Genomic DNA, 57,671 nt, shown 5'->3' with positions numbered 1-57,671 from the left:
TTCCGGTACAGCCAATCCGTTTCGCATCGATGTCCGGCCGACTGACCAGATAATCAATGCTCCGCATGCCGTCCCAGATCCGATAGCGGGCCGCGTTGCTGCCGAGAGGAATCGAACTGACCGACATCAGCGTATGCTCTGCCGTACAATAATACTGCACCCGTGGATGAGGCGGACGATAGCGACTGCCGCCGCGGAAAAATTCATTCGGCTGTTCTGAGAGCACCTGATAACGCTCCCCCTGGCCGATGGGATCATAACACAGCGCCGCCATCCCGTTTTTCGCCAGCAGGATACAGGCGCGCTGGTACGCGGCAGCCGCTTTTCCATCGTGACTGTGTCCACAGGGAACGAGCACACCTGGATAAGGCGGCTTCGTATTTGGCAGATACAGGTTGGCGGTTACGTGATGACCGGGCCAGCTTTCGTAGATCACATTTTCAACGTGAAAGCCGTCTCCTTTCAATTTGCCAATCACACGCGGGTTCAAAGGCGTTCGTTCGGGGAATCCACCGATCTGAGAACGAAAGAATTCCCGCATCCGTTTCTGATAGGCGACACAATCTTCGGGTGTCTTCAGCTCTTCATAAACGGCCTTCCGTTTGGCAAACGCGGCATGTGCCTGTTGCTGCAGGGCGTGATACACCAGTCCGGACTCGGCTGCATCCCCGGTAAGATGTGGTAGGACATTCAAATCTTCCGCCGCTTCAGACAATAAGGAAACAGCAAAAATAGAAACAAACGCGAGCAGCGACAGCAGTCGATTCATGACTTTGACCTCAACAGTGGGAGTGCGGGCGGGTTGACTGAGTAATGGCAGGAAACTAAGCGTGGCAGATAAATAAACATTCCTTATTTATCGTACCTGTATCCCAACCCAGACTCAATCGATTCCTGTCATTCGAAGGTGAAATCGCTATTTTTTCGAAACAGCAGCCGTAATCTCATGGCTCAGGCAGTGCAGCGTCCCCAGCCCCCAGACGAGATCGACTGCATGAATGCCGATGACACGTAGGTTGGGAAAGAGATCGCTGAGGATACCCAATGCTTTCGCATCATTGGGATCATTAAAGGTGGGTACCAATACACAGCCATTGGTCACCAGAAAATTCACATAGCTGGCGGGAAGTCTTAAATCTTCGAAGTCGAGGCGTCCCGGCATCGGCAGAGACACGATGTTGAGTTTGCTGCCATCTTCCAACCGCGCGTCTTTCAAACAATCCAGATTCTTCGCGAGCCTGCGGTGGTTCACATCCTTTTTATTCGGTTCCACACACGCAACTACCGTCGTCGGATTCACAAAGCGGCAGATATCATCCACGTGACCATGTGTGTCGTCGCCTTCGATGCCATCCCCCAGCCAGATCACATGCGTCACGCCCAGGTATTCTTCAAAGACAGCAGCATAGTCCTCTTTCGTAAAACCCGGATTACGCACCTGTGTTGTCTGATCGAGCAGGCACTCTTCCGTCGTGATCAATGTTCCCTTGCCATTGACTTCGATTGCGCCCCCTTCGAGAATGACCGGGCGCCCCTGATAGACCACTTCGGTTAAAGGCACATTCAACGCCTTTGCGATGGCGGGTGGGACCTGCAAGTCCAGCCGATGATTTGCATACTTGGCCCAGCCGTTAAAGCGGAACTGCAGTGCCTCGCGTTTGCCGTCGCTTCGTTGCACCACAATCGGACCTGAATCGCGCATCCAGCTGCGGTTCGTCTTTTGAATGATGTACTTCACCTGTTTTGTGTTCGCGTGTGCCTGTTGGAGCATCGCGTCGACTTTCTGTTGCTGTTCCTCCGACTTTACAACCAGCAGCACAGGTTCGAACTCCGCGACCTTGCGAATGATTTCGACGAACGCCCATTTAACGACATCGTACTTTCCGGGCCAGTCATTGCCGTTATACGGAAAGCAGAGCAACGTTACCTGATGCGGTTCCCACTCGGCGGGCAGTCTGCGGATGATCTCGCTCATGGGGAGGATTCATCGTGATAGAGTTTGAGAATGTTGCCATACGCGTCAATCCGGCGGTCGCGGAGGAAAGGCCAGTTCTGGCGGACTTCGGCCATCAGATCCAGGTTGACTTCAGCGATCAGAATTTCTTCTTCGTCAGCCGAGGCCTGCGCCAGGATTTCCCCCTGCGGGCCACAGATGAAAGAGGAACCCCAGAATTCAAGCCCCGGTTGATCCGGTTCCGGTTGCTCAAAGCCAACCCGATTGACGGCCGCGACGAATGTGCCGTTCGCGATGGCGTGGCTACGTTGAATCGTCATCCAGGAATCGTGCTGCCTCGGGCCATGCTCGGCTTTTTCATGGGGATGCCAGCCGATGGCCGTCGGATAAAAGAGCACGTTGGCACCACTGAGGGCGGTAATCCGGGCAGCTTCCGGGAACCACTGATCCCAGCAAATCAGCGTACCGATTTTTCCGAACTGCGTTTTCACGGCTTTGAAACCCAGATCGCCGGGCGTGAAGTAAAACTTTTCGTAGAAGCAGGGATCGTCGGGAATATGCATTTTCCGATACAGGCCCGCTTCGCTGCCATCCGCGTCGATAATGTACGCGCTGTTGTGATACAGGCCTTCGGCTCGTTTTTCGAAGAAAGGGACAATGATGACCACGCCCAATTCTTTCGCCAGTTCGCTGAAGGCGGTAAATGATTTGTCGTATAGCGGCTCGGCGAACTCGAAGTATTTTGTGGTCTCTTTCTGGCAGAAATAAAAGGAGCTGTAAAGCTCGGGAAGGCAGATCACCTGGCCCCCCTGCCCGGCGGCGGTACGGACCCACGCGAGGCACTTTGACAGGTTCTGGTCAGGCAGTCCATTCAGAGAAACCTGCACCAGAGCAATTTTGAATTGGCGAGACATAGGACACTTTTCCGAGAACTTTGAGTGAACAGCGTGTGATCCGGCTGACGACGCCATGGGTGACCAGATCATTCCAGAGGATTTGATATTTACGATATCTGAATCGGAGTTGCAAGCAGTGCATCAGAAACTTCATCTGTTTCCAGACAGAAAATAAAGGGCTTTCCGGATTCCAGTCAGTTTCTCAAGAGTCACATCGACAGACTGACTGCTTTTCCACTATTCTATGGCTGATTTCAGAGACCCCGCAGGGAACGGTATGCGGTGGACTCATCATCAACCCACGTCATATTCACATCGGGACAACCTAACCATGAATTCAGGACGGTCTACAGAAGAATTTACTATCGAAAAACGCGGGGTTTTGCTGATTGAAGATCCGCTCCTGAATAAGGGCACGGCCTTTACTCAGGAGGAACGTATCCAGTATGGCCTGCTGGGACTGCTTCCCCCGCACGTTGATACGCTGGAAGAACAGGAAGAACGGGCGTATGAAGCCTTCTGTGATTTTCATACTGATATCGACAAGCATATTTTTCTCAGACAGCTCCAGGACGAAAATGAAACTCTGTTCTATCGCCTGCTATTGGAACACATCACCGAAATGATGCCCATCGTGTATACGCCCGTAGTCGGACTGGCGTGTCAGCGTTTCAGTCATATTTATCGACGCCCACGCGGAATTTTCATATCGTATCCCGAACGTGAATCGATGGACGCTATTTTTGAAAACATCGAACACGACGTTGATGTGATCGTTGTCACCGACGGCGAACGCATTCTCGGCCTGGGCGATCAGGGGGTCGGAGGCATGGGCATTCCGATCGGAAAATTATCACTCTACACACTCTGCGGCGGAGTTGCTCCCGCCAAAACATTGCCGATTGTGCTGGATCTGGGAACGAATAATCAGGAACGCCTGGACGATCCACGTTATATTGGCTGGCGGGAAAACCGCATCAAAGGCGCGGAATACGACGCGTTTATTGCACAGTTTGTGACCGCTGTCAAAAAACGGTTCCCGCATGTGCTTTTGCAGTGGGAAGATTTTGCCTCTGTGGATGCAGAACGGATTATTGACAAATACCGCGATGATCTGTGTACCTTCAATGATGACATTCAAGGCACGGCCGCTGTAACAACGGGAACAATTCTTGCTGCAATTACGGCCGCGGGCAGTAAACTCGAAGATCAGAACATCGTCATGCTGGGTGCCGGATCGGCCGGCGTGGGGATCTGCCTGCAATTGAAACAGGCCATGCTCGATTCGGGGCTCACTGAAGCGGAAGCCCGTTCGCACTTTTATATCATCGACCGCGACGGACTGCTCCATTCCGGTAGAACGGACCTGGACGAACTACACCAGAAACTGGCGCAGTCACCCGAAAATCTGACAGACTGGGACTGTGACGTGTCTGGTTCTGTCTCCTTCGCCGATGTCGTGCGAAACAGCAAGCCCGGAGTTCTCGTTGGTGCCACCGGGCAAGCCGGCGCTTTTTCTGAAGAGATCATTCGCGAAATGGCAAAACATACCGATCACCCGGTCATCTTTCCGCTTTCCAATCCCACTTCACGTGCCGAGGCAATCCCGTCTGACCTGTTGAAATGGACCGACGGAAAAGCAGTCATCGCGACGGGGAGCCCCTTTGATCCGGTCGAATTTAATGGCGTGACTCATTACATCGCCCAATGCAATAACAGTTATGTTTTCCCGGCAATGGGACTGGGCATTCTGGCATCGCGGGCACGTCGCGTGACCGATTCCATGTTTATGGCGGCGGCGTTTGCCTTGAAAGAGACATCGCCTGCACTCAAAGACCCAGCGGCTTCACTGCTCCCCTCTCTCAAAACGATTCGAGAGGTCAGCCGCAAGATTGGACGCGCAGTCGCAGCGGCAGCGATCGAAGACGGTGTCGCTGATTCTGTCACTACAGAAGAAATTGATCAGCGGATCGAGGAAATCATGTGGAAACCAGAGTACTAACACGCTCAATCGTATCATCGCCCAGGCGCATGCACGCATTCATCGATAGAAGGAACTTTCATGTCTGATCATTGTACTACTACCGTAGGTTCGTATCTGGCTTCCCGGCTGGAAGAAATTGGCCTGGAACACTATTTCGCCGTGCCGGGAGATTACAATCTTGTTTTACTGGACAAGCTGCTGGAAAACAAAAACCTGAAAATGATTTCCTGCTGCAATGAATTAAACGCCGGTTATGCGGCCGACGGGTACTGTCGAGCGACTGGTGGTGCCAGTGCGGTCTTCGTGACCTACAGCGTAGGCGGTTTGAGTCTGCTAAACGCGGTCGCCGGCGCGTACGCCGAAGATCTGCCGGTAATTGCCGTCTCAGGAGGACCGAATACCAATTCGGAAGCCGAGTTTGAAATGTTACACCACACACTGGGTAACTTGGATTACGACTACCAGCGCGAGATCTTCTCCAAGGTCACAGCCGAAGCAGTCACCATTCACGACCCGCGCGAAGCCCCCACGCAAATCGACCATGCGATTCAGACGGCGCTCCGTTTTCGCAAACCCGTGTATATTGAAATTGCCTGCAATATTGCTTCGGCCATCACTTCCGCACCCAATGTGCGATCATTCGGTGGGCCGACCGCCAGTGATCCAGTTTCGCTGAAAGCCGCCGTCGAACGTGCTACTGAGATGCTGAATGCAGCAACCAAACCCGTACTGGTTTCGGGCGTCAAATTGCGTTCGTTCGGTGCAGAAACCCACTTTCATAAACTGGCAGACGCGTCCGGCTATGCCATCGCCAGCATGCCCAATGCCAAAGGATTTTTTGACGAACAACATCCCCATTATATGGGAACGTACTGGGGTCCCGTCGGTTCGCCTGGCTGTGGTGAAATTGTCGATTCTTCAGACCTCTGCCTGTTTGCTGGCCCGACATTTACTGATTACACGACGACTGGTCATGCAGCATTGATCGATCCGGCCAAAGTCATTCAAGCCCGACCCAATAGCGTTGTCTTTCCAAACCAAACTTTCAGCAACGTCAAATTAACCGAATTCCTGGAGCAACTGGCAGCAAAAGTGAAATCGAATGACGCTTCAATGGTCGCATTCAAACGTATTCAGGAAGAGGCGGCACCACTCGCTCCCGGTACTCCCGAAACACCGCTCTCCACGCGGCAACTGTTTTCACGGATACAAAAGATGCTGGGTCCCGATTCGACTGTATTAGCAGAGACCGGAGACTCCTGGTTCAACGGAGTTCAACTCGACTTACCCACCGGATCACGATTCGAAGTGCAAATGCAATATGGTTCCATTGGCTGGTCCGTTGGTGCAACACTGGGTTATAGCGTCGGCGCACCGGATCGACGGCCCATCGCCTTGATCGGAGATGGCTCGTTTCAACTGACGGCACAGGAAGTTTCGACGATGATTCGTTACGGACTCAAACCAATCATTTTCCTGATGAACAATCGCGGTTATACCATCGAAGTCGAAATTCATGATGGCCCGTATAATACAATCAAAAACTGGAACTACGCCGCACTGGTGAACGTATTCAATGCGGAAGATGGAAACGGCTGGAGCTGTCAGGCCAGTACCGAAGGCGAGCTGGACGAAGCAATCAAAACCGCTGTTGCGCATGATGGTCCTGCATTTATCGAAGTCGCCATTGACCGTGATGACTGCAGCAAGAACCTGCTGGTCTGGGGAGGACACGTGGCGAAAAACAACGGACGTCCGCCTCGTTTCGCATAAATAGACCGTACCGCCTCGAACTGTGAAATTTCGCCTGACCCAAAAGAGGATTGAGTAATTATGGAAGATGCCTGCGATCTGCCAGAAGGCAAACTGATTCTGCGAACACTGGCGATGCCCGCTGACACCAATGCCAACGGCGATATTTTTGGTGGCTGGATCATGTCACAAATGGACATCGCCGGCGGGATTCTGTCGAAAGAAATTTCGGGAACCCGCACAGTGACGATCGCTGTCGAGACGATGAAGTTCATCCGTCCGGTCAAAGTTGGTGACGTCGTCAGTTGTTATGGAACGGTAGAAAAAATTGGAACCACTTCAATGAAGTTGCAACTCGAAGTTTGGGTTGAACCGGTGCTGAGACACGAAGATTCCAATTGTCCCTACTTCAAAGTCACAGAAGCTGATTTCACCTATGTCGCCATCGATCAACATGGCAAGAAAACACCGATTGTCAAACACGGCTGCTGATTTGCAGACACAAAAACGGTTACTCTTTGACGACAGTGATAATGGGATAGATCTTCATCGGCTCTGTCACCTGATCAATCGTACGAAATCCTGCCGCTTCTACAATTTGCTGAATTTCATCTGCGCTGCGTTTCACATGTTGCAAACCAAAGACACGTTTGGTTCCGTTCTGGCGTTTGCCAGCACGACGGGTCTGCTCGATCTTCACTATGGGAGGCTCGCGCGTAATATCTATGATCAACTTCGCAAACGGACTTTACGCAAAAATCTGACCACCGGAAAAACCACCCCTTCATTCAATAAATCGGCGCAGCCCGGTGAAATAGCGCGTCAATTGCGGCGAAGTGCCTGATGCATTTCAGTGAATTCCCCACGGTGATCCGCTTTCCGTAACTAGCCTGCAGGTCAGTAGATATGGCTCCTCGCTCTGATCGATGACATTAGCGGGAACTTCTCCACCCCCTTTCGAAATCTAAATTTGTCGCATTCCCGATTGGTCTATCGAAGTACTTGATGTACGGACTGGCATTCCAGTGTGTACTCAAACTCGAATCAGTTGATCGAAAGGGAAATCACAATGGCACGTTTCATTCTGTTCGTCTGCTTTGCGCTGAACTCATCCTCTCTGCTGGAAGCGGGAGAAACGCGAACCTGGGAGGGAAAGTGGAACAATCGCAAGTATAACACAACTGGGCCCCTCAAGTGTGTCGCAACATCCGATGACAAAGGAGTCTGGCAGGCGACCTTCACTGGTTTATTCAAAGGGGACCCGTTCAAATATAAAGCGACTTTTCAATCACGGGCAAACGGGAAACAGATGAACCTGGCAGGCGACGCAACAATTCGCGGGCATAAATATCAATGGACGGGTTTCATGAAAGGAGCCACACTCAACGGAAAGTATCGATCGAATATCGGCTACTACGGTGAATTCGTGCTGAAAGAGAAAAAGTAGCCGTCAGCTCATACTTCCGTTTGATTGATCAATCCGAACCCTCTTCTGAATCAATGTGTTCTTTGATTTGTTGCAGATTGGACAATCCTTTCGGTTTTCCCAGCTTCATTATGAGCTTGACCAGCAGCCAGCCCCAAAACGGAATTTCTCTTTCAAAAATGATCCGCTCAATCACCTGAGTAAGTCTGCCTTGGGGAATGATCTCATAGATCACCGAAAAATGCTCCGGCTCCTTCAGTTTCTGGTCTGCCTCTACGACAATATTACAGATCACGTTCGATGGATCATTGTCCTCAGGGACCATTCCAGCGAAATCGACTGTTCTCCCTTTAAATTCAATCTGACCAATACACTTATTGCCATCTACATTAATCGACTTGATTTTGTCATTGATCTTCGGCCAGTTTTCCAGATTACTCAGCCAGTCATGGATGACCTCAGGAGGGACATCGATCTTTGTTTTCTCGGTAATTTCAAGCTGCATCGGTAAAATCGCTCTATTTAAAATGAGTGAAGAAGCTTCTGAGATCAAGTATGCTGGGAATTGAATTTCATCACAAGGCTGGTTGTCCTTTCAAGCTGCCTGTCGCGCAATATCTGATCTGTTTCCTGAATCTGGTTAGTGACGCACAAGCAGCGAAAGACCTATCGTTGTAGGTCGTCGCATAACGGGGGCTATGAAAACAGTCAGCGAAAACAGTCAGCAAATGAGGATGCAACACAACTCAAACATCAGCCCCGGCTACCGGTTGGATCCATTGCGTGTATACAAATGAGCTATGCAATTGGGGATGCAAGAAATTCTAAATGACTTTTTTAAATTCGGTATTCAATTTTTACAAATTAAATTGAAACAAATCCTTCCTTGATCATTTCTTTCATCAAAGACCGCGCTCATCGAACTCATACAACGAAGTCCAGACCAGATCTTCTCAGATAAAGTTTCATCTCATGCGGTAAAGCTCTACAGTCAACATACCGTCAACATCTCGTTTCCATTAATGATAGCACGTACAGGAATACTCACCCACACTCTGACACAGATACCAGTTTTAAGTGGTAAATTCTAAGCTTATTTCTCTGATTCAATTTTTACATTCCGAATGCTACAAATAGCGAACATCAAAACGATCGAGGGGGAGCTCACATTAAGAGACTGGAATTTCTCTTCGAAGTAGACGTCACCAGTTTCTTGTCTTCCTGGGCCTTTAACAACAAACAACCAGTTAATGTTCGCACGTATCAAATCCCACAGAAACATCTATTCGATTGAACACAGTCAATGATCCAACTTTCTACTCTGCAGTAACTACCTGTTCACAATTCGACAAAGCTGAGATTTCAAACATTCACAATTTCTTTATACTGCCACGTACATATCTTGAAATGATTACTGTAGAGGAATCGCTGTTAAGGAAGACACGCATATGAAAAATAATCCTTTGCCACGTCTTGATGAAGATCCACAACTACGAGAGCGTTTACTTCCTCATTGTCGGCTTTCATCAGGAGAGGTTTGGGAAGACCCTGAAGGACGTCATCGTGTGGCGTGTGCGGACGCCACAAATCCCCTTCAAATCCAGGACCTGGTTCGCGATGATCGGGCCTCACTGGCAATTCATGATCCACCTTACAATCTGGTCGCCTTTGATTTACGGAATGTGGATGCATTTATCCACTGGTGTGCAGAGTGGGTCCGCCTTTCGGAACAATGCATGAGTGAGAATGCGGCGTTTTACGTCTGGTTGGGTGCAGACCAGAACCAACATTTCCAGCCGTTGCCTCAATTTATGATTCTCATGCAACAACTGGGACTGTTTGAATCGCGTTCTTTTATCACGATGAGAAATCAGCGGGGATATGGAACACAGAAAAACTGGATGGCGGTCAGACAAGAACTCTTGTACTACATCAAAGGCAACCCCTTCTTCGAAGTCCAATACACGGATATCCCCAAAATCCTGCGCGGCTATTATAAAAAGATAAACGGTCAAAAAACGGAAAACCTGGAACGAGGCCGCTCGGAATATATCCGACCGGGGAATGTTTGGGTCGATATCCAGCAAGTCTTCTATCGCATGGAAGAAAATGTATCAGGCTGTTATGCCCAAAAACCTCTTAAATCGACCGAACGCATTATTCGAGCCAGTTCACAGCCTGATGATTTCGTGCTCGATTTCTTTTCACACTCCGGCTCCACCCTGGTCGCCTGCGAACAACTGGGAAGACGCTGCCTGACATCGGACCTGGATCCGATTTACTGTGAGATCTCCATCCGCCGATTAGAATATCTCCGCGAATCGGGAAAAAGCGGCTGGCAGAATGGGCATCCGTTCGAAGATGTGCTTGAGCCGGATGAACAAATCCTGGCAGACGAATAATTTTGTGCAGCGATTTTTATTTCAGATAGAATCAATGGGAAGTCAGTTCAAAGTTGAATTCGGTTACTCCTTGATTGACCTTCGCAGATAATCCACTGGTTGCTGGATCGGCATACTTTATTGGGATCTCAACCTTACTAGATGGTTTTTCCTGTGAACCTGCCAGGGGATCTTTTTTCACAGAAGATGAGAAAACCGATACTCGATACTCGCCTACGGGAATCCCTTCTCCGTATTGGCTACTTGTAATTGAGTAGGTACCATCCTTGATCTCAGCAATAGCAGCAAAGCCGGAACTTGAGATAAAACTAAGCATCCCTTCTGATATGGGCACTGAGTTGAGTGTAACCGTGCCCGAAACGGTACTTAGCAATTCGTTCGAACTTGAGCATCCATACTGTAAACACAATCCTAACTGTAAGACGAAGATACAGAACTTTGACCTTAAATCTCTGTGTATAACCTGACGCATTGTATTCATCTCTTTTTGAATATCCGCAAAGTGCTCAGCTTGAGCATGCGTAGTTAAATGTTCGAGTCATAATCCGACAAAGCGTCTCAATGCTCTCTGAAGTATGCCACTAATTTGGCTTCAAGATCCAGCTAATATTAAAACTCGCCCAGGACTTTTCCATCGTCGCGAATAGCGAGGTGAATCAAAGTAGACTGATCGAGTGAGGAAGACAGGAAACGAACTCCCCCATCTGCGCGAAGCACAAAAGCGCCTCCAGAATGGATCGACTGAATGGAGTTGTTTCCACCATCGCGACTATTCCCTCCGCTTCCTGGTAGTTCAGTGATATAATCGATGTTGTAGCGCACCGTCGTCATATTACGAGCCCAAGGATTACTAGTAAAAGGATAGCTTTCTCCTGAAACAGGCTTGTTGGGACGACCTTGAGCACCTGGTCCAATCCAGGTCCCCCATTCACCGCTTCCACGAATGTCTACATTTTGACCACTTGGGTTAATCCCCCAATTGGACTGTTCCCCCACCACAATTGTGTTCGATGTTCCATCAGTGATGTCTCTTAATTTCACCGACGCATTGGCAATTAAGACACCGTTCTCACACGCATAACCGACACCGTTACTCACACATCGATTTCGACCAGTCGGATCGATTGACGATGTTGCTGACGCGCTCGCACCAGCGATGCCAACGTAACAACTGGTCGCGTACACACCATCTCGAACACAAAATGGAGGCAGTGTGCTTGATGGACACCAAACGATGCTCGGTGCCCAGTTTTCTAATACCGTCTTGTTAGGTCCACCAGAGTAGCCAGCGAAATCAGCTGTAACCATGCGGTTTGTAACGGTGCTTTGTTCCATTTGTGGTAATATTGCTACCCACCACGAATAGGAAAAAACACCAAATCCACCAGCTGGGAATGTGCGATGCGCGTCGTGGTAGTTATGAAGTGCCAAGCCGATTTGCTTCAAATTATTTCGACAAGATGATCTTCGTGCTGCCTCACGCGCTTGCTGCACAGCAGGCAAGAGCAGCGCAATTAAAATCGCGATAATGGCAATCACAACAAGTAACTCTATCAGAGTAAACGCGCGACGTGGTGTAGTCGGTGAGTACATGATGTTTCCTCTTCTTATTCTGAATGATAGGAAAGTAGAAGCGAATTAATTAATTCAAGAGCTGACGCGAATGCTTGAATACTTGTATCCTGTATTTATATTGACACCAAAGTATAATGTTTTGGTGTCACTGGCAACAACAATTTACTTTGACACCAATATATTTAAAAGTTTTTAATGTGGACGATTCTCTCCACTGGTCATCAGATGGCTACAAAAAACTTTACTCACTTTCTGCAATCATGTGAAAGGCAAAGAGTTACGAAACTCACATGAGCGAACCCATCAATGAACATTGTTGTGTTCTCGGAATAACGTTTTTATAATACTGATTGATTTGTGTGGACTTTTTCAGTGACTTCAGTGAGGAGCAAATGAGATGCTGGCAACAACACATCGGCAATTGGCTTTAATATGGATTTGTGGAATTTGTTTCACTCTGCTCGGATCGGTTTATTCTGAAGCGGCAGACCAGCCAACTGAAAAAGTCCTGAAAGCGGGTGCCGCCACCTGCAACATCACTCCGCCACTGGGTGAAGCGATTATTGGCGGTTTCAAACCGTTTCCTTCAGAAAAAGTGCATGATGATTTACATGCCCGCTGTCTGGTTCTTGATAACGGGGAAACGAAAATCGCTTTTGTGATCTGCGACAATCTGGGAATTACGGAAGACGTTTATCGGTCCGCTCGAAAGTTCATCGAGTCTGAAACCGACCTGCCTCCAGAAAATATCATGATGGCAGCGACGCACACCCATTCCGCGACACGCGCCAGCAGCCCCAAATATCGTGAACTCCTCTCGCGCCGTATCGCAGACTCTGTCCGTCTCGCCCTGAAAAACAGAGAGCCTGCAAAAATTGGCTGGGGAGGCATTGATGAACCGTCGGAAGTCTTCAATCGCCGCTGGTTCACAAGCAACCCGGAATTCTGTAAGAATCCATTTGGTGGTACCGATACCGTGCGAATGAATCCCCCGCGCGGTAACGCGGCTCTGGTCAAACCAGCAGGGCCAATCGACCCTGAAATCTCCTTCATCAGTGTCCAATCACTGGATGGTCGACCGTTGGCCTTGTTAGCAAATTACTCCCTGCACTATGTGGGAGGGGTTAAAAAAGGGGAAATCTCTGCGGATTACTTCGGTATCTTTTCTGAAAAAATTGGCTCTCTAATTGGTGCAAAGCCAGACCGTCGTCCCTTTGTCGGCATGCTTTCTAACGGCACAAGTGGCGATATCAACAACATCAATTTCAGTAAGCCAGGAAAGCGTAAGCAACTTTATGAAAAGATGACACAGGTCGCCGACCTCGTCGCGGCACGAGTGGCCGAAGCATACAAGAAGGTCAAATATCAGACGTGGGTTCCCCTCGGGGCTGCCAGTAGCGAATTGACTTTAAAAATTCGGAAACCCGATGCAGCGATGCAGGCTTACTTCAAGAAAGTGCTGGCACAACCGGCAGAAGCTCCGCAGTACCATCGCTACGAAAGCAATTATGCAGGCCGTGTTCAGAGGTTACTTGATGGTCCTGATGAAATGACCGTGATGCTGCAAGTACTACGCATCGGCGATTTAAGTATCGCAGCAATCCCTTTCGAAACCTTTTGTGAAATTGGTCTCGAACTGAAAGACAAAACCCCTTTCCGGGATGCGTTCACCATCGAACTTGCCAATGGCTATAACGGCTACCTGCCGACACCCGCTCAGCACAAACTGGGTGGTTACGAAACCTGGATGGGCACGAACCGTGTTCAGATCGACGCCTCAGATAAAATCATCGCGATCATTCTGGATTTGATGGGCAAATTACACACCGGGCAATAATCAAGCCAGGCCGAATGCGGGGAGTGATCTGGAGATCTCTGGCTGGGACGGGGGAAGGGTGCGCCTCTCATACAAAAATAATGAGGTTTCAAAAAAGGAACCATCGACTACAATGCGGTTTCTATCAGGCTTAACCATCTAACGGGAATCGAGTATGACCAAGCGTCCCAAACAACTGATGTATGCAGGGGGAGGAGTTTTGATTCTGGGAATCATTCTCGGCCAGTTTTTCGGTTTGACTCCCGGCATCAACACCGATTCCGGACCAGGCGAAAGCGAGACTACCACAGAATCTACCACAGAATCTGCCGCTGAAAGTCAAGCAATTCTTGCTTCCAGTGAATCCGACATCGTACCAATCCTGATTGCGCCAGAGCCTAAACGAGCCAAATCACAACTGGAAGTCCCTTTGCAGGTGCTCGACATCCTGATTGAAAATCGCAGTTACCTGATCAAATCGGCTGTTCAATCACAGGACGGTTATCGACCTGCAGAGATTGACGAGATTATTCGGTTCGCAAAACAAGCCTCAGGTGATGAAGATGGAATTCGCATCCGCGTTTACCGCAAAGGTTCTGCCCGCGTCATACCAGAATCACAACTCAAGGATGCCCTGAAGAGAGCGGGAGTCCCTCAGCAATCGATCGACTGGAAAACTCATCTGGTCGATTGAATCGTGACTTTTTTCAACAGTCCCTCTCGTTCCACTAAAACAGTGAAGGGCAGTGGTAAGGTTGTCGCCACTGTGCGGAATTCATCGCTGTTCGAAAACGATTTGCCATCAATTTCATAAATCCGATCATTGATTTTGAGGTCAGCCAGACCTGCCGGTGATGATTTTACAATATCGGAAATCACGACAACAGTGGGCTCTGCGATATCTGTCTTCCATTCAATTCCCAACCTTACAGGTTGTCCTGCCAATTCAACAGGAATGTCCAGAATTTTGTCTTCCATCATCCTTTTGATCTGCATCATGATTTTGACGGGGGCACTGCGAATCAGAGCGGCAAAACCCGGAGCAGAAACGGGGGACTTGCCATCGACTTTAATGATCTCGTCACCAACTTTCAGGCCGGCTTTATCTGCAGGAGTATTGGCCAGGACCTGGGTAATCAATAGATTTCCCTGTTCGTACTTATTTGAATTCCAGGCCACTCCCAACCGTGGCGGCTCAGGGGAATCGATGCGTGCCTGCTGATCAATGCCTGCCAGAATATCCTGGTTGGCATTTCGATATTCCGGCTTTTCACTTTGTAGAGAAAAATCGAGGGCAAGCTGGGTCAGGAGTTGTGCACACTTTCGGGTGCCTTCATAGTCAATCTTATAGGCATCGTCTTCGGGTCGGTGATAATCATCATGCTTACCCGTATGCAACATCAGAAACGGGACGCCTCTCTTATAAAACGGCCAATGATCACTGTCCGGTCGAATCGCGTTATCAAACCGAATTTTCACTCCGGTCTCACGGTGATTACATTTGACGGCACAGGACCGCAAACCAACTGAAGAACGTGAACCAAACAGACTCAACGGTTTTTCTTTCAATCGGCCCACCATGTCTAAATTGAGATAGATGGCAATCTGATCGAGGGGCACTGTTGGATGATTCACCCAGTGCTTTGAACCCAACAATCCCATTTCCTCGGCGTCCCAGAATACAAACATCAATGAGCGGCGGGGAAGGGATTTATGTTGTGCGAGTGCTTCGATTGCTTCCAGAAGTGCTGACGTCCCGCTGGCATTATCGTCGGCGCCATTATGGATCTGGCCGATGCCCCCACGACTGTTCGATGGTTTTCCATAACCCACATGGTCGTAATGTGCGCCAATCACGACGTATTCTTTTTTCAATTCCGGATCGTTACCAGGTATAATTCCGATGATGTTGCGGAAGCCGCCGTCAAACTCCTGGAAATAACCTTCATCAACCAGTCCCGGCTGAATGCCGTTTTTCTGAAGCACTCCACGAATGTATGTTCCCGCTGCCTGGCCTCCCTGAGCGCCTGCCTCTCTTCCCTCGAGCGAATCACTCGCCAGGAATTCAATATGCGATTTCAGTTCATCCACTGTGATCGAATTTGCAGCCGCTTTGTACTCAGCAGGATAACTCGACTCTGCCTGCAGCAGATGACTGCCACCAATGAGACAAAAGAGTCCTGTCAGCAACGAATACCACAAACAATTCATGCGTGAGGTTTGCGGCTTCTGCGGACGACAACATTTCTGTCGGCGATGTAAGGACGGAGATTGCGGCTGCTTCAATGATTCGTTCACGCTGAAAGACTTCTGTTGAGGTTGGGGTGAGAGAGCTTCAAAGACTACCTATTCTTACTCTTCACCTCATCTTTGGCTAGTGTGGTGTACATAGGATTCCACCATGCGCTGATCGGGACTGAGTTACAACGACTGGTATTGCATATGTTTACGATTTTTCGATAAAACACGGACTGCACAACACGCAGATGGATCGGCATAATTTGCTGTTAAAAGACTCTTAGGAAATGACTTAGAGTAAGCAACTTTAAGTTCAGATGCAAATCTGTTTGATAAATATCGACAGGCAAGGAAGCCATGCTACGTTCAATCGCTCAAAATCTACTCACATTTTCACTCCAGATTCTAAAACAGCGTTTGGGACTACTCTTCCTGACTGGTTGGATTTGTGGCCTGTTTGTCCTTTCCTGCGTGCAACGCTATCAGGCATTTGTCAGCGACAGCCCGGAAGTGATGGCCGGGATTGGACTGGCGATCGTAGTGGGAATCTGGCTCGGCCTGCCTGCATCGATCTCGCTTTCAAAACTGACATCAGAGTCAACACGTAATCGAACCAGAATTCAATTCTCATTGCTGGTTTTATCACTCTGGTCGGTCTGTTTTCCGCTACTTCTGAATCAACTCAATCAGATCTTGCATCTGATTACCGTTCAGCAGATGTCAAACTTTGTCTTTTTGACCGGCCTCATGATCCTGACGGCGATGGCGCTGATCATGCCTGCCGTCTTCTGGTCGAGCCGCCTGTTCTGGTTTACTGCCAGACGGTCCGTTAATCAATTCGACCCCGTTCCTCGGCTGAGTCAACACATCGCCCGTTTTCTGGCAGGTGTGGGAGTGGCTATGATCACAGCCACCTGCTGGATCGTTCCGCAGTTCGGATGGAATCTGGCTCTTGTCTTGCCTGTCATTCTCGCACTGCTCGTAAGTTTCGGCCCCTGGTTGATGACTTACTTCAAAGAATACCTTCCGGCGCTTCCCCTCTGGCTCAAAATTGAATCTCACAAGACAGAGACAGACTTAGCGTCTTCACCTTCAAGCGAATCCGATCAACGGGAACAGTCAACCGTTTCACCGTTCCTGCTCCGCTCAGGCAGTTATCTGATGAGCCTGGCTGTCGGGATTCTCTTTATCACGTTAAGCCGGGTCCTGTTTCAGCTGTATCCCGATTCTCTGTACCTGAAAGTAACGATCTGGGCGGCCTTCTTCACTGGAATCGCAACCGCATTTGCCTTCATCCGAGCGCGGAGCGCAGCACAACTGTCGCGAGCGACCGCCGGATTGACACTGGGAACAGCTCTGCTTGGTGTAGGTTGTCTGGCCCTCTTTCCACTGTTTGTTTCCGGGATGCTGCGTGCGAACGCCTACATTGAATATGCTCTGGTCCTGGCACTGGTCCGAGGCGGCTTCACGGCTGTTATCTTTTCCCTGCTGGGAGTCTGCTGGGGTGGCTGGTTAACTTTATCACTGCAATCCCAGCTTTCAAAAAACGAAGAGACACCGATCGTCCCGCTTCCAGTCTGGCAGCCATTCTGTTTTCTGGCAGGCATGCTGTGCAGCTTCTGGCTTCTCGGTTCTTCACTTGCGGGTATCAAGTCCATCACAGTCCTGACCTCACTGGCACTGCTCTGCCTGTCAGCCATCGTCTGGTTTTCCCAACAGGGTATTCCGCGCACGCGGCTTCAACGTGCAATCAGCATCTGCGGCTTATCCGCACTCACACTCAGTCTGATCTTTCATCATAACTATGATGCCCGTCATTCTGCCAAGATGCTGTTTTCAACAAATACATTCACAGGACTTCGCTACGGCTTGAAACCGGAAATGTTACCCCACCTGGATGAAGGGCGATGTTTATCTGAAATCGATGGTGAATACGGGACATTCACACTCTGGTCCTATCGCGAGAATCAGATTCAAATCCGGAGAAGCGGCCTGCCGTTCGGGGTCACCAGCGTCGACCCTGGATTGTGTCCCCACACAACAGGCGAACTGATGCCGTTTCTGATTCCTGTCATTCTGCATGAACGACCAGCAGACGTCCTGTTTCTTGGTCTGGGATCAGGTGTCGGCGTCAATGCCAGCCTGGATTTTCCAGTACAACATGTGACTTGCCTGGAACCTGATAATGGCTTGGTGAAATTGTATCAGGAAGAAATTGCACCCCGAAATTCGATTTCCGCTTTTCAATCTGAGCGGGTCCAACTGAATCAACTACCGATCGCGCTGGCGATGGCTGCCCGGTCTGAAGCCGAAACACGGTATGACTTAATCATCAGTAACCCGGTTCAATCGGTGGTTACCCAGTCACAGGCGGAATACACGGCTGAATTTTATCGCAACGTCTCCCGTCATCTGGATGAAGATGGCATTTTCTGTCAACGATTTCAGCACATTGATTTCGGTGCCCAGCCGCTACGTGTAGTTGCACAAACTTTTCTGTCTGAGTTCAAACAGGTAATGGCTCTCGAAATTGCCAATGGCGAGACCTTATTCCTGGCTACCAATTCCGACCTGGGATTCATTCGTAAAAATCTGATTGATCGTATCCAGGCACCACAAGTACGACGGACGCTGGCCCAGGTAGGCTGGGACTGGTCGGTACTGTTGAATCTAGCCGCCTATTCAGCTGACGCGTTATATCAAATGACGTTAGATGTAAAAACCAGCATCAACAATACTTCCACGGGGACGTTTGCCTTCACGCTGCCTTATGAAGTGATGCGTTGGGGACCAAAACGCCGGGAAGTACAGCAGATGATTTCACAAAAGGATCGTACGGGCCGACTGATTAACTGGATGCACAATGAAAAAGAAGATCCCATCGTGCTCCGCAGACTGTCTGAAGTTACCGCACAAAACAAATTGATGGCACAATATCCCGATCAATACTGGAAGTATCGTAAACCAGCCAAAGATCAGATCACGGAAAATCCCCGCTCCCTGATTAAGCAGGTTGCTGCCGAAGGACTGACCAAAGACGATTATATTCATGATGAAGATAAACGCCGCATGCTGTATTTCAAAGCACTCTCGGACGCCATGGAAAAAGCAGATCCGTCAGTGGAAATGATCAGTCGCGTCATCAGGTTTACATCCACATACGATCCGATGATTAGCTACTTCATGCACGATGAAGTTGCTGAACTCTATAAAAAATCTACAAGCGCGCCACCAAAGATGGAATTTGCACATCGCCTGCATGCACTCAATTATGGTGCCGGCTCTGACCGGTCCATCAATTCTGTAGTGCGCGCGATCGAACTGGCGGCGACCAAACCAGAACTGTTCTTAACGAAAGACCAACAGTGGGATCATCTGAATGGGTTACTCCAAGCCTTGAAAACACGTTGGGATAATCGTTCGCAAGCACGCCCTGTCACATCCAAACAGGCATTGCATGATATCGAACTCAGTATTTCTGCAATTGAAATGGCATTTAAAACGATGGCCGACATACACGCTGAAGTCGGCATTTCCGAGGAAGACTGGCGTCTGCGAAAACTCGTATTAGATCGGACTTTGGTACGACCTTTAGAGACCTACCATGATCGCGTCCTGCCTCATCACTACAAGAAAAAAGGCAAAGAAGCGAAAAAGCTGCTGGATAACCTCAATCTGCCGGATGCTTCATCCCTGTAAGGCCTGGTGGATACCGATTTTCTGAGTCGCTGCAAAAAAATGGATTCCCTGAATCTTTTTCTGCGCTGAATGGGTATACTGGACAGGACTGATCACGTTTCCCCGGGAATTGATTTTGCCTGTGGACTGAATTAAATAAAGTAGACGAATTTCAATATTTGACTCTGTCTGTCGAATCAGTCATAACAGGTTCTTTCACGATGTTTCTTAATCTGCGCAAAAGGTGTGCCATGGTAGTTTCACTCACTTCAAACTCAAACAGAAGCTTCCCAAAACAGACTTTACGATTGGGGCGAATACTGAGCCTGTTCGTTACCGTCTGTCTGCTGTTCGGCAATTCTCTCGTTGCTCAGGATACAGATAAAAAAGACGAACCCCCCAAAGACAAAACCAAGAAAGCAGTGGAAGCACTGCTCCCCAAGCCGATTATCATCATCAATTTTGCCAGCGTCGAACGTATTTTGCAGGACATCGATCTGGTATTCGAACTGGCAGAGCGTCCTGAGATTGCAGAAATCGCATCCGCTTCACTGGCCAACGTGAATGATCTGGAAGGAGTGGACCAGAATAAAAATCTGGGAGTGGAACTCTTTCTGAAAACCGGGATACTGCCTCAACCGGTGTTTGTTTCCTATATCCCGATTTCGAAAGTCCGCTCATTTATTGAGACCTTGGAAGCCTTGATTCCCGGCGATGAGGAAACGATTAAAAAAGATACGAAACGCGATGATATTTATACCATCGAAGGCCGACGGGGAGAGTCGATTATTCGACTCCAGGATGGCTATGCACATATGTTGTTCCGTGGTGGCGAGACCGATGAAACCCTGGATATGATTATTTCCCGGGATTTCGGTGACCCGTCACAGTCGTTTCAAACGTTGACAAATAATTATGACCTGGCAGTGAAACTAGACTTCAGTGCGATCCCAGAGTTAATGCGAACAACCTTCCTCGGTTTTTTCCGCACCGCCATCGAAACCCAGCTCCAGCAGAGAGATAACGAGTCCAAAGCCGCCTATGAACTGCGACGCATGTCGGGTAAGCAGAATCTGGAAAACATCGAGTACACGTTGAACGAAGCGCAAGAACTGGTCTTCGGTGCCCGGGTTGATCAGGAACAAAAGCAAGGACATATCGATATTCTGATCAAAGCCAGGCCGAATAGTGATCTAGCCCGTGACATCAAAAACGTTCCTGGGAAACCCAGCTATTTCAGTGTGATTACTTCCCGTGAAAATCTGCCAGTGGCGGTTTCCATGTCGATGAATGTCGCCCGCCGCGATCAGAAAACCTATCTCAATTATTTAACATACTTTGAGAAACAAATTGCAGAGAAGTTATTGTCGGAAGAAGAACGGCTGCAGAAAAATAATTCGATCCAGCAGTTTTTTGCACCGATCAAATCGGAAGTCGACAAAGGGCACTTGGATGTGTTCGCACAACTGGTGGCAACCCCCTCAAAGAAATTTGCCTTGATTGGTGGCTTGAAAGTCTCCCCCTCAGCCAATTTACCAGCAGCGTTATTAGACCTGGTCAACCGCGTGGAGCAGTTGCCTGATAACAAAGCGAAAATATTTACTAACGCGGAAACCGTGCAGGGAATCGCCTTACATCAACTGCAACCCGATATAAAATCAGCTGATGATAAACAAAAACGTTTTCTGGGTGGCGTGCCTTCGCTGTATGTTGGCGCCGATTCACAGGTCATCTGGTTTGCCATGGGGACCGAGATCGCTGTTGGTGCCTTGAATGAAGCAATTGAGCAAATAAACAATGCCTCGCCAGAAGCGCGGAAAGAACAGCGTACCGCACCGTTTCAGGCAGAATTCCACATGCGCCCCTGGCTGAAGTTGTTTTCGGATGCCGAAATTGACCAAAGCGGAATCATGAAGATTTTGGACAGCGCTTTTCAAAAAGATAACGACTTGGTTCTGATTACCACCCAGCCATTGGAATCGGGTATTCGAACACGGATTCAAGTCGATGAAGGTTATTTAAAGCTACTGGGAATTTCCATTTCGAAGCAATTTGACCGTATCCAGGAACGACGGACAAAGCAAGAACGGGAGCGGGCAAAAAAGAAGGCCCCCCAGCCGGCAAACTAATTGCATCGCTGCTGACCGAGAATTAAGGTTGGGATCAATTCTTTTTAATCGCCACATAGTGGCTGACGAATTGTTCCTGCGACATCGATACGCTTAAGTCGATATTCTCCTTTTCAAACATGCGACGCATCGATCGGCTTTTCTTCCATTCTTCGGGAGAGACGGAACTGTCTTTATTTCGGTCGAGCAGTTTGAAAAAGTAATTCGCCTGATTCGTAACCGGATCGGAACTGGGAACCGAGGTCTTTTTCGTGGCAACAGCGACAGGCGATTTTTGATCTGTGGCTGGTTTTGATGTCCCCGCTTTCGCTACCGGTTGGGCGCCAGCTGGTGTGGATGTAGAGGAACTCTGTTGGCCGGTATTTAGTGCAAACATGAATGAGGCAGCGCTGCGTTGGGTTTTGCCTGCTTTGGAAAGTGCAATTTCCCGTGGCGTTAATAAACCATCCCCATTCAAGTCCATGGTAAAGAACTCGCCCAACTTCGTCGGGTTATTCTTCCGCCATTCATACAGGCCAATCTGCCCATCCTGATCCAAATCATGAGGCACAAATTCTTTATTCAAGTCGACCGTGGCACGAACAGGCTTGCCCGGTTCGGTCTTGGATGCACTACCTGACCGACTGCGACTGGACGACGCCTTGGGAGCACCGCCTTGATTGGGCTGAATCGATCCATACCGGCCTCGCATAGAACCCGGGTCAAATCCGCCACCACTTGGTCCAGGACCACCTGGAGTGGGATATGAACGGATGGAAGGACCGCCAAAACCGCTGGGGCCACGGGAAAAACCAGATCGCCCTCGATCATCACCGCCTGAGGAACTTCGTTGACTGCGCATCCGTTCCATAATTTTGGGCATGACCTGCTCAAAGTCTTGTTGCGTCATGCTCCGGGAGGTGTCAACGCCTGCCCCTTGTAACGATTCTTTAAAACGCCCAGGCATTTGATCAAACTCTGAGGATTCGATCACACCATTTTTGTTTTTATCAATGAACGAAAAGAAGCCACGTGTGCGACTTTCGCCACCGGGCTGTGCATATGCCAGATCAGAACTGAACCCTACCAGCATTACAGATAGAATCAGTAGAGAGACAAAACGGAACATTTTCTTACTCCGCGTAATTTTGAGCGGTCTTTCACAGCAATTACCGTGTTTAATAAACAGATACAGAGATTTTGCGCATCAGAAGCATTAACATGCAAGATGATTTCCCCGGTATTAACATAGAAACACCGGTCACCAGAGAAAAGGTCGTTGAATTCCGAAAGTTTCGGCTGATCTTTGAAACGAACCGTAAGTTGTTGAAGTATCAGATGATAGTACACGTTTACAAATTTTGTACTTGTATTTGATTTTCGTCACTCATAGCATGATGGCCATAAGAATATCTCTTTCGTTATCCGTTTTATCTTATTCAGAATAGTGATTTACAATGACCTGGAACACAAAATTGATTGCCTGTTTTGTCGTCATTCTGACGGGAGCCTTTGTCTGTTCAGATCCTGTCCACTATTCCCTGCAGGCTCAAGAACCGAGCGATCAACCAGATCGGGGTGACAGAGGCGGCAGAAGAGACCGTGGTGGTAGAGGCGGTTTCGGTGGACCACGCGGCGGATTTGGCGGTGGTGGTTTTGGCGGCGGACGCCCCAGTTTCGGTGGTGGGTCTCGAGGTGGCGGCATTGGATTTCTTGTGACTCGGGAGGATGTCCAGAAAGAACTCCAGCTGACAGCAGAACAAATCAAACAGTTGCAGGAAGCAGCGCAGGGAATGCGGCCCAGCCAGGAAATGATGGACCAGTTTAGAAATCAAATGCGTGAAGCCAAGACGGACGAAGAGCGGACAAAGGCCCAAGAAGAAATGGGAGCCGCATTTCAGAAACAGAGAACCGAAGGCGAAGCGAAACTAATGGGACTGCTGAACGAAAAGCAGACAGCCCGGATCAAGCAAATACAGTTACAGGAATCCGGCTTTCGACAACTGGCTGATGATACAACCGCCAAACAACTCAAACTGACCGAAGATCAACTGCAGAAGATCAAAGAACTGGAAGAGCAGCGATCAGAGGCGCGTCGTGATCTGGGGCGCCGTGCTTCTTCGGAAGAACGGGAAAAGGTACAACAGGAATTTGATCAGAAAATCGAAGCCGTTTTAACCAAAGATCAACAGGGCCAATGGAAACAGATGCAGGGGCCGACATTCGTCTCTGAGCGAAACCAAAGTCAACCCGGCGGGCCACCTGCTGTCAGCAGCAATGCGACTCCCTCACCGCGTCCACGCCCTCAAATCCCCATGGAACCAGAGGGACTGAAACCAGAAGACCGCCGTATCTCTTTTGGGAGCGGAAATGCGGTCGCGATGAAGAGCACCACCGACCAGCCTCAAGACGGAAAACAGAAAGACGCTGTCAAACCATCAGACACTGTCAAAAAAATGTCTTTCAATTTCCGGTTTGCCCCCTGGGGAGACGTTCTGAAATTATTTGCCGAATCAGGCGGTTATACACTCGACCTGAATGATGTTCCCCCGGGTACATTCAACTATTTCGATAATGGCACTTACACACCTACGGAAGCGCTGGACATTATCAATGGCTACTTAATCCAAAAAGGTTATATCATTGTCCGCCGTAATCAATTCCTGGTGGTCTTGAATATCGACAATGGTATTCCCCCTAATCTGGTTCCGATCGTGGAGCCAAACCAAATTGCGCAACGGGGAAAAAATGAATTAATGAGTGTCACCTTTCAGTTGGAAGGGGTCGACATCGATCAGGTTGCCAAAGAGGTTCAAGCTATTCTGGGTCCGCAAGGTAAATCCGTTGCGTTGAAAACAGCCAGCTCAATCATCGTCACTGATATCGGCAGTAATCTGTCACGTGTCCAGAAACTGCTCGAAGGAGCCATCGCGAATGCCGGACCTACCGACTTAGTTTTTCGCTCGTTTGATTTAAAATATATTGATTCCGCTGAAGCAGAAAAAATTGTCCGAAGTCAGTTCGGACTGCCCGCGGCAACTCAAAATGTCAGTTCCAGTGCCACCATGGCACGTTATTATGATTCCCGATCTCGACGTAGCAGTCGGGATAGTACACCACCGCCTCAAGCCACCAAACAGACAACCACTCAAGTCACCGCTGATCCCCGCACAAACCGTCTACTGGTAACGGCAACACCGGATCAGATCAAACTCGCAGAAGAGATCATCAAGTCAATCGACGTTAATGAGGGAGACCTATTAGCGCCAGGAGGGAATAAGCCATACCTGCGTGTTTATTCCGTCACCTCTGCTGACTCACGCGAAGTCACAAAAACACTGGATGCCATGATTCCTGGTGTGGTCGTGAATGAAGATGCCCGCAACCATAAAATTCATATTGTCGCTACACCGAAAGAACATGAAAAAATCGCAGAAATGATTCGCCAACTGGATGGGGAAGGGGGCAGTCAGTCAGTTTCAGTGATCAACCTCAGTTCCCTCGATCCGATTTCGGCAACGGCAACACTGCGTTCACTCTTTTTACGTGATGGCAATGACGCCCCGACCATTGAGGCTGACCTGCTGGGCCGCCGCCTGCTGATTCGAGGCACACCCGACCAGGTCATCCAGGTCAAAGCCCTGCTGGCACAACTGGGAGAAGATGGATCGGGAAGATCCAATGAAACACGCGACCGTGGTCCCGTTCGCACGATTCCACTTGGTGGTCGCGACTCCAAAGAAATTCTGCAACTAATCGACAAGCTCTGGTCTGCCTCTTCGGGGGATGAGAACCCGATTCGGATCGTCGTCCCGTCTGACGATTCATTGATTCGCAAACGGGTTCTGGGAGAAGAAGAAGCCCCCGCTCAAAAACGTGGTTTTCGTAACCCGTCGCAAAATACCAGTGCGCCGTTAAATCGGCCGATTCAACAAAAACGTCGTGACGTTGAATCAGACAACCAACGTTTTTTCTTCACCGCCAGCGAGCAGCAAGTCGAGGAAGCACCACAGAAACAACCACAGAAACAACCACAGAAACAACCACAGAAACAACCACAAAAACCATCGCAGGCAACTTCCAATACTCCCCCAGAGGATAAAGAAAAACAACAATCAGCAGAACAGAAAAAGCCCACGGAGCCTGTACCACCAGCAGTGAAAAAGAAGCCGGTCGCCATTTCAACCAATGGAGACAACCTGATTATATCCTCAACCGACCTGGAAGCATTGAATCGACTGGAACAGATGATCGAAGCACTGACTCAGGCTATTCCGCCGAAGAGCCAATGGACCGTGTTTTATCTCCGTTCTGCTGATGCAACTACGACCGCAAAAATGTTGGAAAGCCTGTTTCCCACCAGTTCCGTTTCAGACATGGCTTCCGGTTCGGGAATGTTTGGTGGTTTGTCCTCCATTGGTGGTAGCCTGATGGATGCGACGGGGTTAACCACATTAGGAATGGGTCCCCAAACACTACGCATCATTCCGGAATCCCGCTCGAATGCGCTGTATGTCACCGGCCCTCCCGATAAGGTCCGTTCCGTCGAACAGATGCTGAAAGTACTCGACGCTTCCGAATTACCAGACTCGCTACGGGATCGATCACCGGGAATCATTCCGGTCGAATATGCTTCTGTCAATGACGTTGCGAACATCATCAAAGAACTTTACAAAGACTATATGCAGTCCCCTCAACAACAGCAGAATTCACAAAGAGGTAATCCCCTTGCTGCAATGATGGGAGGGCGAGGCGGCTCACAGAATTCTTCAAACGCCAAACCACCAGAAGCCAAACTGTCCGTTAGCGTTGATAGCAACGCAAATCAGTTGCTGGTCTCTGCCAATGACTCGCTGTTCCAGGAAATCCAATCACTGGTCCGCGAATTGGATTATTCCGCAAAAATGTCGCGCAAGTCAGTGCGAGTTGTGACGTTGAATGAAGCCAATTCCGCTTTAATTCAAAATGCCCTGACTTCGCTGTTACCGAATGTCTCTGTTAGTACCACCGGCAGTAGTTCTCAGAAAAAGACCGCCGATCAAACTCCGGGATCTTCCAATCAGTCAACGTCCCCTTCGAATTCCAATGATCGGGGCGAAGATGTTCGTCGATTTTTTGAACAGCGGATGCGCGAACGAATGGGAACTCCCCAGTCCGGCGGCAATTCAAATCCAAGTAGTGGTTCTCCTTTTGGTGGCCGATCCCCCCGCGGCTTTCAATCCCCCGGCAATAATGGTGGCTCTCGTGGAGGCAATCGTGGTGGCAGCCGTTCAGGCCGAGGCCGCTAAACACTCTTTAATTTCATTCCTCATACCTCATTTTGCCCTAGTGTAAACCCTATGGAAATTAGTGAAATTCTCCAGCGTCGTGGCATCCTTGACGAGCGCCAGCTGCAGTTAGCGCAGCAGTCGGCGAACGGTCATCGTCTGGATCGTGTTGTGCTGGAGATGGGACTGGCGACAGAAGAAGTTCTACTCAAAGCGTTCGCTGATGAACTGGGGATGAAGTATTTTGAGTTGAAAGATTTTCAGGTTGATACCGAACTGCTTTCACAGTTTCCCGCCACACCAATTTTTCGGCACTCCCTGCTTCCTCTGCAACGGAATAATGGACGCGTGCTGGTCGCATCAGGCGATCCGTTTGATTTTGAAGCCATCGATGAATTGAGCTCGCTCAGCGGTCAGGTTCTCGAACCCGTACTGGCACTTCACGCTGACGTCGTCGAGCTGATCAAGGATAATCTGGGCGTCGGTGGTGACACCATCAACGAACTGGTTGCACAAAAAGCAGAAGAAGATGGCGTGGAACTGCTCGAAGAGCTTTCCGAAGAACATGGCGAACTGGCAGACATGGCGCAGGCGGCCTCAGTCATTCGGCTTGTCAATGAGGTGTTGATCGAAGCGCTGCAGCAGCAGGCCAGTGACGTGCACATCGAGCCTCACGAATCCGGGCTGGTAGTGCGATACCGTGTGGACGGACTCCTGCGTGTGCAGTCCATGCCCCCGGAAATCAACCATTTCTATTCGGCCATTATCACCCGCCTGAAAATCATGGCGCATTTAAATATCGCAGAAAAGCGATTGCCGCAGGACGGACGAATTAAACTCCGAATTACCGGCCGTGAAATCGACGTGCGTGTCTCGATTATCCCCATGATTTATGGCGAAGGTATCGTCATGCGTCTGCTGGATAAGGAACGTATGGTGTTTCGGTTGGATAATGTCGGACTGAATCCTGAGATGTTATCCGCATTTCGTAAAACGATAGAACTGCCTCACGGGATTGTACTGGTGACTGGACCAACGGGAAGCGGAAAAACGTCGACCCTGTATAGTGCGTTGAATGAAATCAAAAACCCGGAAACCAAAATCATCACGGTCGAAGACCCGGTAGAATATCACAGTGAGGGCATCAGTCAGATTCAGGTCAACTCCCGGATTGGCCTCACATTTGCCGCTGGTTTGCGCAGTATTTTACGTCACGACCCCGACATCGTCTTGATTGGGGAAATTCGTGATGGTGAAACCGCCAACAGTGCAATTCAGGCATCCTTAACGGGGCACCTGGTATTCAGCACACTGCACACAAATGATGCTCCTGGTGCCTTTACCCGTCTGGCAGATATGGGCGTAGAACCATATCTCGTCGCCAGTACGGTCGAAGCGGTTTTGGCACAAAGACTGGTGCGTGTACTCTGCAAGCACTGCAAGAAACCTTACCAGCCGCAGGCAGATAAATTGCCGCCCGATTTTCCAGATTTGAATATCAAAGAATTATGGGAGCCCGTTGGTTGTCGGCATTGTCGCGAATCAGGATACTCAGGACGGATCGGGATTTTGGAATTACTAGTGAATGATCCGGTGATCAGGAAACTATGCACCGAGCATGCCAGTTCCGGTCAAATCCGCGATTACGCTCGCAAAAACGGGTGGCAAACGTTGCGAGATTCCGGCTGGCAAAAAGTCGTTGCCGGACTCACTTCCATTGATGAAATCCTGCGTGTGACCAAGGGAGATATCTAAAGAAATTTCCACGTGAGACGAATAACAATTATGTTAGAAGCAGTTTAGAGTAAATCAGAGTTAATCGTATGCCGGACTTTCAATACATCGCACGAGAAGCAACGGGCCGCCAGGTCACGGGGATTTTGTCTGCACCGAATCAGCAGGATGCTCTGAATTCGCTGGCTGCGCGGAGTCTGTTTCCGGTAAAAGTGGATCTGGCAGATCAGGCCAAAGCACAATTGAAATATTCCGGCCGTCGCGTCGCGTCCCGCTACTTGTCTGTATTCTATACCCAGTTAGCAGACCTGCTGAAATCGGGCGTCCCCCTGTTGCGATCACTGGAATTACTAAACAAGCAATCCACAAATCCCGCATTGAAACTGGTGCTGGAAGAAGTCCGCGGCGAAGTCGCCGACGGGACCCGATTGGCAGTCGCCATGGGACAACACCCGAAAGTTTTTTCCGAGCTTGCCGTCAGTATGGTTCGCGCGGGAGAAGAAGGTAGTTTTCTGGAAGATGTTTTAAAACGGATTGCCCACTTTACCGACCATCAGGAAGAACTCAAAAACCGTGTTGTCGGCGCGATGATTTACCCTGCGTTCCTGACGACGTTTGGCACCGCCACTGTCAGTTTCCTGCTGGTTTATTTCGTTCCCAAATTCGAACCAATTTTTGCCAGAATGTCCGAACGGGGAGAACTTCCCTGGACCACTACAACCCTGCTGGGCTTCAGCGCCTTCATGCAATCCTTCTGGTTTGTGATCTTTTTTGCGATCGGATTCGCCGTGGTCGCTGTTTATAAATATATAGAAACAACCGAAGGACGTATGAAATTCGACCAGTTTCGTTTAAGTGCCTACGGCCTCGGCCCGATTGTACGCAGTCTGGCGATTGCCCGCTTCTGCCGCATTCTGGGAACACTCATGGCAAACGGAGTCCCCATTTTGCAGTCACTCCGAATTGCCAAAGATGCTGCCGGAAATAAGGTCATGAGCGAAGCGATCGGCGAAGCGGCAGAAAGTATCTCTGCGGGTAAATCAATTGCCCAACCATTTTCGATCTGTGGACAGTTTCCGGAAGAAGTGGTGGAAATGATTGCCGTCGGTGAAGAAGCCAACAACCTGGAACAGGTGTTAATTGATATTGCAGACAACATGGAGCGACAGACGAACCGTAAGCTGGATATGTTTGTGCGGATGCTGGAACCGTTGATGCTGTTGATTATGGCGGCCGTTGTCGTTTTTGTCATGTTGGCACTATTATTACCGGTTTTTCAAAGCTCAGGTTTACTATAATAAAAATGAAGTTACTGGTTTTATCTCAGGCAGGTAGAACCCAGAACGTTCCCTTCTGGAAAATGTATAAAGCGAAAAGGATGGAGACATGTATCAAGTCAGACAAAAACAACAAACGCGACAAAAACGACACGGTTTTACCCTGTTGGAAATGTTGATCGTATTAGGAATTATCCTGGTGATCGCAGCGATGGTGGTCCCGAACCTGTTAGGTAGCCAGAAAAAAGCGAACATCAAAGCCACCAGCGCCAGCATTCATAATCTGGAGCAGGCGTTCAAACTGTATGCCGCTGAGAATAACGGAGAATATCCACAGGGAGGCCAGGAGCAGATTCAACTCTTACTGGAGCCGACTAGCGAAGATGGTAAAGCCGCCGATCCTTTTCTCGAATCAATGCCGCTGGATGCATGGGGGCAGGTCTTTCAGTATGAGTATCCGAATAACAAAGCCAAATCAACCAAGCCGGCAATCTGGTCTTCAGGGCCGGATAAAAAGGATGATAATGGCTCGGGTGATGATGTGAATAACTGGAGTCAAACAGAATAATCTGAATTTGCAAAAGGACTGCAACAGATGAATCCAGGAGACGTTGCACGTGACAGACAGACAGAACAAGAATTCGAACTCGCTACAACATCGAGCAGCATTTACGCTGATCGAAATGTTGCTCGTTCTGTCTCTGCTGCTGGTGCTCGTTTCCGTGGTCTGGCCTGCAGTGCTGCGAATCAGCTCCAGTAATCGCTTAAGACAAAGCATGCAGGACGTAAATTCTGCATTCTTGGCGGCACGCATTCGCGCGATTGAACATGGCGTGGACTATCAGGTCTATCTTGAATTGGGAGGCCAGCACTATCTGGTCGTCCCCGTGGATCAAAGTCTCTTAGGACTGGGGACCGATTCAAGTAAGTCCGCACAGGCTTCCAGCGGACACGCTGTGATTGACGGGAAACTGCCTGACGAATTTGAATTCAGTAAAACCGTTTCCACAGCAGTCAGCCAGCCCGCGATTCCATTTGAATGGCTGGCCAAGCTCCCCAATGCGAAAGACTGGAAATGGATCGAAGCCTCGTTCCCGATCACCTTCTATCCAGACGGATCGGCTGCCATCGACTTGCAACATGAGGTCCTGAAAAAAGATCAGCAGGTAGCTCGCATTCAACTGCGGGGTCTGACGGGCAACACAACGATTTCTTACAATCAGGAGAAATCGAAATGAACGCCATTCAAACGAACTCTCCCCAAACTATTGGGAACCGTTCCGGCCTTACATTGCTCGAAGTCCTGATTTCGCTCTCTATCTTTCTAGCCGCATTGACGGCCCTCAGTCAATTAATCGGCATCGGTTCGCGTGCGGCCGTGCAGTCACAACTGCGCACGCAGGCGATCATCAAGTGCCAATCCAAACTAGCCGAGGTGCTGGCGGGCGTCCAGCCGATGGAGTCTGTCAGTCAGGCTGGTTTTGAAGAGAGCGACGAAAACTGGAAATGGAGCCTGAATGTCGAGCCGGGAGACTATACCAACCTTTTGAAGCTGACGGTCCTCGTTCAATATGCGGGCAATTCGGAAACGGTCTCAACCAGCTATCAGCTAATACGACAGGTCCGGGACCCGGCGATGCTGCTTGATGCGGCCAATACGGTGGAATCGAGCGACGATACCTCTGTACTGGAGGGATCGTTATGAACCGTCATCTTGCCTGCCATCGAAAGAGCCCGCGAAAGTCTAGCGGTTTTACCATGCTGGAAGTCATTCTGGCGCTAGGCCTGACCAGTCTGTTACTGGCCGCCATTTACTCCGCCCTTGACCTGTACTGGAAATACACAACCATTGGTCATCAGCAGGTAGAACGTGCGCAAATTGCCCGTGCCGTGTTTCAGAAGATCACACACGATTTACACAGCGTGACCTACCAACAGCAAATCACAGAAGAGGAAGAGTCTTCCAGTTCCTCAGAAGGGGAGGAAGAGACCATTGAAATCCAGGTAACTAACCCAGATGACGCTTATACTTCCGGTAATATTGGCGTGTATGGTACTGCACAATCACTGGTACTGCATACCAGTCGTCCAGCCCGACAACCAATGCTCATATCGCAAACTGCGGGCTCACCAAGTTCACAAAGCGATCTGTTATCCGTCTCGTATTTCCTAGCGGTCGCTGGTTCGGAAGGACTGCAAGGTGCGGTCGGCGATCGTTTCCGCGATGCTTCCAGCCTAGGAAACGGAACACAGGGGCTGGCCCGTCTCGAAGGAGATCGGCTGGCGATGAGCAAAGCCGATGAATCAGCCGACTATGAGCAACTGGCGCAACAGTCACAGTTGCTGGCGCCAGAAATTGGCAGCCTGCAGTTTCAATATTTTGACGGAACTGACTGGTTGGAGGTCTGGGACAGCATCGAATATGGCACCGTACCGCAGGCAGTGAAAGTCACCATTGGCTTTCGAAACGCTGAGGAAGCGCAGGGGGTGTTGAATTCCGTGAATGAAAAGATCAATGGCTCTGGAAATACCTTTAGCATGGTGATCGCACTTCCGTTAGCGTTACCCGCCATCCTGCAAACGACGGATCAGGAAAGCAGCGATTTGTTAAACTAGATTTTTTTATACTAATCGAGACACATTGAAAGTCATGAAACTACGACCTTTACAGCATGAACATCGACCACATTTTCCTGATCAGGAAATACTGTCGAATGTGCGCGCAGGCAGTACACTGCTCGTGGTGCTGGTGGTTGTGGTCATGCTCAGTCTGGGCGCGTATACGTTTTCGGAACTGATGATTGTTGAGGTGGAAGCCACCAATATTTATGGTCGGTCGATCCAATCGCGCGAACTGGCGTTATCCGGAATCGAACTGGCGGCCGCTTATATTGGGGATCGCTCAGAGGTCGACGGCTGGAATTCGTACCATAACCCTGATCAGTTTCAGAATATCAATCTGGTACCGGGAGAGATCACACGCACGAGTGGTTATTTCAGCGTGGTCGCTCCCGTTGTCTCGGATGCTCAGTCAAAAACAATCCGCTTCGGCCTGATCAATGAATCAGGCAAACTAAATTTAAACATCCTGGCCAACGAAGAAGTCGAACTTTCATTGGATCTTGAAGAGGACATTGAAGTTGATAGTGCCATTGATCGCTTAATGTATATTCCCAACATGACGGAAGACATCGCCGCTGCAATTCTCGACTGGATCGATGAAGATGACGAAACGCGTTCCTACGGGGCTGAGAGTGACTATTACGAAACGCTGGAATCACCTTACTTTGCCAAAAATGGCCCGCTGGAATCACTGGATGAGCTGTTGCTGATCCGAGATGTTACTCCCGAGATGCTATACGGCGAAGATACCAATCGAAATGGAATTCTCGATCCGAATGAAAACGACGGCGACGCCACCCTGCCAATCGACAATGCCGACGGTGTTTTGGATGCAGGCTGGTTCGCTTACTTCTCTGTTCACAGCCGCGAGATCAATATCCGCCCTGACGGCTCTGAGAAAATCAATGTCAACGGAACGATGCTCACCGAATTGTATGATGAGCTGGAAGCAGAGTTGGGACCAGATGAAGCACGTTTCATTGTCGCATATCGTGTCAGTGGACCGGTGCTGACTGCAGAAGATTTGGAATCCGGGGGAACCGGAACGATTGTGGGCGGAGGCATGTCCGAAGAGCAAGCCTTAAATGAGCTGGCCAATGGCGTGGCGAAAGCCCTCTTTTCAGAAGAAGGTGTGACCGTCACACGAGCTGGTATCGATCTGTCGGGAGGCGGCCCAGTCGCAATCAATTCGATCTTTGACTTGATTGGTTCGGAAGTAGAAATTGAAATCGACGGACAAAAGACAACGCTCACCAGTCCCTGGGCCGCTGACCCTGCTACAATGACCGCTGAATTACCCATTCTTCACGATCTTCTGACCACATCCAAAAATCAGTATATCGAAGGGCGGATTCAGATCGATGAGGCGCGGCTGGAAACACTGCAAGGCATCCCTGAAATGGACGACGATTTAGCCAATGCGATCGTAAATTCCCAAATGACTGGTACAAACGGAGCGTCTTCTACGGAAATCAGCCAGGCACGTCAAACAACGGGATGGCTTGTGATTGAAGGCCTTACGACAATAGAACAAATGCGAAAGCTAGCCCCCTCTATTTGCAGCGGTGGAGATGTATTTCGTGCTCAGTCTCTGGGCTATTTTGGTCAGGGAGGCCCGGTGATCCGGGTCGAAGCCATCATCGACGGTACCTTTATCCCACCACGAATTACCTATATCCGCGACTTAAGCAATCTGGGTTCTGGATATTCGGTTTCCACATTGCAGGGGACCACTGAGGAAAAATGGCTCTCTGAATAATTTCTTTGAACAACAATATTGATACTGACTAATTTGAGAAGCATCTTATGGCTGACTATCTGGCAATTAATTGGGAAAAAACAGGCCTCTCTGGAGTGGAAGCACACGTTAGCGGATCTGCCATTTCCGTCAAACGTGCATTTCATATTGCCTGGCCAGACGAATTACATCCGACTCAAGATCCGATTTCAGCTGGCAGCTGGTTGAAAAATGAATTTGCACGTTTAAAACTCGCCAGTAAACAAGTTTTGATTTCGTTTCCCCGCCACGATTCAACAATCCGTCTGATCGAAATCCCAAATGTTCCCTTGGATGAAGTCCCTGAAATCGTTCGATTTCAAACCGCCACGAAATCCTCGGTTCCACTTGGCCAGTTATTTCTTGACTACCTGCTCCTTCCTCTACAGGAAGAAAAAATCACGCGTGATGTGCTGGTAGCCAGTATCTTGAAAGAGTTGCACGACCAGGCGGTAAAAACATTTCGGTCGATGGGTCTGGAAATCGTCTCTACGGGAATCAGTTCTCTGACAGCTGCAGAATGGATTGCGCATGTCGATTCTAAAATTCTGAATGTACCGACCCTGATCGTGAACCAGATTGATCACCATCTGGAGCTCTCTTTGATCAACAAACAGCAGTTGCTGTTTTCTTATTCGACGTCGATCACTTCGGGAGATCAGGCGGCAATAGAACAGGCAATGCAGACAGAAATCAATCGTTTTCTATTGTCTCGTAGTGCTCAGCTTGCGGGGCAGAATGTAGAAACGGTTTTTCTGATTGGCGTGCCCCAGTCACAGCAGGAATTTGCGGCAAAACTAGGAGAACGTCTTCAATGTGCCGTTGAAGTGCTTGACCCGCTTACGTATCTGAACTCTACAACCAGCGAAGAGACTGTGTTTGAATTTCCTGGTGTGTTAGCCGGCCCCTTGGGCATGCTGTATTCACAGAGCCAAAAAAAGCTGGATGCCATCGACTTTCTTCATCCACACAAAGCGGAAGAAAAACCGGATCGCCGTAAACTTCAAATTGGCCTGGGAGTGGCCGGCGTTGTTTTGGTTCTGCTCACAGCGATGTTCCTGACTCAGCGCAGTGTTTCAGATCTGGATGAACAACTTGCCGACCGACAGAAAGTATCGAAAGATCTCGCTGAGTTTCTCAAACGAGGTCAACCGACTTTGGAGTCGGTTGCATTGATCGATGAATGGGAAAACTCCAATTCCAAAGCATTAAAAGTCATGCAGGAGTTAAACACCGTGCTGCCAGGCACCGACCGGGTTTATCTGAACGAACTGGATGTCACGCGTTCGGCCGGTCAATCAATCAGTCGGCTCAGAGCAACGGGCCATGCCAAAAATGACCTCGACATCAGAGACCTTAATCAGCAGTTATCTAATAATCATTATCGGGTTCACCCCAAACGCAGTAATCTTACGACCGCAGACTCTGTATACCCGGTTCCCTTTGAGATCGATGCGGAACGGTTACCGGCAAAAACAGAGTCCTTGCAGAAACCCACTTCTGGAAAAATCAATTAACGGCGAACTGTTACACGGTGATTTCGTTAAAGACGTGTGTTTTGTTTTATTGAGTTGAATGTTTGAACGATGCAAAAACGAGAAAAAATACTGGCAGCGATTTTTGGGACCGTGATTATCATCTGGTTCGGGATGCCTCTCATCAACAGCACTTTCATCGAACCAGTGGAATCGCGTAAGAATCAGCTGAAAGCATTGAATCAACAGATTGACCAGAAGGAACAGAAAGAACTGGAACTTCTTCGGTCAGCCAAACAACTGGGAAATACGGTTGCGCACAGTCTGCCTCCCGATGAACACGATGCACAACGACTCTACCTGGAATGGTTAAATGATCTGGCTGAGCTTTCGGGGATTTCCAATCTGAAACTTTCGCCCGGTCGTCGTATTCGCGAAGGTAAAACGTATATCGCAATTCAGGTCTCACTGGAAGGGTCTGCGACGTACGAGCAGTTATGCCGATTTCTATTACATTTTTATCAGGCAGATCTACAACAAAACATCATCGGCCTGGAACTGGACAGCACAGGCACCGGCAAGTCTAATCAACTCGAAGTCAAATTGACTGCTGAAGGGCTGGCATTAAACAAAGCAAAGCCGCGTGAGCAGCTGTTTCCCCGCGCAAATCTGGCTGCCAACTTGAACTTCGATGAAACAAAGATGAAAGTCCAGGGCACAATTGACTTCCCCCAACAGGCGCCATTCCGAATTCGCATCGATCAGGAATTCCTCACCGTCAGTGAGGTCGCCGGGGATACCTGGACCATCGTTCGAGGTGCCGATCTGACAGTTCCTGCCCGTTATGAAACAGGAACTCCTGTGGAGCTGGCTCCTTTGAACCAGTTTTCGGAAGGCAGCACAAAATTACAACAGCCGATCACGGATGACGCACAGTTAATTAAGGTACTCAGTGCCAGTTATTTCCCACAAGAACAAAGCTACCTGGTGCAAATCGATCAGGAGTTCCTCAACGTCACCAGCCATGCTGGAGGCGACTGGACGGTTCAACGCGGCGTGCTCGACAGTAAACCAACGGCGCATAAAAAAGGCGCCAACGTGACACAGGCGCCTCAATATTTACAGGCCGTATTTGACTATGGTCTGGTGGCGACATCCAGCCCGTTTGCCAAGCCGGTTCCCGATAAAGTCTACAAACTGGAGCTGAAGGACATTTCCAATCAGACTGTTGTCAGAGGGAATACGCTGGACCTCACACTGCCTCTACAAGGTGTGAACCCTGGACTCAAAGCCCCCGCACTGTCTGTCATTACAGAACTGCCAAGTCTGGTTGCCGAATCGGGTAAGTTAAAGTGGTCCCCAGCAAAAGAGCAGAAGCCGGGCTTGTATCCGATTATCGTAACAGCCACTCAGGGAGAACAGAACGTTGAAACAATGTTCCAGATCGAGTTCCTGGAAAAGAATACGCCGCCCCAAATTGAAGTCGTCACTTCTGCGACCGCGTATCAGACACGACCAATGTCTCTGTTTGTGAAAGCGACCGATGCCGACATCCCCTCACAAAAACTGAATTTCGCTTTAACCCCCGGTACACCTGAGGGAGTCAGCATCAACGCAGAAACAGGCGAGCTTAGATGGACTCCCTCTGCTACGATAGAACTGAAAGAATACCCGATTACCGTGACGGTTTCCGATTCAGGAATCCCCCCGGTCTCCACATCAAAACAAATTAACGTCAAAGTCACTTTGGATGATGCATTCTTCACCTTCCTGACAGGCAGCATCGACATCGATGGCAAAAAAGTCGCCTGGTTACGCAATCGAGCCACCAATCAGAAACAGGAAGTGCAAACAGGCGATAAAATCAACGTGTCTGAAATTCAAGCTGTCGTGAAATCGATTACAGAAAAACATCTCATTCTGGAAATCGACGGTAAGCAGTGGATGCTCGCTTTAGGAGAAAATTTCAGATCTCTGCGAAACCTGACCGCGACCCCTGTGTTGAATTAGCGTCTCTCTATTTTCGCAGTTTCAACGGGCACAACAGCCCTCTCTCTATACCACCAATCAACCCCATCCACCTCTTCTACCCCAGCCCATCAGGTAATTCATTGCAGGAACCGCCTTCTTTGAAGTGAACGGTCGAGTGGATTATTGCGCATCCCCTTTAATATTAACAATTTACAATCCAATTCACTCTTCCAAAAACCTCGTGTTTTCTTCGCAAATGTATAACCTTTGTTCAACATGAATGTCAGACTTTGCCGATATTAACGATTGTAGGGATTCTGTCGGAGATGATCTCGCTTGAGATACGTCCACACTCCTTCGCTTTAATTCCTGAATTTAACTCCTGATATCAATGGGGTGAAACGTTGTTGTCTTTTAAACGATTAACCAGAACTGTTTCCAGGCATTTGCGGTGCCTGCTGGCAGCGCTCATGCTGTGCGGACCGTCAATTTCGGCTTACGCTGAGAGCAAGCCTGGTTTCTGGAACCGTCTGCGTAAGTCATCCGATGTGAAAACGAATCAGTCCGGTTCTGCCTCAGAGAATCAAAGCAAACCTACTGCCCCACTCAAACGCGGCAGAAAGTTGGCAAATGAAGTCGCCGATATTTCGTTAAATCATGTTCAGACCACATGGGGAAAAGTTCTGACCCAGGTGGCAGAACAGAGTGAGTTGACGTTGGTCATGGACGTGGTCCCGAAAGGCTTCTATTCACGCATCGATAAAAAGCCGCATTCGTTAAGTGAATCATTTCAGATATTAAATCGAGAGCTCGAGCCAAAAGGGTTTCGATTACTGCAAAAAGATCAGTTCTTAATTGTTCTCGACCTTCGCCAGGCGAAGCCAAGATATGTAAGGGCCACTGTTCAGACAAGTGGAAAACAGTATCTTGAAGCAAAAGAGAAAAAGCAGACGGTCAGGCAAGTTGACTATGTGGAACAGGCAGAACATTCTGAAGCGCCCATCAAACAGGCCAACGTTCCTGCAACCTTTGAAAAGAGTGCGCGGCAGATTCCACAACAACCGTCAAAACCACAACAGACTCTTTTTACAGTTCGCCCGCGTACATTAAACAGTACTGAAATCCTGCGGCTGTTTTATCATGCGTTTGAATCACGTGCGGAATTGCAGGGGGAAGGCCCGAATGGCCTGCCTGGAGTTGTTGTCTATTCTCAAAACCAACAAAGTCTGACTGATGTTCAGACAAAAGAGTCCCTCAGTATCGTAGAGGCACAAGTTGATTTTCGTGTCGGGCTCGACAAACAAAATAATGAATTGATTTTCGAAGCCGCGGCTCCCAAAGCACGTGCCTTGAAAGCAACCGTCATGAAGCTCGATCAGGCTGCCAGCAGAAAAGTAGAATCGATTCAACTCGTAACAGGTTCTACTCAGATAGGCCAGGTCGCACAAACGCTTCACACACAAACAAATGCAACGAGTTCAGAACGCGGTACTCAACAGGGATTACCAGCCAAAACTTATTCCAACCGTCGGCTTCCTTCGCGAAATCAGCAGCTTGATCGCTTAAGACAACGCGTGGATCAAATCGCCTTTGATGATGCACAACCTGGAAATACAGCGCAAAATCCACAACAGCCTCAACCTGCAGAAAAACCAGCCGAAGGTGTTAAACACCCCTCTCTGCCAGAGTTGCTGCAGGACCTGAGTGGCAACGTGAATATTGAGAGTGTGCCTGATCTCGGTGTGCTGATCCTGCGTGGTAAAGACGAAGATGTCAACGCGTTGATGAAAATCATCAAAGAGCTGGAAAAACTGAGTGAAGGGACCCGTCCTGACATTCACTTATTGAATTTGCGTCACGTGAATTCAACAGCGCTCGCAGATCTACTGAATGGGGTTTACGAAGACCTCGTGAAACTGCGAGCGATTCAGGGACAGATTCAGAAAATTAAAATCATTCCTCTGGTCAAACCCAATGCCTTGCTGATTCTGGCCCCCGATACCGATATGCCTTCGATTCTCAAATTAGCGGAAGAACTGGATCAGCCAGTGAATCCGCAGACCGAGTTTGGTGTATTTGAGTTAAAAAGTGCCAGTGCCAGCCAAGTCGCAAGCACATTGACTGAGTTTTATAACGAGCGTGGCGGGCTGGGAACCCGCGTTCTGGTCTCAGCCAACATACGTACCAACTCGCTCATCGTCCAGGCACAACCGCGTGATATGCAGGAAGTCGCGGCCCTGATCCAAAAAATTGATCAGGACCAGTCTCAGGCAGTCAGTCGCGTCAAGATCTTCCCGTTAACAAACGCCATCGCAGCCGATCTCGCGGCGACTTTGAATTCCACATTACAAAGCGTGCTGAATCCTGCTGCTGCACAAACCTCTGGTTTAGGATCAAATATTGGTGGTGCCGGGGGAGAAGCAGCTCAGCAGTTACAGGAAGCGCGGTCTGTGGTCCTGGAGTTTCTTTCACAAGAAGGCACTCAAAGCAGGATTCTCAGATCCGGTTTATTAGCCGACATTCGTGTGATCGCCGATCCTCGTGCGAATACACTGGTTGTGACTGCTCCAAAAGACAGTCTGGAACTGGTCGGCGCATTGATTCAACAATTTGACCAGCGGGTTTCAACGGTCGCAGAACTCAAAGTATTTACCTTGAAAAATGCAGACGCACAATCGATGGTCACATTGCTGCAATCCACGTTCTCTCCCGAGAATCAACAGACCGATTTGGGAATTCAAATTGCCGGCGTGAATGATGCGAACAGTAATCTGATCCCGTTGAATTTTACCGTTGATCGTCGCACGAACTCCGTTGTCGCCCAAGGAGGCGCGGATGCACTCCAGATCGTCGAAGCCATTCTGCTCAAACTGGATGGTGCCGACAGCCGTAAACGGGAAACCACGGTCATTCAACTGAAAAACACACCTGTCGCTGATGTCTCAGCGGCCATCAATGAATTCCTCGATACACAACGTTCGCTGATTTCCCAGGACCCAGACCTGATCAGCAGTTTCGAATTACTGGAACGGGAAGTGATTGTTGTTCCTGAAGCGATCAACAATAATCTCATTATCAGTGCCACCCCGCGCTTCTTTGCAGAGATTTCTAATCTGGTCAAAGAATTAGACAAGGAAGCCCCGCAGGTCATCATCCAGGCTTTGATTGTTGAAGTAGAACTGGATAACGATGATGAATTTGGAGTTGAACTGGGGATTCAAGATTCGCTGCTCTTTAATCGAAGTATTATTGATAACATTTTAACGGTGCAACAGACCGTCACCGGACAGAACAACGTAACACAAACCAACCAAACGATTGTGTCCCAGGAAGCGACTCCTGGATTCCTGTTTAACAGTATCAATCCAGTAGGAACCAACAACACCAATAACGTTGGTAATACGGCAGGCCAGGCACTGAGTAACTTCTCTCTGCAGCGTGGTAACAGTGACCTGGGCTTTGGTGGGCTGGTGCTTTCCGCCAGCTCCGAGTCGGTCAGTATTCTCATTCGAGCTTTAGCCGCGAAGCGGAATGTGCATGTGTTGAGTCGTCCGCAAATTCGAACGGTGGATAATGTGACCGCCCAGATCCAGGTTGGTCAGATTGTTCCCGTTGTTAATGGTGTGTCGGTGACTGCTGTCGGCTCTGCCAATCCTGTGATCGAGCAGTCGGAAGCCGGGATTATTCTGACGGTCACCCCCCGCATCAGTCCTGATGGCAATATCGTGATGGAAACGCAGGCTGAGAAGAGTGACTTCAATGGTTCAAGCGTTCCGATCTTCACGGATGCCACTACGGGGAACGTCGTCGAATCTCCGATCAAGAATATCACACAAGTTCAGACAACCGTCAGTGTCCCCAACGGTCAAACTGTTGTCCTAGGGGGAATGATTACCGAATCGGACACGACAATCGAACGCAAAGTCCCCTGGCTGGGTGACATTCCACTCGTGGGAATTCCATTCCGCTATGACTACACTTCCACGCGGCGGAAAGAATTACTGGTCTTCCTGACCCCACGCATTATTCGAAACGACGCCGATTCCGAATTCATTAAACAGGTCGAAGCAGAACGAATTCATCTGCAGGTTGATAAAGCAGAAGAAATGCAAGGTCCTATCTTTGCGGTACCTCCGGGAGAACCAGAATTTATCCCTGAAGGAGACGGCATGTTGGAAGCAATTCCGACCACCGTGATGCCACAGACTAATCTGAATCCGGATGTCATGACCGACCCGAATTCGGAGGGAGCAATCCAGCAGATCAATTATGAGACACAACGACCTATTCGTACTCCGAAAAAACCGGTTAAAAAGAAGCGATTTCAAACGCAATTCCCTTACTGGGGGCGAGATTAAATAATGAAACTGCTGATCGTGCCTATTCGATATTTAGTGTTACTGTTGTTGATCGCGCCGTTATTCACAGGCTGTACGAGCCTTGCATTGTCAACCTGGGACTGGAACGGTGGCAAAAAGTTTGCCACATCTAAAAAGCCGGCTGTGGAAACCGTCGCGCTCTGGGAGGCGACTGAAGGAAAAGGCGTAGACGGTATGCCGACACGTGGATTTGCAGGACAGATTTTGTTTTTCCAGCACAAAAATTCTTCCCCTGTTTACGTAAAGGGTGAAGTCACAATCCATCTTTATGATGACCAGGGAAAGGTAAGCGAACAGAATAAACCCATTCATCAATACAAATTTGATGCCGGCGCCTGGCAGGTCCATGCCGTTGAATCAACATTGGGGCCCGCCTATCAGGTATTTATCCCTTATGTGCGCAAAGGAAGAGATCAGGCAGAATGTGCGTTGCGCGTCCAGTTGACTCAACAGGGTTCTGGCGAAATTTATTCGCGGATGATCTCAGTCAAACTAGATGGAAAAACCCCTCAGCCCACTGAACAGTCTCTGGCTCAAGAGCAGCCTGCCCTGAAAGAAAACGTGCTTGTGGAAACATTGGCGCGGCGGGAACAGGGGAAACGTCTGGAACTCTCTGCGGAACTCCTGGAGTCGCGAGTAAAACAGGTTGCAGAACCGGATAACACAATTCAACAGGTCAAAGCAGAAATCAGTGAGCCTGAATCGGACGCAAGGGATGAACGAATCCGCCGACTGGAACAGCAGCTAAACAGTCTGCTGAATGATCAAAGCAAGGCTCCCGCCGAGCGACTCAACAGTCTGATTCAGGAAAGCGCGCCCGCTCACGCCGGTTATCGGCAATTTAGTTTGAATGCGTCTCCAGAGTAAACGTATTCCCCCCCTTTGAAAAACAGATTATTTGCTTCCACGTTCAAATGTCGATGTTATAATTAGAACTGACGTGGCGCTATTCTATTCTGGCTTCTGTTTTCGGGAAATTTCATGGCACGCTCTATATCCACAAACGCTTTCTGTATCACAGTTTGCGCGTGTTTAACCATCGGAGTCACAGAACAAACCGAGGCGCAGGTGCAAACCCTGTCTAATAGCAGTTCCTCACAGTCATCCGGAAATTCCGGAACGACGATTGGAAATGCCAACACGGGGAATCAGGCGGGGGGAAATTCTCAATTTGGCCTCTCCACAATGGGAAACATGCAATCTCTGAATGCCCAAAACGGTTTCATCGGCCGCTCAGACGCAACACAGAATTCGTTCATCGGACGGAGCAACGCACAAAACACAGGTAATAATGCCGGTCAGGCACGCAATTTTAACCGAGCCAACACTGGCGGATCGAACCAGTTCAATGCCGGTCAAACGGGTCCGAAAGTCCCCTCCTTCCGTCCACAAATGCGTGTCGCCTTTACCGCGCCTCCACTCCCATTGAGCAACGTGCAGAACTCAATGGGACAGTCGTTCGACCGTATTAAGGACCGCAACGAACAATTGCGGGGCGTACAGTTCGAACTCAACGCAGACCGCAGTGTGACTCTGCGAGGTCAGGTCGAATCAGCGGGTACAAAGAAACTGGTCGAGTTTCTGGCGATGCTGGAACCGGGCGTGCGCAAGGTCAAGAATGAACTGACGGTTGCCGGTAAATAAGATCCGCTAAACCAAAGACGACTCCGCTGGTGTGTTCACCGATTTCATTAATAAGGCAAACTGCGAATCGTGGTCGCTTAATTGTCCAGCACTGTCCTCAAGCTGGTTATCGGTAAAGGGGATCTTGACGACATGCCCGCTACCAGGAGCAACATCTACCAACTCAGAATGTTTGTTTAACAGTGCTTTCAACTGAAAGACATGATTTCCAGTAGGCGTCATCAACTCCAGTTCATCGTTCAGCCCAAACTTGTTTTTGACATCCACAATCAGGCCGTCTGCATCACGGTCGATGATATCACCAACAAACTGTTGTTTATTGGCAACCGAGCGCCCGAGCTCATAATTCTGCATACTTTCAGAAGCATGTCGCTGGAAGAAGCCCTCGGTATAACCGCGGTTGGAAAGACTGTCGAGCATCTCCAGTAAACTATCACTGAATTCGATACCAGCGGCCGCATCATCAATGGCTTTGCGATAAACCTGTGCGGTGCGGGCTGCATAAAAGAAGGACTTTGTGCGTCCTTCAATTTTCAGCGAGCTGATTCCCATGTCGCTGAATGTCTTCACATGCTGTACGGCTCGCAGGTCTTTGGAGTTCATAATATAGGTGCCATGCTCATCTTCATAAGCGGGCATATATTCGCCGGGCCGCTGCGGTTCTTCCAGCAGGAAGACTTGATCGACAATCGGAAGCTGCTGCTGTCGTTTCGGTGGGGGAGGATTTTTGAGGACGATATCCCCCTCCAGCGTCTGGACTGCGTCATTAACTTTATAATCCCAGCGACAGGCGTTGGTGCAGTTCCCCTGATTCGAATCACGGTGGTTCATATAGCCGGAAAGCAAACAGCGCCCGGAATACGCAATACAGAGCGCCCCGTGCACGAAGACTTCCAGTTCCATGTCGGGACACTCTTCCTGGATTTCTGCCACTTCTTTGATCGAGAGTTCTCTCGAAAGAATTACGCGGCTCAGTCCGAAGTTCTTCCAGAACTGCACGGTGGCGTAGTTGACCGCATTCGCTTGGACGGACAAATGAATGGGGACGTCAGGCCAGCGTTCCCGGACCATCATGATCAGCCCGGGGTCAGACATGATCAGAGCATCCGGTTTCATGTCAATGACCGGTTCCATGTTCTTGAGATAACTGCGTACTTTCAGATTGTGAGGCGCGATGTTACTGGCAATGTAAAATTTCTTACCCAGTTTGTGCGCTTCTTCGACGGCTCCGGCCATCACTTCCAGCTTGTTGAATTCGTTTTCACGAACACGCAAACTGTAGCGAGGCTGTCCTGCATAAACGGCATCGGCTCCATAAGCGTAGGCATACTGCATTGATCTGTGTGTGCCGGCCGGGGAAAGAAGTTCCGGTTTCATATTGATACCTAAATCACTGTTTCTATCGAAGAACACAAAGTAAACGCGAATCACTCATATCAGAATAGTGTCTTATCAGACTTGAAATATCACGTTATTCGAAATAGTCCGCACGCTCGTTGGCGTGCTCGCCAAGCATCGATCACCTGTTAATTCAAGATTGATGAACCAATAGTATTACTCCTGAGGGAGTTTCCATAGGGCCTGGGCAAATTTCCTGCCTAAATCCAGATAACCTTCTGAATTATAGTGCCAACGATCTGAATAACCATAATCATCGGTACTGGTCACCAGCGCTGCACGTTTGTCTTTTTCGACGAATGCCGCCTGTCCGGACCGAACGATCTCGCCGTACTTCCAGACCTTTCCCTCCGGATTATCACCCGAATCTGAAATCCGACCAATCACCACAGGCAGGTCATCGGTCAGAACCGACGCGCGAATTAAGTCCATCAGACGCTTCAGGTTGGCTTCATATTGTCGGGCGATTTCCTCGGTGTAAACAGCATCGCTTTCTCCCTGCATCCAGACGATGCCGGCAGGAACCAGTGTATCTGCTTCGCCATCCTGATCAATGTCACGTGTTTGCAGTGCCCGTTTCATGCCAGCCAGAAAATGATCGTATTGGTTGATGCCCTGACCTTTGCCGGTTCCTTTTTCATAATCGGGGTCCCAGCAGCCGAAGTTACCTGCCGCATCGATGGCCAGTGAAGTGCCGCCACGCGATATTTTGATCAAGGCGAAGTTTTCTTCCGGGGCGAGTTCTTTGAGCGTTTTCGCAAAAGTCAGCTCGGTACCAAAGCGGTTTGAATAGGTATTTGCCGTGCCATCTGATTTAAAGCCGGCTCCATGCCCCGGTTTCAAAGGAGCCCAAATACCACGACCGTCCACAGGCACACCATCCGGAGCCGGATTCGCATGAAAGATCATTACTCCTGGTACCTGCTGCTGCAGATCCTCGGGTAGATCTTTGACATAGCCATACCCGTCCATGTTAGACTGGCCACCCAGAAAATAAACCTGGTAGGTTTTCGCCGAGGTAGATTCCGCGCCGAGTAGAAATTGAAATTGGACCAGTGCCAGAGCAAGACATATGAACCGAAACATGGAGAAGCCTTTCGCATCCGCTGTGTGAAAAATAGAATTCATCTGCGATTCTACATCGCAAAGAATCAATTATACAGAGCAGACTGCGTTCAACGAAACCGTAACGGGCACTTCAACGTAAATGCGGGCTAAGCGATGATTCCGTCGATCGGGTGTCCATAATCCAATTCAAGGCGTTTCTGACCGGGCACTTCCAGACGGCGGGCATTCAGTCCCAACTGCTTCATCAGCGTGGCGTGCACGTCGGTCACATAATGGGGATCTTCTTCTGCATGGAAACCGAGTTCATCGGTCGTGCCGTGTGCGATCCCTCCTTTAATGCCGCCACCGGCCATCCAGATGGAAAAACCATACGGATGGTGATCGCGGCCGTTACTCCCCTGCGAACCAGGGGTCCGCCCAAATTCGGTTGCGAACACAACAATCGTATCTTTCAACAGGCCTCGACGCTTCAGATCTTTCAAGAGACCGGCCGCGGGTTGATCGACCTGCATTGCCAGCTTGGAGTGGCTTGCTTTCAAGTTGGAATGCGAATCCCAAGCACCGGCGGCTCCCGAACCGTGCATGACCTGAATGAACCGCACCCCTTTCTCAACAAACCGTCGTGCAGCTAATAACTGCATGCCAAACGGCTTGGTGGCGGGATTGTTCAAGCCGTAAAGTTCCTGAGTCTCTTTGGTTTCCTGATCAAACTGGATTACTTCCGGCACCGCGGTCTGCATGCGAAATGCCAGTTCGTACGATTTCATTCGTGCCTGAAGCGTACTGTCATTCGGATATTTTTCAGAATTGAGACGGTTTAACTGATTGATCAGCGAGAACTCGATCCTTTGTTCTTCGCTGCTGAGGTCCAGTTCCGGCTTGGCATAGGGCAGCGGATTTTTCGGATCGATTTTGAGGGGCACCGAATCGTAGGCGGGCCCCAGGTAGTGCCCGTCTCTCACATCAAAAAAACGCGGCCCCATATTGATGAATTGTGGAAGATTCTGGTTCAGTGAGCCGAGGCCATAATTGATCCAGGCACCGATGGTTGGCACGCGACCATCCAGCATATGCCGGCCGGAATGGAACTGGACCTGCGCGCCGTGATTGTCATCGGTCGTCCACATGGAGCGTACGATGGAAAGATCATCTACACAGCCACCGAGTTGAGGAAACCAGTCGCTGACTTCGATCCCGCTCTCGCCGTATTTTTTGAAACCGACTTGGAGTGGATAAACTTTATTCCGCTGCTGGCCGTTGGCATCGTTGACCACGACTACGCGAACCCGTTTCAGTTTTTCTGACTCTTGCACGCCTTTCCAGGGAGTCTCACTGATCGATTTCCCCGCATATTTGGTCAGCATCGGCTTAGGATCGAAACTTTCCATATGACTGACGCCCCCCCGCATGAACATCCAGATCACACTTTTGGCTTTGGGAGGGAAATGGGCTTTCCCATCCGGTGGAACATGGGCCGTCGAAGCCTGGGCGCGATCTTCATCCTGCAACAGCGCAGTCAGCGAAATACCCGCGAGCCCTGAACTGAGGCTCGTGAGGAAATTACGACGAGGAAGACCGCCGGTAGAATTCTGAAAATCATGTTGTGTATTCATGACGCACCTTCATCGAATCGTGATGAAATCGTTATGGTTGAGTAATGCGTGAACCAGGTTTTCACGCGATCGCCAGACGGGATTCTGTTTTTTCGTCGTTTTTAGCAGGGACTCTGTTTCAGCCAACGCGGTCAGACAAATCGCCAGTTCCTGAGCCGTGGGTTCAATGCACAGAATTTTCTCATAGGCGAGTTTGACAAATTTCTGATTAATAAGTTCGGGATGATCTTTGCGTATCTGCTCCGTAATTTTCCGCGCCATCTGCAGCGAGACCTTGCTGTTGGCCAGCGCCAATGCCTGTTGCGGCACCACACTTTCGTTGCGCCGATAGCAGGCAAAGATGTCAGCCGCATCAAACATACTGAGGAACTTATCCTGCGCATCGCGCGAGGTCGTAAAATACATACTGCGGCGTTTACTGTCGGGGTTCTTCGCTGGATCAATGGTCGGGCCCCCGCTGGTCAGATCGAGTTCGCCGGCCAGATGCAGCAGGCTGTCCCGAATGATTTCCGATTCCATCCGCACCATATTGCGCCGCCAGTAGTAATGATTCTCTTGATCTTTTGCCTGGGTTTGAGGATCGGCATTGATCGTGGAACTGCTAAGTTGATAGGCCTTGGAAGTGGTCATCAACTCATGCAAATGTTTCATGCTCCAGTTGTGCTCCATTAACTCAACCGCCAGCCAGTCCAGCAACTGTTGCTGCAACGGCTGTTTGGCGCGGAGTCCAAAATCGGTAACATCCTCGACCAGTGGCTGACCGAAATGCCTTAACCAGATATGATTCACGGCAACCCGGGCCGTCAATGGGTTCTGTCGATGCGTAATCCAACGGGCAAACGCGGCACGGCGCCCGGTACTGGTTTCGGGATAGGGTTGGAATCGGGTAGCCTCTTTTTCCGCTGGCCCTTCCAATGCTTTGAGTGATGCCCGCACGCGTGTGTATTTCTCTCCGGGCTTGCTCAGCGACTGCTTAGCTGTTTCAACCTGTTTCTTAGCAGCTGCGATTTCTGTTTCGACTTTTTTCTTTGCTGCTCCGGTTGCTGCCTCTGACTTTTCATTGGCTTTCGCCAGTTTTTCTTCTGCTTGCGCCAGTTCATATTTTCGGGCAGCCAGAGCAGCGGCCTGTCTTAATGCTATCTGTTTTGCTTCCGGCAGTTTTGAATACCGAGCCTTATCGGCTGCGTGAGCGGTCTGGATCGCGACTTTTGAAAGCTGTGCGATGTGCAACGAAACTTCGACTGTTTTATATTTTGCTTTCGTCAGTGCTAGTGATGGTTTTACAGACTGCTTGCCGTCGATCATCGTTTCATCAGATGAGAGCGAACTGATGTTGATCATCTCGAATTCCGCGGCGGCATCAAATGCCATGAGATCGATTTTCCCGGACTCGCGTTGGAGCGGCAGGCGATAGGAAATCGCGTGCACTCCATTCAGAGAAACATTGACCAGTTGGTCGCGGACTTTAATTTCGAGCTCATAGGGTTCGTTCAGATTGACTTCACATCCATGCCGTCCTTCTGCGGGATAAACAGATTTGGAACCTTCGTTATAGGAAACCTGTAGCTTCGAGCCCGGCTGAACCGCGCTCAGATAAATCATCTTTTCCCGCTTGTCGTTAACATCAAAGGCCAGACCCACCGAACGCCATTTGTCGCCGCCGGTGGTTTTGAATTTGAAGGTTGCTTTGAAATTCTGCGGATGGTCTTGTTTTGAACGCAGATACGCGCGGCCATAACCCGTTTTGGTTTGAATCAACTTACCTTCCTGAAAGGCCCATTGTCCGGGTCCCATCGTCCAGAGCTCTGACTTCGCTGCCTTGAAATCATCTACCAGAAAGGGGGCTGACTTTTCCGGAGTTTGCTGCTGAACCAGTTCGGTCTGTGCGGCCTGTTCCAGCATCGACAGTTGTTGCTTCGCTTTGAGAGCCGATTTCTCGGCGGCGGCAATTTTGACATCTACTGCTTTAAGTTGATCTTTAAGTACAAAGTCCTGGATACCGGGATGATGTGCTTCGGGAGGCAAAGTCACCGATGTGACCTGAAAAGAATCGAAGGTGAAGAGTTCGGGCGGAGCCGGTCTCAGTTCCCGGCTTTGATCGGGTTTTTTCTCATCGCCGCGTATGTGCACGTAGGTTTTCGTGTCGGCATGGGCATCGAAAATACGGGGCAACCCATTTTTCTCCAAGTCGGTCTCGCCAGGCAGGGCGTCGAGCCGCACCTGATACGGTTCGAAAATGGCCCGCATCTGATAATAATCCACGTGCGTTAGCGGATCGTATTTGTGATCGTGACATTTGGCACAATTCATCGTCAGCCCCAGGAATGCTTTGGAAGTATGTTCCAGAGTGCTGTCGAGCCAGGTCGTGCGGTTAAATAGATAATAATGTCGCGCAAGAAATCCAGTCGCACGCAGGGCTTGGTGGTCGGTCGGTTTGAGTTCATCAGCGGCAAGCATGTCCTGCACCATTTCGGCATAACTGCTGTCCCGATTTAAAGACTCGATAATCCAGTCGCGCCAATGCCAGATATGTTTTTGACTGTAGCGAAGTTGCTTGCCCAGACCGTACCAGTCGGTATATCTCCAGATATCCATCCAGTGCCGGCCCCAGCGTTCGCCATGCTGAGGGCTCGCTAACAGCTTGCGTACGACTTTTTGATACGCGTCCTTGTCAGAATCATTCACAAAATCTTGAAGCTGTTTCTGCGTGGGCGGCAAACCGATGAGATCAAGATAAACACGACGCAACAAGACCCGTTTGGAAGCAGGTTCTACAGTGACCAAACCCAGTTGCTTGCGTTGTGCCTCCAAAAACGCGTCAATCGGATTTTGAATCTGGGAGTCGCCAGGAATGTTCGCTTTGACGGGTGGCTGAAACGACCAATGCTCTTTCGGACTGCCGGGAATTTCTTCTTTCGGCGTGATGGCCCCCTGCGTGATCCAGGCTTTGATTAATGCAATTTCATGATCCGTCAGCCGTGAACCTGCTTCCGGCGGTGGCATCTGTTCGTCAGCTTTAGCGATGATACGTTCGTGCAACAGACTCTGATCTGGTTTTCCCGGGTTGAGAACCGTGCCGCTGTCGCCTCCGTCGAGCATGAGTTCGCGTGTTTCCAGCCGCAACTCGGCCTCCTGTTTGAGCGCACTATGACAGGCAAAGCACTTCTCAGCAAAGATCGGTTTGATCTCTTTCAGGTAATCCACCTTATCCGCGGCAGGTAAGGGCGGCGCAATAAACAGCGCCAGGAAACCCAGCCCGAAAACAGACGTGGAACGAATTGTTTTATTGAGTCGTTGTTGCATACATCAATATTTACCAAGGAACCGAAAGCCTGATAAGCCCTTACTTTTGATTTTGATATATTATATATATCTTTCATTATATATTTTATACAAAATAGACCTATTTTCACTCATAATCGTTGTATTAGATCAAATCAGCACCACATCAGTCTATAACCCGAGCAGGTCCCGGGCTTTTCATGTATGGTCACTATTCGGGAACCTGGCTGACTTTTCAGACGAGTATCAGGCTTGAAGTCCAGTTTGATCACGTCTACTATTGGCGTTCAGGCAACAGGGATTGAATAATAGATAATCTGAGTTGCTGAAACGATTTGTGTCACCGGATGTTATCGCGAAAATCAGCTCTATTTCTCTAAGTTGCTGCTGGTTTTGTGATCCTTTTCTGGTGGAAAACCGTTTCATAAGCTTCAGAGCCCGCATTGTGCCTTGGAAGCAGTACCGTCAACACGCGATTACAGATAAGGGATTCGATAATGGCTGATGATTCCAATACGAATGACGAACAGGAACTTAATCAGAGTTCTCCCAAAGATGAGATGCCTTCCAGCATCTATTTGATTTCGTATCCCAAAATTGTTTTTCTCTATCCGACATTGATCGTGTCGATCGCCGCTGCGATTTTTATGACCATCATGGGAGAGTCTGCCCACATTGGTGGCAAAAGCGAGCACATGGCAGAAGTCATGGCCTTAGTTTTTCTGGTGGTCTTCGGATTAAACATCACGGTATTGGCATTTGACTTCCCTCGCACCACCTCTCTGACGCTGTTCTTTTTAGGGGCTGCTATTTTTATGGGAGTCTGGATGCTGCTGCGATTCAATCCTGACATCATCCCCTCTATTACCAATTTTCTGAAAAGTCTGCGTCCCTGGGCTAATTCCCAGATGTATTGGATGTTTTCTGGAATCCTGGGACTGATCTTTGTTGGAGTGGCGATCAGTGTCCGCTTTGATTACTGGGAGGTCAGAGGGAACGAGTTACTGCATCACCACGGTTTTTTAAGCGATCTGGAGCGGTTTTCTGCCCCGAATTTGAAAATTGATAAAGAGATCAGCGATATTTTTGAATATATCCTGTTACGATCAGGGCGGCTGGTGTTGCATCCCCGCAATGAGCCCCGGGCGATCGTGTTGGACAATGTGCCTTTCATTTCCAAGAAAGAAAAACAGATTACCCGTATGCTGGGGGCACTTCAGGTGCAGGTGAGACCGGAGAGTCATTAAGGTCACAATTTGACTGAACCTTCCTACCAGAAGACGTGTCGGTCCTGAACGGGAAATCGTGTTTTTCCTCGTTTCATTCAACAAGCGATCAATCAAGAATATCAGCTGTAGTTCCGGCGTGTGGTCGGGTGGAGATTTTGGCAATGGGTAAAAAAGGAAAAAAGAAAGCTTCGAAAGAAGACCCGAATTCGCGCACTGTTTGCCAGAATCGTAAAGCCCGCCACAATTATGAGATCCTGGAAACGCTGGACTGTGGCATTATGCTGGCTGGCAGTGAAGTCAAAAGTATTCGTGCGAATAAAATTTCCATCGAAGAAGGTTTTGCGCGAATGCAGGACGGCGAAGTCTGGTTATTTAATTGTGACATCGCCCTGTATCCCCAGGCCAACACGATGAATCACCAATCCCGACGTCCCCGCAAGTTGTTGATGAAGAAATCTGAGATCAAGAAATTTGCAGAGCAAAGCGAAAACTCCAGCCTGACACTGGTTCCGTTAAGCGTTTATTTCACGCGTGGGTTGGTGAAAGTGAAACTGGGGATCGCCAAAGGCCGCAAGCTGCACGACAAACGCGAGAAGCTTAAAAAGGATTCCGCACGCATGGATATCCAGCGTGCGATGCGTGCTCGCAATAATTAAGGCCCTTGGAACGAATTCCAAAGGCCTTAAAGGTCCCGCGTCTCTGTGATTTAGCCAGGCTCTATTTCTTCGGTGTACTGGGATCAGTATACAGCAGAAGATGAATGGTATCACCTTTTTTGGCTGTTGTCCCGGGCTGTGGCTTCTGTCGATAGACGTGATACTTGCGTTCTCCTGGTTTTTGTGCAGGATCCCCCGGATGGACTTCTGGTTTAAATCCCATCTGCTGCAACATTTGTTTCGCTGCCTTGTAATCTCTGCCGATTGTGGAAGGCACTTTGAAAGCCACCTGTGGGGGATTCGGCCCTTGCGCTAACGCAACGACTTTCCCTTGTAACTGATAGTCATCCAAATCTGGAACAAATGGATCATTACCAAACACACGTCTGATGAGCCCTTGGTTTTTATTTGCAACTACGTTTCCAAATGTGTAAACAGTTGACTGATTTCCTCCCGGATGAATCAGCTGGACTGCACTTGGTAAAAAGGTCTCTGGATTTAACATGACCTTTGCTTCACTGTAGTTGGCCGCATCGGCGCGGCGCCTGGGCTTGACTGCAATGATGATCCGCTGAGGAGTATTCTCCAGCAGTTTCAAGAAGTAGCGTTTTTTGGCAGTCGCCGCCGGCATACCAAACAGGAAGGGGAGAGGCCCTTCCATAATGTTCTCCCCGCGACGGTTCAGAGGGATCGGATAAATTTCATAGGATTTTTCATCTTCATTGATGGAAAATATTCGTTTCCCATCACAGATCCAGCGTTCATTATCTCCCGGTTTCAGCTGATAGGGTTTACCATCCTTGTTTTGTTTCTTTCCTTGCTTCCCTTTTGGGACTTTGACCCCGGTAATATCAATGCGCCCTTTATCAGGTTGTTCGTAATAGAACTTGCCTTCAGATAGTTTTTCCACCTGAAATACATCGTCATACCAGTAACGAGTATGATTACCTTCCAGTTTTTCGATTTTTTTCGAATGGGTTTCCCAGTCTTCCAGGATCTTTTCCAACGCGGGAGGCAACCCTTGCACCTTGAGGACAGCGTCTGCCGGATTGGGACGTTGTTTCCGTTGTTCCAGCTGTGCCTGTGACTCGTTGTTGATCAGTAGTAACGTGAATGCAGCACAGCAGGCTATAACGAGTGCTCTTTGCTGTAAAACCAGTTTCGATTTCATGTGTTGTCCAAATCCTTCCCTGAATTGCCGGTCTGGTTGATCGACGAGCCAGATCCACTGGCTTGAGGCCCGATATACGATAGCAATCCGTGCTATTGAAGAAGATAGGTGTTTTAGTAAGGTGGGGAGTTGTTGTTTTGTTGTTGAATATTCTGAAATGTCTTGCGACCACATGTGGCCGTAGTGTAGCAGGAAAGAAAATTCCTGACTATCCGTGTTTGTCTCTATGTCATGTCAGTTTACCAGGGGGCTTCCATTAATTGGACGATCTGGTTTGCTAAACTGTCTGTGGCCGTTTTAGTCGCTGTTGCCAGAGATTGCCCGACTTCCGGTGCAAATGAAGCCTGTGAGACCAAATTGACCACATCCGCAGTGATGGGCACTTCCTGTTGAGACAGGATCCTTCCACTGCGCATGTCTTCCCAAGTCACCTCAACTACAAACTGCAGGTTCAGGTTTCGTGGGTCATTATTTTGTGTTGTTCCTAAGACGCTTTTGTTGATCTGTATAATTCTGCCACTGAGCCGGGTATCTGCTTCGACTCCTTTCGCTAGACGAAACGGAGTCCGTGACTGAATTCTCTGCTGCACGGCTTCAGTTAACTGATATTCGAATCCACGACGAAAGGTATTGTTTTCAAAAATTGGTACGTAAACGGTCTGCACATCCTGTTGATAAGAATTTCCGACCGTGTAACCACAGCCCGTCAGATCTATCGACAGTAGTGACAGCAGTAACAATTTTGCCACGATACGTACCATGAATTTATTCAACAGAAAACAGAGTTTCTGCCACGCCATTACATCATTTAAAGTTTAATTCTCGCTGGTTCCGATTCTTCTTCCAGAGGAATTTTCCGAATCGGATCCCCGAACCCATCCAGTTTCAAGCGAGCCGGTGGTTCCAGCTCCTGCTTCGCTGGTGGTGTTGGTCTTGTTTTTGCCGGAGCTGGGTCTGCTTTTCCAAACCCGGGTAATCCCGGCATGAATGATCTTTTCGGTTCGGGTTGCTGCTGTACCATCTTTTTCGGCGTAGCATAGTTTGCCCAAAGGTGGTTGGTATTCTCTTCCCCTAACTCTGACAGTAATTCCCGCGCCTGATTAGCGAAGGGAGATGTAGGGTGATTTTCAATCAGCAGGTTACAGTAAATGGCCGCTGATTTTGGTTTACTGCGACGCATCCAGTATTGAACGGTTTCCCAGTCGCGTTTGGCCTTGGCATGTTCAATTTTTTTCAATTCTTCCTTGAGACGTGCCTGCTCTGCTTTCGGAAAGAGACGCATTGTGGTCGCTTTGAGATCTCCCGCATCCGTCAGCACCGTGGCATCATATTGGGGTCCCTGGTAAGACATCAATTTCACATGCGTGCCCAGCTTGAATGCGTCTTCGAGGTGTGGGCTCTTCGGATATTCTTCTCGCAGCAGACTGAAAGTGCGGTCGGCATCCATATACCGCCCTTTTTTCAGATAATAGCTGGCGGTCAGCATCAGCGAATCATCGGCTAACGGTCCGGTCGGGTCATGCAGCCAGATCGATTTGAGTGCTTCCAGTGCCCGGTTCTCGGTGTCAAAGACGGGACGCGAGCGATCAAAAAAGTTCGGCAATAGTGCCCAGCGCGATTTCCGCTGTTTGCCATCACTGGGAATTTCCGGAGTTTCTGAACCGGGATCTTCCAGGTTGACCTGCTGAATATCGTTCCCCTTCACAATCGATGGTTCCTGCAGCCAGTAGCGGGCAATCGAAAACAGTCGCTTTGTGGTTTGATCCAGATGTCGGGTTGAGGGAAAATCAATCAGCAGTTTATCGTAGCTGTCCTGAGCCCAGGAATAATATTTCTGCTCATACTGACATTCCGCCACCATGAACTGGGCGTCTTCTTTGATCGGATCATTTTTGTATTTTTTGACGATGGCTTTGAATTCCTTCTCAGCCGCTTTATATTCCTTCGCTTTGAATTTTTCATTCGCCTGCTTGTATTCTGCAGCACCTACCGCAGGTTCAAAAAAAGTAGAGTCCTTCTTCTTGTTCCAGAGTGCAGTCTGCATCACGCGCTGCATCGGTCCGCGAACGTCCTCGATCGAAGGGTCGTCGGTCACACTCTTTTTTGACCAAGGAGGCTTCAATGCGGCGAAATTTGAAGTCCGTTCGCCAAACATCGCGCACCCCGGAAGTAAACCACACAGTGCCAGTGTCAGACAAAGACAAATGCTGCGGGCTACAGAGGGATATTTATTTTGTAAGTCATAAGTGGACATGGTCATCCCTGACTTCCACCTGAGGGAAATGAAGTGTTTATAGTTGCAGGTAGGGTGCCATTTTAGGACGGCGCCCCAAGATATGAGACATGGTCGTGGTCAGCAATTGTCGAATCTCTCGTTGTTGTTGAAGGGATAAGTTCAATCGCTGGGATAGTTGTGTATTTTCGTCTAACAGTTTTTGCAGTACCGTCACTGTACCTCGAGAGACACGCACATTTCCGTGTCGCTGTTGTTCACAATGCCGGCAATACAGTCCACCGTTATTGGCATCATAAAGATACGATTCCAACTGCCCTAATTCCTGACTGCATCCAGCACAGTGCTCGAACTGAGGAAGTTGGCCGATCTCGTCTAACATGGTTAACTCAAATTTAATCAACGCTTTCTGAAAATCATCATGCTCCTGCAGGTGTTGTAATACTGCATACGCCGCATCAAACAAATCTGGATGAGGATCATGTTCCTCAGTCAGAGCATTCAATAATTCGGCAATGTAGTAACCTACATACAGGTTGGAAAGATTTCCAGGATAAGGGCGAAAACGATTCACGAGTTGGGCTTCGGTCAAAATATCAAGCCCGCCGGAAGATTTTCGGATGAAGACTATCCGACATGTGGCCAGCAAGTCAATAGCAGCCTCGAATGCGCTTTTCAGCCGTTTCGCGCCTTTCGCCAAACTAGCAGTTTTACCAAAATCCCGGGTAAACCAGGTAATGACTTTACTGGACTCGCTGAAATCAGCCAGCCGAATAATGATGCCTTCCGTTTTCTCATTGGACATAAGTCAGTTGCTGCCAGATAAAATTTGCTACGTTCACTGGATCTGGAATGAGAAGTCGGAGTCTCGAACGACCGATCTGTCAAACAGGAGTTGCAGACGTTCCGTGAACTTGGGTCGTATGATTTTAGAGAATGAGTGACTATTCTGAAAAGGCGAACGGCAACAAATCGTGATTGAGTCTGGGGAATCGGGTAGGAGGGGGGATTTCTCCCCCCGTCCTCCCACACCACCGTGCGTACGG

Annotated in this window: 41 protein-coding genes (1 of these 41 running past the window's edge); 24 read left to right on the top strand and 17 right to left on the bottom strand. The window is 49.3% G+C overall.

From position 1 onward, the window contains the following. From AAC022_RS12000 to AAC022_RS11990, 3 genes are all read right to left on the bottom strand, one after another. Positions 1-769, bottom strand: the 5' end (the start) of a protein-coding gene (locus AAC022_RS12000) for a prolyl oligopeptidase family serine peptidase (RefSeq protein WP_339731179.1). It extends 1,337 nt beyond the left edge of the window; the window shows 769 of its 2,106 coding nt (coding positions 1-769); it begins with the start codon at positions 767-769; its stop codon lies beyond the left edge, outside the window. Positions 770-916: 147 nt separating this feature from the next. After that, a complete protein-coding gene (locus AAC022_RS11995) occupies positions 917-1,975 on the bottom strand; it encodes an agmatine deiminase family protein (RefSeq protein WP_339731177.1) in 1,059 nt (352 codons plus the stop codon). After that, complete coding sequence (locus AAC022_RS11990) at positions 1,972-2,868, bottom strand: carbon-nitrogen hydrolase (protein ID WP_339731175.1); 897 nt, start codon at positions 2,866-2,868, stop codon at positions 1,972-1,974. The genes AAC022_RS11995 and AAC022_RS11990 overlap by 4 nt, the downstream gene beginning before the upstream one ends. Positions 2,869-3,181: 313 nt before the next feature. Between AAC022_RS11990 and AAC022_RS11985 the strand changes: the two genes are divergently transcribed. From AAC022_RS11985 to yciA, 3 genes are read left to right on the top strand one after another with little or no spacing between them, the layout of a single operon-like run. Continuing rightward, positions 3,182-4,852, top strand: coding sequence for an NAD-dependent malic enzyme (locus AAC022_RS11985; RefSeq protein WP_339731173.1), 1,671 nt, complete (start codon positions 3,182-3,184; stop codon positions 4,850-4,852). A 60-nt stretch (positions 4,853-4,912) separates the two neighbouring features. Further along, on the top strand, positions 4,913-6,607 hold the full coding sequence (locus AAC022_RS11980; RefSeq protein ID WP_339731171.1) for a thiamine pyrophosphate-binding protein: 1,695 nt from the start codon (positions 4,913-4,915) through the stop codon (positions 6,605-6,607). A gap of 60 nt (positions 6,608-6,667) precedes the next feature. Beyond that, the gene (gene yciA, locus AAC022_RS11975) at positions 6,668-7,078 is read left to right on the top strand and encodes an acyl-CoA thioester hydrolase YciA (RefSeq protein ID WP_339731170.1); all 411 of its coding nucleotides are present in this window, start codon (positions 6,668-6,670) and stop codon (positions 7,076-7,078) included. Positions 7,079-7,097: 19 nt separating this feature from the next. Here yciA and AAC022_RS11970 read toward each other — a convergent pair whose 3' ends face one another. Continuing rightward, positions 7,098-7,286 carry a hypothetical protein gene (locus AAC022_RS11970; RefSeq protein WP_339731169.1) on the bottom strand — a complete coding sequence of 63 codons (189 nt, stop codon included), beginning with the start codon at positions 7,284-7,286 and terminating at the stop codon, positions 7,098-7,100. Positions 7,287-7,655: 369 nt separating this feature from the next. Between AAC022_RS11970 and AAC022_RS11965 the strand changes: the two genes are divergently transcribed. Then, positions 7,656-8,033 carry a hypothetical protein gene (locus AAC022_RS11965; protein ID WP_339731168.1) on the top strand — a complete coding sequence of 126 codons (378 nt, stop codon included), beginning with the start codon at positions 7,656-7,658 and terminating at the stop codon, positions 8,031-8,033. A 28-nt stretch (positions 8,034-8,061) separates the two neighbouring features. Here the strand turns inward: AAC022_RS11965 and AAC022_RS11960 are convergent, their stop codons facing one another. Continuing rightward, entirely contained in the window at positions 8,062-8,517 is a 456-nt protein-coding gene (locus tag AAC022_RS11960; RefSeq protein ID WP_339731167.1) for a hypothetical protein, read from the bottom strand. 943 nt (positions 8,518-9,460) lie between these two features. Here AAC022_RS11960 and AAC022_RS11955 point away from each other — a divergent pair. Next, on the top strand, positions 9,461-10,414 hold the full coding sequence (locus AAC022_RS11955; RefSeq protein ID WP_339731166.1) for a site-specific DNA-methyltransferase: 954 nt from the start codon (positions 9,461-9,463) through the stop codon (positions 10,412-10,414). Between the two features lie 31 nt (positions 10,415-10,445). Here the strand turns inward: AAC022_RS11955 and AAC022_RS11950 are convergent, their stop codons facing one another. Beyond that, the gene (locus AAC022_RS11950; protein ID WP_339731165.1) at positions 10,446-10,730 is read right to left on the bottom strand and encodes a hypothetical protein; all 285 of its coding nucleotides are present in this window, start codon (positions 10,728-10,730) and stop codon (positions 10,446-10,448) included. 293 nt (positions 10,731-11,023) lie between these two features. Continuing rightward, complete coding sequence (locus AAC022_RS11945) at positions 11,024-12,007, bottom strand: DUF1559 domain-containing protein (protein WP_339731162.1); 984 nt, start codon at positions 12,005-12,007, stop codon at positions 11,024-11,026. A gap of 379 nt (positions 12,008-12,386) precedes the next feature. Here AAC022_RS11945 and AAC022_RS11940 point away from each other — a divergent pair, with 379 nt between their 5' ends. Then, the gene (locus AAC022_RS11940; RefSeq protein WP_339731161.1) at positions 12,387-13,826 is read left to right on the top strand and encodes a hypothetical protein; all 1,440 of its coding nucleotides are present in this window, start codon (positions 12,387-12,389) and stop codon (positions 13,824-13,826) included. Positions 13,827-13,980: 154 nt separating this feature from the next. Further along, positions 13,981-14,499 (top strand): hypothetical protein, encoded by a 519-nt coding sequence (locus AAC022_RS11935; protein ID WP_339731159.1) that lies wholly within the window; start codon positions 13,981-13,983, stop codon positions 14,497-14,499. On the opposite strand, the gene AAC022_RS11930 is transcribed toward AAC022_RS11935, so the two are convergent. Beyond that, positions 14,484-16,103 carry a M20/M25/M40 family metallo-hydrolase gene (locus AAC022_RS11930; protein WP_339731157.1) on the bottom strand — a complete coding sequence of 540 codons (1,620 nt, stop codon included), beginning with the start codon at positions 16,101-16,103 and terminating at the stop codon, positions 14,484-14,486. The two genes, AAC022_RS11935 and AAC022_RS11930, sit on opposite strands and share 16 nt — an antisense overlap. A 297-nt stretch (positions 16,104-16,400) precedes the next feature. Here AAC022_RS11930 and AAC022_RS11925 point away from each other — a divergent pair, with 297 nt between their 5' ends. Both AAC022_RS11925 and AAC022_RS11920 read left to right on the top strand, forming a co-directional pair. Further along, entirely contained in the window at positions 16,401-19,742 is a 3,342-nt protein-coding gene (locus AAC022_RS11925; protein ID WP_339731156.1) for a hypothetical protein, read from the top strand. Between the two features lie 230 nt (positions 19,743-19,972). After that, positions 19,973-21,850: a hypothetical protein gene (locus tag AAC022_RS11920; RefSeq protein WP_339731154.1), complete on the top strand. Its 1,878-nt coding sequence runs from the start codon at positions 19,973-19,975 to the stop codon at positions 21,848-21,850. 34 nt (positions 21,851-21,884) lie between these two features. On the opposite strand, the gene AAC022_RS11915 is transcribed toward AAC022_RS11920, so the two are convergent. Further along, positions 21,885-22,958, bottom strand: a complete 1,074-nt coding sequence (locus AAC022_RS11915) for a hypothetical protein (protein WP_339731152.1) — start codon at positions 22,956-22,958, stop codon at positions 21,885-21,887. 328 nt (positions 22,959-23,286) lie between these two features. Between AAC022_RS11915 and AAC022_RS11910 the strand changes: the two genes are divergently transcribed. The 13 genes from AAC022_RS11910 (at position 23,287) to AAC022_RS11850 (ending at position 43,975) form a co-directional block, all read left to right on the top strand. Beyond that, positions 23,287-27,117 (top strand): secretin N-terminal domain-containing protein, encoded by a 3,831-nt coding sequence (locus AAC022_RS11910; RefSeq protein ID WP_339731151.1) that lies wholly within the window; start codon positions 23,287-23,289, stop codon positions 27,115-27,117. A gap of 51 nt (positions 27,118-27,168) precedes the next feature. Then, positions 27,169-28,851, top strand: a complete 1,683-nt coding sequence (locus AAC022_RS11905) for a GspE/PulE family protein (protein WP_339731149.1) — start codon at positions 27,169-27,171, stop codon at positions 28,849-28,851. A 68-nt stretch (positions 28,852-28,919) separates the two neighbouring features. Further along, positions 28,920-30,128 (top strand): type II secretion system F family protein, encoded by a 1,209-nt coding sequence (locus AAC022_RS11900; protein WP_339731147.1) that lies wholly within the window; start codon positions 28,920-28,922, stop codon positions 30,126-30,128. 88 nt (positions 30,129-30,216) lie between these two features. After that, positions 30,217-30,675 (top strand): type II secretion system protein GspG, encoded by a 459-nt coding sequence (locus AAC022_RS11895; protein WP_339731145.1) that lies wholly within the window; start codon positions 30,217-30,219, stop codon positions 30,673-30,675. A gap of 49 nt (positions 30,676-30,724) precedes the next feature. Then, on the top strand, positions 30,725-31,345 hold the full coding sequence (locus tag AAC022_RS11890; protein ID WP_339731143.1) for a prepilin-type N-terminal cleavage/methylation domain-containing protein: 621 nt from the start codon (positions 30,725-30,727) through the stop codon (positions 31,343-31,345). After that, complete coding sequence (gspI, locus tag AAC022_RS11885) at positions 31,342-31,812, top strand: type II secretion system minor pseudopilin GspI (protein WP_339731142.1); 471 nt, start codon at positions 31,342-31,344, stop codon at positions 31,810-31,812. The genes AAC022_RS11890 and gspI overlap by 4 nt, the downstream gene beginning before the upstream one ends. Beyond that, positions 31,809-32,723, top strand: coding sequence for a prepilin-type N-terminal cleavage/methylation domain-containing protein (locus AAC022_RS11880; protein WP_339731140.1), 915 nt, complete (start codon positions 31,809-31,811; stop codon positions 32,721-32,723). Before gspI ends, AAC022_RS11880 begins: the two co-directional genes overlap by 4 nt. A gap of 34 nt (positions 32,724-32,757) precedes the next feature. Next, a complete protein-coding gene (locus tag AAC022_RS11875; RefSeq protein ID WP_339731138.1) occupies positions 32,758-34,488 on the top strand; it encodes a hypothetical protein in 1,731 nt (576 codons plus the stop codon). Between the two features lie 47 nt (positions 34,489-34,535). Then, positions 34,536-36,023, top strand: coding sequence for a hypothetical protein (locus AAC022_RS11870; RefSeq protein ID WP_339731135.1), 1,488 nt, complete (start codon positions 34,536-34,538; stop codon positions 36,021-36,023). A 69-nt stretch (positions 36,024-36,092) separates the two neighbouring features. Next, positions 36,093-37,991, top strand: coding sequence for a cadherin repeat domain-containing protein (locus AAC022_RS11865; RefSeq protein ID WP_339731133.1), 1,899 nt, complete (start codon positions 36,093-36,095; stop codon positions 37,989-37,991). A 431-nt stretch (positions 37,992-38,422) separates the two neighbouring features. Then, the gene (locus AAC022_RS11860; protein WP_339731131.1) at positions 38,423-42,310 is read left to right on the top strand and encodes a secretin N-terminal domain-containing protein; all 3,888 of its coding nucleotides are present in this window, start codon (positions 38,423-38,425) and stop codon (positions 42,308-42,310) included. Positions 42,311-42,313: 3 nt separating this feature from the next. After that, on the top strand, positions 42,314-43,198 hold the full coding sequence (locus tag AAC022_RS11855; protein ID WP_339731130.1) for a hypothetical protein: 885 nt from the start codon (positions 42,314-42,316) through the stop codon (positions 43,196-43,198). A gap of 114 nt (positions 43,199-43,312) precedes the next feature. Next, positions 43,313-43,975: a BON domain-containing protein gene (locus tag AAC022_RS11850; RefSeq protein ID WP_339731129.1), complete on the top strand. Its 663-nt coding sequence runs from the start codon at positions 43,313-43,315 to the stop codon at positions 43,973-43,975. 6 nt (positions 43,976-43,981) lie between these two features. Here the strand turns inward: AAC022_RS11850 and yegQ are convergent, their stop codons facing one another. From yegQ to AAC022_RS11830, 4 genes are all read right to left on the bottom strand, one after another. After that, positions 43,982-45,352, bottom strand: a complete 1,371-nt coding sequence (yegQ, locus tag AAC022_RS11845; RefSeq protein ID WP_339731128.1) for a tRNA 5-hydroxyuridine modification protein YegQ — start codon at positions 45,350-45,352, stop codon at positions 43,982-43,984. Positions 45,353-45,529: 177 nt separating this feature from the next. Beyond that, positions 45,530-46,459, bottom strand: a complete 930-nt coding sequence (locus AAC022_RS11840; RefSeq protein ID WP_339731127.1) for a sialate O-acetylesterase — start codon at positions 46,457-46,459, stop codon at positions 45,530-45,532. Positions 46,460-46,587: 128 nt separating this feature from the next. After that, positions 46,588-48,054, bottom strand: coding sequence for a DUF1501 domain-containing protein (locus tag AAC022_RS11835; RefSeq protein WP_339731124.1), 1,467 nt, complete (start codon positions 48,052-48,054; stop codon positions 46,588-46,590). Between the two features lie 9 nt (positions 48,055-48,063). Next, the gene (locus AAC022_RS11830) at positions 48,064-51,357 is read right to left on the bottom strand and encodes a PSD1 and planctomycete cytochrome C domain-containing protein (RefSeq protein ID WP_339731123.1); all 3,294 of its coding nucleotides are present in this window, start codon (positions 51,355-51,357) and stop codon (positions 48,064-48,066) included. Between the two features lie 476 nt (positions 51,358-51,833). On the opposite strand from AAC022_RS11830, the gene AAC022_RS11825 reads away from it, so the two are divergent. Continuing rightward, entirely contained in the window at positions 51,834-52,583 is a 750-nt protein-coding gene (locus AAC022_RS11825; protein ID WP_339731122.1) for a hypothetical protein, read from the top strand. Between the two features lie 143 nt (positions 52,584-52,726). After that, positions 52,727-53,221: an SsrA-binding protein SmpB gene (smpB, locus tag AAC022_RS11820; protein ID WP_339731120.1), complete on the top strand. Its 495-nt coding sequence runs from the start codon at positions 52,727-52,729 to the stop codon at positions 53,219-53,221. A gap of 61 nt (positions 53,222-53,282) precedes the next feature. On the opposite strand, the gene AAC022_RS11815 is transcribed toward smpB, so the two are convergent. From AAC022_RS11815 to recO, 4 genes are all read right to left on the bottom strand, one after another. Then, on the bottom strand, positions 53,283-54,392 hold the full coding sequence (locus AAC022_RS11815) for a PASTA domain-containing protein (RefSeq protein WP_339731119.1): 1,110 nt from the start codon (positions 54,390-54,392) through the stop codon (positions 53,283-53,285). 239 nt (positions 54,393-54,631) lie between these two features. After that, positions 54,632-55,141: an LPS assembly lipoprotein LptE gene (gene lptE / locus AAC022_RS11810; protein ID WP_339731116.1), complete on the bottom strand. Its 510-nt coding sequence runs from the start codon at positions 55,139-55,141 to the stop codon at positions 54,632-54,634. A 59-nt stretch (positions 55,142-55,200) separates the two neighbouring features. Next, on the bottom strand, positions 55,201-56,646 hold the full coding sequence (gene bamD, locus AAC022_RS11805; RefSeq protein ID WP_339731115.1) for an outer membrane protein assembly factor BamD: 1,446 nt from the start codon (positions 56,644-56,646) through the stop codon (positions 55,201-55,203). A gap of 37 nt (positions 56,647-56,683) precedes the next feature. Further along, positions 56,684-57,430, bottom strand: a complete 747-nt coding sequence (recO, locus tag AAC022_RS11800) for a DNA repair protein RecO (protein ID WP_339731114.1) — start codon at positions 57,428-57,430, stop codon at positions 56,684-56,686. Between the last annotated feature and the right edge of the window lie 241 nt (positions 57,431-57,671).

The organism is uncultured Gimesia sp., assembly GCF_963976445.1.
In the GTDB taxonomy this organism is placed as follows: domain Bacteria; phylum Planctomycetota; class Planctomycetia; order Planctomycetales; family Planctomycetaceae; genus Gimesia.
Note: the sequence above shows the minus strand (reverse complement) of the source record. Positions and strands in the feature narration are given on the sequence as shown.

Excerpts from the sequence above, each read along its gene's own strand:
- AAC022_RS11995 (WP_339731177.1), bottom strand. The coding sequence starts at position 1,975 with ATGAGCGAGATCATCCGCAGACTGCCCGCCGAGTGGGAACCGCATCAG.
- AAC022_RS11990 (WP_339731175.1), bottom strand. The coding sequence starts at position 2,868 with ATGTCTCGCCAATTCAAAATTGCTCTGGTGCAGGTTTCTCTGAATGGA.
- AAC022_RS11985 (WP_339731173.1), top strand. The coding sequence starts at position 3,182 with ATGAATTCAGGACGGTCTACAGAAGAATTTACTATCGAAAAACGCGGG.
- AAC022_RS11980 (WP_339731171.1), top strand. The coding sequence starts at position 4,913 with ATGTCTGATCATTGTACTACTACCGTAGGTTCGTATCTGGCTTCCCGG.
- yciA (WP_339731170.1), top strand. The coding sequence starts at position 6,668 with ATGGAAGATGCCTGCGATCTGCCAGAAGGCAAACTGATTCTGCGAACA.
- AAC022_RS11965 (WP_339731168.1), top strand. The coding sequence starts at position 7,656 with ATGGCACGTTTCATTCTGTTCGTCTGCTTTGCGCTGAACTCATCCTCT.
- AAC022_RS11960 (WP_339731167.1), bottom strand. The coding sequence starts at position 8,517 with ATGCAGCTTGAAATTACCGAGAAAACAAAGATCGATGTCCCTCCTGAG.
- AAC022_RS11955 (WP_339731166.1), top strand. The coding sequence starts at position 9,461 with ATGAAAAATAATCCTTTGCCACGTCTTGATGAAGATCCACAACTACGA.
- AAC022_RS11950 (WP_339731165.1), bottom strand. The coding sequence starts at position 10,730 with ATGCTTAGTTTTATCTCAAGTTCCGGCTTTGCTGCTATTGCTGAGATC.
- AAC022_RS11945 (WP_339731162.1), bottom strand. The coding sequence starts at position 12,007 with ATGTACTCACCGACTACACCACGTCGCGCGTTTACTCTGATAGAGTTA.
- AAC022_RS11940 (WP_339731161.1), top strand. The coding sequence starts at position 12,387 with ATGCTGGCAACAACACATCGGCAATTGGCTTTAATATGGATTTGTGGA.
- AAC022_RS11935 (WP_339731159.1), top strand. The coding sequence starts at position 13,981 with ATGACCAAGCGTCCCAAACAACTGATGTATGCAGGGGGAGGAGTTTTG.
- AAC022_RS11925 (WP_339731156.1), top strand. The coding sequence starts at position 16,401 with ATGCTACGTTCAATCGCTCAAAATCTACTCACATTTTCACTCCAGATT.
- AAC022_RS11920 (WP_339731154.1), top strand. The coding sequence starts at position 19,973 with ATGGTAGTTTCACTCACTTCAAACTCAAACAGAAGCTTCCCAAAACAG.
- AAC022_RS11915 (WP_339731152.1), bottom strand. The coding sequence starts at position 22,958 with ATGTTCCGTTTTGTCTCTCTACTGATTCTATCTGTAATGCTGGTAGGG.
- AAC022_RS11910 (WP_339731151.1), top strand. The coding sequence starts at position 23,287 with ATGACCTGGAACACAAAATTGATTGCCTGTTTTGTCGTCATTCTGACG.
- AAC022_RS11905 (WP_339731149.1), top strand. The coding sequence starts at position 27,169 with ATGGAAATTAGTGAAATTCTCCAGCGTCGTGGCATCCTTGACGAGCGC.
- AAC022_RS11900 (WP_339731147.1), top strand. The coding sequence starts at position 28,920 with ATGCCGGACTTTCAATACATCGCACGAGAAGCAACGGGCCGCCAGGTC.
- AAC022_RS11895 (WP_339731145.1), top strand. The coding sequence starts at position 30,217 with ATGTATCAAGTCAGACAAAAACAACAAACGCGACAAAAACGACACGGT.
- gspI (WP_339731142.1), top strand. The coding sequence starts at position 31,342 with ATGAACGCCATTCAAACGAACTCTCCCCAAACTATTGGGAACCGTTCC.
- AAC022_RS11880 (WP_339731140.1), top strand. The coding sequence starts at position 31,809 with ATGAACCGTCATCTTGCCTGCCATCGAAAGAGCCCGCGAAAGTCTAGC.
- AAC022_RS11875 (WP_339731138.1), top strand. The coding sequence starts at position 32,758 with ATGAAACTACGACCTTTACAGCATGAACATCGACCACATTTTCCTGAT.
- AAC022_RS11870 (WP_339731135.1), top strand. The coding sequence starts at position 34,536 with ATGGCTGACTATCTGGCAATTAATTGGGAAAAAACAGGCCTCTCTGGA.
- AAC022_RS11865 (WP_339731133.1), top strand. The coding sequence starts at position 36,093 with ATGCAAAAACGAGAAAAAATACTGGCAGCGATTTTTGGGACCGTGATT.
- AAC022_RS11860 (WP_339731131.1), top strand. The coding sequence starts at position 38,423 with ATGCTGTGCGGACCGTCAATTTCGGCTTACGCTGAGAGCAAGCCTGGT.
- AAC022_RS11855 (WP_339731130.1), top strand. The coding sequence starts at position 42,314 with ATGAAACTGCTGATCGTGCCTATTCGATATTTAGTGTTACTGTTGTTG.
- AAC022_RS11850 (WP_339731129.1), top strand. The coding sequence starts at position 43,313 with ATGGCACGCTCTATATCCACAAACGCTTTCTGTATCACAGTTTGCGCG.
- yegQ (WP_339731128.1), bottom strand. The coding sequence starts at position 45,352 with ATGAAACCGGAACTTCTTTCCCCGGCCGGCACACACAGATCAATGCAG.
- AAC022_RS11840 (WP_339731127.1), bottom strand. The coding sequence starts at position 46,459 with ATGTTTCGGTTCATATGTCTTGCTCTGGCACTGGTCCAATTTCAATTT.
- AAC022_RS11835 (WP_339731124.1), bottom strand. The coding sequence starts at position 48,054 with ATGAATACACAACATGATTTTCAGAATTCTACCGGCGGTCTTCCTCGT.
- AAC022_RS11830 (WP_339731123.1), bottom strand. The coding sequence starts at position 51,357 with ATGCAACAACGACTCAATAAAACAATTCGTTCCACGTCTGTTTTCGGG.
- AAC022_RS11825 (WP_339731122.1), top strand. The coding sequence starts at position 51,834 with ATGGCTGATGATTCCAATACGAATGACGAACAGGAACTTAATCAGAGT.
- smpB (WP_339731120.1), top strand. The coding sequence starts at position 52,727 with ATGGGTAAAAAAGGAAAAAAGAAAGCTTCGAAAGAAGACCCGAATTCG.
- AAC022_RS11815 (WP_339731119.1), bottom strand. The coding sequence starts at position 54,392 with ATGAAATCGAAACTGGTTTTACAGCAAAGAGCACTCGTTATAGCCTGC.
- bamD (WP_339731115.1), bottom strand. The coding sequence starts at position 56,646 with ATGTCCACTTATGACTTACAAAATAAATATCCCTCTGTAGCCCGCAGC.
- recO (WP_339731114.1), bottom strand. The coding sequence starts at position 57,430 with ATGTCCAATGAGAAAACGGAAGGCATCATTATTCGGCTGGCTGATTTC.